At 67.6% G+C, this 57,671-nt stretch carries 45 protein-coding genes (2 of these 45 running past the window's edge); 22 read left to right on the top strand and 23 right to left on the bottom strand.

What is annotated here, in order from left to right; genetic code table 11:
- The 4 genes from AB0E63_RS03875 to AB0E63_RS03860 all read right to left on the bottom strand — a co-directional run.
- A protein-coding gene (locus AB0E63_RS03875; protein ID WP_360360904.1) for an alkaline phosphatase family protein crosses the window boundary here: on the bottom strand, positions 1–609 show its 5' portion. The gene continues 873 nt to the left of window position 1, outside the view; only the first 609 of its 1,482 coding nucleotides appear in the window; the start codon lies at positions 607–609; its stop codon lies beyond the left edge, outside the window.
- Between the two features lie 132 nt (positions 610–741).
- Entirely contained in the window at positions 742–2,337 is a 1,596-nt protein-coding gene (locus AB0E63_RS03870) for a DHA2 family efflux MFS transporter permease subunit (protein WP_360360901.1), read from the bottom strand.
- A 79-nt stretch (positions 2,338–2,416) separates the two neighbouring features.
- The gene (locus AB0E63_RS03865; protein WP_360360898.1) at positions 2,417–3,904 is read right to left on the bottom strand and encodes an aldehyde dehydrogenase; all 1,488 of its coding nucleotides are present in this window, start codon (positions 3,902–3,904) and stop codon (positions 2,417–2,419) included.
- Positions 3,905–3,964: 60 nt separating this feature from the next.
- The gene (locus AB0E63_RS03860) at positions 3,965–4,834 is read right to left on the bottom strand and encodes a hypothetical protein (protein ID WP_360360895.1); all 870 of its coding nucleotides are present in this window, start codon (positions 4,832–4,834) and stop codon (positions 3,965–3,967) included.
- A 137-nt stretch (positions 4,835–4,971) separates the two neighbouring features.
- Between AB0E63_RS03860 and lysX the strand changes: the two genes are divergently transcribed.
- The 3 genes from lysX to AB0E63_RS03845 are packed head-to-tail and all read left to right on the top strand — an operon-like array spanning position 4,972 to position 10,528.
- Positions 4,972–8,328 (top strand): bifunctional lysylphosphatidylglycerol synthetase/lysine--tRNA ligase LysX, encoded by a 3,357-nt coding sequence (gene lysX, locus AB0E63_RS03855; protein ID WP_360360892.1) that lies wholly within the window; start codon positions 4,972–4,974, stop codon positions 8,326–8,328.
- A gap of 13 nt (positions 8,329–8,341) precedes the next feature.
- Positions 8,342–9,784 (top strand): basic amino acid/polyamine antiporter, encoded by a 1,443-nt coding sequence (locus AB0E63_RS03850; protein ID WP_360360889.1) that lies wholly within the window; start codon positions 8,342–8,344, stop codon positions 9,782–9,784.
- Between the two features lie 12 nt (positions 9,785–9,796).
- Positions 9,797–10,528 (top strand): hypothetical protein, encoded by a 732-nt coding sequence (locus tag AB0E63_RS03845; protein ID WP_360360885.1) that lies wholly within the window; start codon positions 9,797–9,799, stop codon positions 10,526–10,528.
- Positions 10,529–10,636: 108 nt separating this feature from the next.
- Here AB0E63_RS03845 and AB0E63_RS03840 read toward each other — a convergent pair whose 3' ends face one another.
- The 11 genes from AB0E63_RS03840 to AB0E63_RS03790 all read right to left on the bottom strand — a co-directional run bounded on the left by AB0E63_RS03840 (position 10,637) and on the right by AB0E63_RS03790 (position 28,309).
- Positions 10,637–13,486, bottom strand: coding sequence for a family 20 glycosylhydrolase (locus AB0E63_RS03840; RefSeq protein WP_360360883.1), 2,850 nt, complete (start codon positions 13,484–13,486; stop codon positions 10,637–10,639).
- A gap of 179 nt (positions 13,487–13,665) precedes the next feature.
- Positions 13,666–14,310 (bottom strand): TetR/AcrR family transcriptional regulator, encoded by a 645-nt coding sequence (locus AB0E63_RS03835; protein ID WP_360360880.1) that lies wholly within the window; start codon positions 14,308–14,310, stop codon positions 13,666–13,668.
- 85 nt (positions 14,311–14,395) lie between these two features.
- Entirely contained in the window at positions 14,396–16,093 is a 1,698-nt protein-coding gene (locus AB0E63_RS03830) for an ABC transporter substrate-binding protein (protein WP_360360877.1), read from the bottom strand.
- Between the two features lie 71 nt (positions 16,094–16,164).
- Positions 16,165–17,205, bottom strand: coding sequence for a dipeptide ABC transporter ATP-binding protein (locus AB0E63_RS03825; protein ID WP_360360874.1), 1,041 nt, complete (start codon positions 17,203–17,205; stop codon positions 16,165–16,167).
- 17 nt (positions 17,206–17,222) lie between these two features.
- Positions 17,223–18,296, bottom strand: a complete 1,074-nt coding sequence (locus AB0E63_RS03820; RefSeq protein WP_360360871.1) for an ABC transporter ATP-binding protein — start codon at positions 18,294–18,296, stop codon at positions 17,223–17,225.
- A gap of 14 nt (positions 18,297–18,310) precedes the next feature.
- Complete coding sequence (locus AB0E63_RS03815; protein WP_360360869.1) at positions 18,311–19,315, bottom strand: ABC transporter permease; 1,005 nt, start codon at positions 19,313–19,315, stop codon at positions 18,311–18,313.
- A 3-nt stretch (positions 19,316–19,318) separates the two neighbouring features.
- Positions 19,319–20,365 (bottom strand): ABC transporter permease, encoded by a 1,047-nt coding sequence (locus tag AB0E63_RS03810; protein ID WP_360360866.1) that lies wholly within the window; start codon positions 20,363–20,365, stop codon positions 19,319–19,321.
- Positions 20,366–20,880: 515 nt separating this feature from the next.
- On the bottom strand, positions 20,881–21,870 hold the full coding sequence (locus AB0E63_RS03805) for a hypothetical protein (RefSeq protein WP_360360863.1): 990 nt from the start codon (positions 21,868–21,870) through the stop codon (positions 20,881–20,883).
- Between the two features lie 142 nt (positions 21,871–22,012).
- Positions 22,013–23,404 (bottom strand): FAD-binding oxidoreductase, encoded by a 1,392-nt coding sequence (locus AB0E63_RS03800; RefSeq protein ID WP_360360860.1) that lies wholly within the window; start codon positions 23,402–23,404, stop codon positions 22,013–22,015.
- A gap of 97 nt (positions 23,405–23,501) precedes the next feature.
- The gene (locus AB0E63_RS03795) at positions 23,502–24,872 is read right to left on the bottom strand and encodes an FAD-binding oxidoreductase (protein ID WP_360360857.1); all 1,371 of its coding nucleotides are present in this window, start codon (positions 24,870–24,872) and stop codon (positions 23,502–23,504) included.
- Positions 24,869–28,309, bottom strand: coding sequence for a BTAD domain-containing putative transcriptional regulator (locus AB0E63_RS03790; protein WP_360360854.1), 3,441 nt, complete (start codon positions 28,307–28,309; stop codon positions 24,869–24,871). The genes AB0E63_RS03795 and AB0E63_RS03790 overlap by 4 nt, the downstream gene beginning before the upstream one ends.
- 87 nt (positions 28,310–28,396) lie before the next feature.
- Here AB0E63_RS03790 and AB0E63_RS03785 point away from each other — a divergent pair, with 87 nt between their 5' ends.
- Positions 28,397–28,708 carry an antibiotic biosynthesis monooxygenase gene (locus tag AB0E63_RS03785; protein WP_360360852.1) on the top strand — a complete coding sequence of 104 codons (312 nt, stop codon included), beginning with the start codon at positions 28,397–28,399 and terminating at the stop codon, positions 28,706–28,708.
- Between the two features lie 35 nt (positions 28,709–28,743).
- On the opposite strand, the gene AB0E63_RS03780 is transcribed toward AB0E63_RS03785, so the two are convergent.
- On the bottom strand, positions 28,744–29,988 hold the full coding sequence (locus tag AB0E63_RS03780) for a hypothetical protein (RefSeq protein ID WP_360360849.1): 1,245 nt from the start codon (positions 29,986–29,988) through the stop codon (positions 28,744–28,746).
- Between the two features lie 102 nt (positions 29,989–30,090).
- Positions 30,091–30,486 carry a nuclear transport factor 2 family protein gene (locus AB0E63_RS03775; protein WP_360360846.1) on the bottom strand — a complete coding sequence of 132 codons (396 nt, stop codon included), beginning with the start codon at positions 30,484–30,486 and terminating at the stop codon, positions 30,091–30,093.
- Positions 30,487–30,900: 414 nt separating this feature from the next.
- Between AB0E63_RS03775 and AB0E63_RS03770 the strand changes: the two genes are divergently transcribed.
- The 5 genes from AB0E63_RS03770 (at position 30,901) to AB0E63_RS03750 (ending at position 35,196) form a co-directional block, all read left to right on the top strand.
- Positions 30,901–32,238 (top strand): wax ester/triacylglycerol synthase domain-containing protein, encoded by a 1,338-nt coding sequence (locus tag AB0E63_RS03770; RefSeq protein WP_360360843.1) that lies wholly within the window; start codon positions 30,901–30,903, stop codon positions 32,236–32,238.
- 421 nt (positions 32,239–32,659) lie between these two features.
- Positions 32,660–32,989 carry a cupin domain-containing protein gene (locus tag AB0E63_RS03765; protein ID WP_360360840.1) on the top strand — a complete coding sequence of 110 codons (330 nt, stop codon included), beginning with the start codon at positions 32,660–32,662 and terminating at the stop codon, positions 32,987–32,989.
- A 246-nt stretch (positions 32,990–33,235) separates the two neighbouring features.
- Positions 33,236–33,673: a ribonuclease H gene (locus AB0E63_RS03760; protein WP_360360837.1), complete on the top strand. Its 438-nt coding sequence runs from the start codon at positions 33,236–33,238 to the stop codon at positions 33,671–33,673.
- 434 nt (positions 33,674–34,107) lie between these two features.
- The gene (locus AB0E63_RS03755; protein WP_360360834.1) at positions 34,108–34,263 is read left to right on the top strand and encodes a hypothetical protein; all 156 of its coding nucleotides are present in this window, start codon (positions 34,108–34,110) and stop codon (positions 34,261–34,263) included.
- A 156-nt stretch (positions 34,264–34,419) separates the two neighbouring features.
- Positions 34,420–35,196, top strand: coding sequence for a phytanoyl-CoA dioxygenase family protein (locus AB0E63_RS03750; protein ID WP_360360831.1), 777 nt, complete (start codon positions 34,420–34,422; stop codon positions 35,194–35,196).
- A 1,788-nt stretch (positions 35,197–36,984) separates the two neighbouring features.
- On the opposite strand, the gene AB0E63_RS03745 is transcribed toward AB0E63_RS03750, so the two are convergent.
- Entirely contained in the window at positions 36,985–37,965 is a 981-nt protein-coding gene (locus tag AB0E63_RS03745; protein ID WP_360360828.1) for a serine hydrolase domain-containing protein, read from the bottom strand.
- Between the two features lie 347 nt (positions 37,966–38,312).
- On the opposite strand from AB0E63_RS03745, the gene AB0E63_RS03740 reads away from it, so the two are divergent.
- Positions 38,313–39,368 (top strand): molybdopterin-dependent oxidoreductase, encoded by a 1,056-nt coding sequence (locus AB0E63_RS03740; protein WP_360360825.1) that lies wholly within the window; start codon positions 38,313–38,315, stop codon positions 39,366–39,368.
- 161 nt (positions 39,369–39,529) lie between these two features.
- On the opposite strand, the gene AB0E63_RS03735 is transcribed toward AB0E63_RS03740, so the two are convergent.
- A complete protein-coding gene (locus AB0E63_RS03735) occupies positions 39,530–40,426 on the bottom strand; it encodes a LysR family transcriptional regulator (RefSeq protein WP_360360822.1) in 897 nt (298 codons plus the stop codon).
- A 78-nt stretch (positions 40,427–40,504) separates the two neighbouring features.
- On the opposite strand from AB0E63_RS03735, the gene AB0E63_RS03730 reads away from it, so the two are divergent.
- The 4 genes from AB0E63_RS03730 to AB0E63_RS03715 are packed head-to-tail and all read left to right on the top strand — an operon-like array spanning position 40,505 to position 44,577.
- Entirely contained in the window at positions 40,505–41,494 is a 990-nt protein-coding gene (locus AB0E63_RS03730) for an aldo/keto reductase (protein WP_360360819.1), read from the top strand.
- 55 nt (positions 41,495–41,549) lie between these two features.
- On the top strand, positions 41,550–42,323 hold the full coding sequence (locus AB0E63_RS03725) for a VOC family protein (RefSeq protein WP_360360816.1): 774 nt from the start codon (positions 41,550–41,552) through the stop codon (positions 42,321–42,323).
- On the top strand, positions 42,323–43,693 hold the full coding sequence (locus tag AB0E63_RS03720) for an MFS transporter (protein ID WP_360360814.1): 1,371 nt from the start codon (positions 42,323–42,325) through the stop codon (positions 43,691–43,693). Before AB0E63_RS03725 ends, AB0E63_RS03720 begins: the two co-directional genes overlap by 1 nt.
- Positions 43,690–44,577: a LysR family transcriptional regulator gene (locus tag AB0E63_RS03715; RefSeq protein ID WP_360360811.1), complete on the top strand. Its 888-nt coding sequence runs from the start codon at positions 43,690–43,692 to the stop codon at positions 44,575–44,577. The genes AB0E63_RS03720 and AB0E63_RS03715 overlap by 4 nt, the downstream gene beginning before the upstream one ends.
- 51 nt (positions 44,578–44,628) lie before the next feature.
- Here the strand turns inward: AB0E63_RS03715 and AB0E63_RS03710 are convergent, their stop codons facing one another.
- On the bottom strand, positions 44,629–45,312 hold the full coding sequence (locus AB0E63_RS03710) for a type 1 glutamine amidotransferase domain-containing protein (protein ID WP_360360808.1): 684 nt from the start codon (positions 45,310–45,312) through the stop codon (positions 44,629–44,631).
- A 445-nt stretch (positions 45,313–45,757) separates the two neighbouring features.
- Here AB0E63_RS03710 and AB0E63_RS03705 point away from each other — a divergent pair, with 445 nt between their 5' ends.
- The 7 genes from AB0E63_RS03705 (at position 45,758) to AB0E63_RS03675 (ending at position 52,190) form a co-directional block, all read left to right on the top strand.
- Positions 45,758–46,543 (top strand): cupin domain-containing protein, encoded by a 786-nt coding sequence (locus AB0E63_RS03705; RefSeq protein ID WP_360360805.1) that lies wholly within the window; start codon positions 45,758–45,760, stop codon positions 46,541–46,543.
- 27 nt (positions 46,544–46,570) lie between these two features.
- Positions 46,571–47,110: a type 1 glutamine amidotransferase domain-containing protein gene (locus AB0E63_RS03700; RefSeq protein ID WP_360360802.1), complete on the top strand. Its 540-nt coding sequence runs from the start codon at positions 46,571–46,573 to the stop codon at positions 47,108–47,110.
- A 7-nt stretch (positions 47,111–47,117) separates the two neighbouring features.
- Positions 47,118–48,686 carry a DJ-1/PfpI family protein gene (locus AB0E63_RS03695; protein ID WP_360360799.1) on the top strand — a complete coding sequence of 523 codons (1,569 nt, stop codon included), beginning with the start codon at positions 47,118–47,120 and terminating at the stop codon, positions 48,684–48,686.
- A gap of 93 nt (positions 48,687–48,779) precedes the next feature.
- Positions 48,780–49,955, top strand: coding sequence for a ferritin-like domain-containing protein (locus AB0E63_RS03690; RefSeq protein ID WP_360360796.1), 1,176 nt, complete (start codon positions 48,780–48,782; stop codon positions 49,953–49,955).
- 4 nt (positions 49,956–49,959) lie between these two features.
- A complete protein-coding gene (locus AB0E63_RS03685) occupies positions 49,960–50,649 on the top strand; it encodes a type 1 glutamine amidotransferase domain-containing protein (RefSeq protein ID WP_360360793.1) in 690 nt (229 codons plus the stop codon).
- A gap of 513 nt (positions 50,650–51,162) precedes the next feature.
- Positions 51,163–51,546: a hypothetical protein gene (locus AB0E63_RS03680; RefSeq protein WP_360360790.1), complete on the top strand. Its 384-nt coding sequence runs from the start codon at positions 51,163–51,165 to the stop codon at positions 51,544–51,546.
- A 323-nt stretch (positions 51,547–51,869) separates the two neighbouring features.
- Positions 51,870–52,190: a hypothetical protein gene (locus AB0E63_RS03675; protein ID WP_360360787.1), complete on the top strand. Its 321-nt coding sequence runs from the start codon at positions 51,870–51,872 to the stop codon at positions 52,188–52,190.
- 266 nt (positions 52,191–52,456) lie between these two features.
- Here the strand turns inward: AB0E63_RS03675 and AB0E63_RS03670 are convergent, their stop codons facing one another.
- The 3 genes from AB0E63_RS03670 to AB0E63_RS03660 all read right to left on the bottom strand — a co-directional run bounded on the left by AB0E63_RS03670 (position 52,457) and on the right by AB0E63_RS03660 (position 54,966).
- Positions 52,457–53,749 (bottom strand): S8/S53 family peptidase, encoded by a 1,293-nt coding sequence (locus tag AB0E63_RS03670; protein ID WP_360360785.1) that lies wholly within the window; start codon positions 53,747–53,749, stop codon positions 52,457–52,459.
- A 116-nt stretch (positions 53,750–53,865) separates the two neighbouring features.
- The gene (locus tag AB0E63_RS03665; RefSeq protein ID WP_360360782.1) at positions 53,866–54,120 is read right to left on the bottom strand and encodes a hypothetical protein; all 255 of its coding nucleotides are present in this window, start codon (positions 54,118–54,120) and stop codon (positions 53,866–53,868) included.
- Between the two features lie 30 nt (positions 54,121–54,150).
- Positions 54,151–54,966 carry an alpha/beta hydrolase gene (locus tag AB0E63_RS03660; RefSeq protein WP_360360779.1) on the bottom strand — a complete coding sequence of 272 codons (816 nt, stop codon included), beginning with the start codon at positions 54,964–54,966 and terminating at the stop codon, positions 54,151–54,153.
- 413 nt (positions 54,967–55,379) lie between these two features.
- Here AB0E63_RS03660 and hrpB point away from each other — a divergent pair, with 413 nt between their 5' ends.
- Positions 55,380–57,671, top strand: partial view of an ATP-dependent helicase HrpB gene (gene hrpB, locus AB0E63_RS03655; RefSeq protein WP_360360776.1) — the 5' portion only. Its footprint extends 261 nt past the window's final position; the window shows 2,292 of its 2,553 coding nt (coding positions 1–2,292); its start codon is at positions 55,380–55,382; its stop codon lies beyond the right edge, outside the window.

Genomic DNA, 57,671 nt, shown 5'->3' with positions numbered 1-57,671 from the left:
CGTGCCCGACATCCACATGTGCCGGTTCGGGGCGGTCGGCCCGAGGACGGAGCAGTGGTACCCGTCGAGGATGGTGAACGCCTCGGCGAGGGCGAACTGGAACGGGATGTCCTCGCGGGTGAAGTACCCCATGGTGTACTGGCCGTCGATGGCGCCGTCGGACGCCATGTGCGCGGGCACCCAGTTGTCGTTCTTGCCGCCGTTCAGCGCCTCGTGCTGCACGGTCCACTCGTGGCTCATCGACGGGATCGCCTGGGCGGCGGTGATCTTGGTGTTCAGCCGGTAGGGCAGCAGGTAGCCGTCCGGGTTGGATGGGTCCGGCTGGTAGAAGACGTTCCGGCCGTTGGGCAGCCGCCGGACGTGCGGGTCGCTGAAGCCGCGCACACCGGACAGCGTCCCGTAGTAGTGGTCGAAGCTGCGGTTCTCCTGCATGAGCATGACGACGTGCTTGATGTCCTGCAGTCCACCGTGCTTCGGCGGCGGGGCCGCGAGCGCCGTACGTACGTTCGGCGGCAACGCGAGCGAGGTCGCGGCCAGGCCGGCGGCCGCGCCGGTGCCGAGCAGCCGACGCCGGCTGATGCCGGTGGGCACGTCGGAGGAGTCGTTCATGGATCCTCATTTCCGCATGACGGGGGCGCCGATCATTCGGCGCTTCGCCACAGTCCGCCTGCTACGTAGCAAACGGCCGATACGCGGATGACATCCGGACGAACGTCCGACGACCAGCGGCCCGCGCCGAGGTCAGTCGACCACCGCGGGTGGCACGTCGTCGAGGAGGTGTGACTCCTCGCGTTTGCGGGGGAGCATGAGGGCCGGGATCAGAGTGAGTGCCACCAGCACCCAGGCGACCCAGAAGGTGTGTGCGAACGCCTCGGCGGCGTCGACCAGCCCGCGCACGATCGCGGCGGGGTCGATATGGAGCGGCGCGAGGCTGATCGGGTGGGTGTTGGCCAGGATCGCGGCCTGGGTCTCGCGCAGGCCCCCGTCCAGCCCGGGGACGTTCTCCGTCCCGGGGATGATCGGCGAGTCGTTGAGCTGGTTGGTGAGGATGACCGACATCGTCGCGACGCCGCAGGACGAGGCGATCTGCTGGGTGATGTTGAGCAGGGTGGACCCCCGCGCGACCTGCGGGCCGGCGAGCGTCTTCAGCGCCGAGGTGAACAACGGCATCATCGTGGCGCCCATCCCGAAGCCCATCACGACCAGCATGCAGATGATCAGGGGGTACGGCGTCGTGGCCGTGAGCTGGGTCAGGCCGAACATGCCGATGACGATCAGCACCAGCCCGACGGGCACGATCCGGCCCACCGGCACCTTGTCCACGAGTCTCCCGGCGATCGGCATGGTCACCATGGCGCCGAGTCCCTGCGGCGCCACCAGGAGACCTGCCTGCAGGGTGGACTCGCCGCGGATCTCCTGGAAGTAGGTCGGCACCAGGAGGAGCCCGCCGAAGAACGCCGCGGCGAACAGGAACATCGTGATGATCGAGACGGTGAGGTTGCGGTTGCGGAACAGCCGCAGGTCGAGCAAGGGGTGCTCCGGCCGGAAGGAGTGCCAGACGAACGCCCCCATCAACAGCACTCCGACCAGCATCGAGACCCACACCCGTGGCGCACCGAAGTCACCGCCCTCGGCGGGCAGGGAGGACACTCCGAAGAGGAACAGGGCGAGACCGGGGGACATCAGTACCACTCCGAGGACGTCCAGCGACTCCGACCGGTGCGGGGTGTCCTTGGCCAGCGCGTACCAGGCGTAGACCAGCGCGATCACGCCGAGCGGCACGTTGATGAGGAAGATCCAGTGCCAGCTCGCCACCTGGATGAGCCAGCCGCCCAGGATCGGGCCCAGGATCGGGCCGAGCAGCATCGGCACGCCGAGGATGGCCATCAGCCGCCCCATCCGGTGTGGCCCCGCGGCCCTGGTCATGATCGTCATGCCCAGCGGCATCAGCATGCCGCCACCCAGTCCCTGCAGGACCCGGAAGCCGATGAGCATGTTGATGCTCGTCGCGGTGGCACACAGGGCGGATCCGGCGGTGAAGAGGAAGATCGCCATCATGTAGAGCCGCTTGGTGCCGAACCGGTCGGCCGCCCAGCCGGTCAGTGGAATCACGGTCGCGAGCGCGAGCGTGTACGCCGTGACCGTCCAGGCGACATGCGCGTAGGTGACTGGGTTCTCCGGCGTGCCGAACTCGATCTGGAAGGTCGGCAGGGCGACGTTGACCACTGTGATGTCGAGGATCGACATGACAGCGCCCAACACGACGACGCCGGCGATCTTCAGTACGGCGGCATCGATGTGGTCGGGGTAGTCGGACTGGGTCGATGGCTGGCTCATCTTCTGCTCCCCCTGAGCACGAATCAGGTCCCTGCCGAGACTACGCGCGAATCCGGCGCGGGCACGAGCAGATTCTTGATCAGCCGAGTTTGAACGGGTCTCGGGTGGCGCCGGTGAGTTCGACCCAGACGGACTTCACCTCGGTGTACTCGTGGACCGCGTCGATCCCGTTCTCACGGCCCATTCCGCTCGCACCGAAGCCGCCGAACGGGACGTTGGGCGCGACAACTCGGTAGGCGTTGATCCAGACGTTTCCGGCCCGTAGCCGCGCAGCGACCCGATGTGCTCGGTGCACGTCCTTCGTCCACACGGCACCGGCCAGCCCGTACGGCGTGTCGTTGGCGAGGCCGAGCGCCTCGTCCTCGTCGCGGAACGTGTACACGGACAGCACCGGCCCGAAGATCTCCTCGCGTACGACGGTGTGCTCCTTCGTCACACCCGTGAGTACGGTCGGCCGGACGAAGAGCCCGCCGTGGTCCTCGTCGGGACCGCCACCACAGGCGACCACGGCCCCTTCCTTCCGCGCTGTCTCCAAGTAGCCGAGCACCTTCTCGTACTGCGGTGTGTTCGCTGCCGGTCCCATCTCGGTGTCCTCGTCGTTGGGGTCCCCGAGCCGGATCCGGTCGGCACGCTCGACGATGAGACCGACCAGTTCGTCGTGCACACTCTCGTGCACGATCAGGCGTGATCCGGCCATGCAGGTCTGGCCGGTCGCGGCGAAGACACCGGCGATGACGCCGTTGGCCACCGCCGGGAGGTCCGCGTCGGGGAACACCACCTGAGCTGACTTCCCGCCGAGCTCGAGCGTCACGCGGTTGAGATTCGCCCCGGCGGCCTGGGCCACGGCGGCTCCGGTCGCGGTCGACCCGGTGAAGGCGACCTTGTTGACGCCGGGGTGCCCGGCCAGCGAGGCGCCGACCGACCGGTCCAGCCCGCAGACGACGTTGAACACGCCGGGCGGGAATCCGGCTTCGTGAACGAGTTCGGCGAAGGCCAGGGTCGAGGCGGGGGAGTGTTCGGACGGCTTCACGACGAAGGTGCACCCGGCCGCGAGTGCGGTGGCGAGCTTGAAGGTCATCAGCAGCAATGGTGAGTTCCACGGCGTGATGGCTGCTACGACGCCGGCCGGCTCTCGTCGGGTGTAGACGAAGTAGTTGTCCCGGTCCGAGGGGATGGTGCGTCCCTCGATCTTGTCGGCGAGCCCGGAGAAGTAGTAGTACCACTCGGGCAGGTACTGCATCTGCCCGATCATCTCGCGGTAGAGCTTGCCGGAGTCGGCCACCTCGAGCCGGGCCAGTCGCTCCGCGTTGGCCGCGATGACGTCCCCGAGCCGTTGAAGCAGCCGCGCCCTCTTGAAACCGGTCATCCCGCCCCACGGACCCTCGAGCGCGTCCCTCGCGGCTTGAACGGCCCGGTTGACATCCTCGACCGTCCCATCCGGAACGATCGCCCAGTCCTTGCCGGTGTAGGGATTGTTCGAGGCGAAGGTCGCTCCCGACAGGGCGTCCACGAACTCTCCGCCGATATACATCTGGAACCGCTGCAGATCGATCGTCGCACTGGTCATCGCTGCTCCCGGTCGTCGTACGCCATCCCTCCGGACGTTAGATCACCACCGGCACAACGGCTACGTCGTGCGTTGGAGGTCGGGCTGGGTGAGGTCGCCGTGCCGGGACAGGCGCAGGGCGCCGACCACCGCGAGGACGAAACCCAGGGCCGCGACGTATCCCCAGCCGGGCCGGGGCCGGTCGCCCAGCATGAGTACGCCGACCAGCGCGGGTGCGACCGTCTCACCGATCACCAGCGGTGCCGTCGCCTGCGTCACGCTGCCGCGTTGCAGGGCGGTCGAGTAGGCGAGGAGCGCGACCCCGCCGGCGAGGATCAGCGCATAGATCGACGGATCGGTCAGCAACGTGCCGAGATCGCTCAAGAGTGTGTCGAGACGGACCGAGCCGGGCAGCACCCGGGCTGCCACCGCGACCGCGCCGTACGCAAGGCCGGCGAGTGCGCCGAGGGCGGCGGCGCCACGGGCGCCGTCGATCCGGCCCAGCGGCACTGCCAGCACTCCGAGCGCGACGGCTGCCACCAGCACGCCCCAGCGTTCCGCCTCGCTGACCGTGACCGAACGGTCCTCCGCCGCGGACAGACCGACCAGGACCAGTCCGGCGATGACGAGCAGCAGGGCGATCCAGTCGGACCGGCGCAGCGGCATGTGCAGAAAGATCGCGCCGAGAACCGCGGTGACCGCCAGGAAGCTCGCCACGATCGACTGCACAACGAACAGCGGCAGTGACCTCAACGCGGCAATGGACAGCAGGAATGCAAAGCCGTCGAACCCGATTCCCAGGAGGTATCGCCATGAGCCAAACAATCGAATGAGCAACCGTGGATCGAGACCCTCCACGGATTGCGTACGGCGGGCGGCGACAGCCTGCAGTATCGAGCCCACGCCGTAGCAGACGGCGGCCCCGAAAGCTCCCAGCAGACCGGCGATCATAGGCCGAGGCTACGCCGTACGGCGGTCACCGACCGTGTCCGTACGTACAGTAGGCGGTCGTTCCGGGCGTGTACCTCACCAACGGTCTCCTGTACTGTCGTGAGCTGGGGAGAGTTGGTTTTACAGGGTGGGTCCGGATGAACACAACGGTGGATACTGCTGCGTTTCCGGTGGAATCAGGTGCCCGGATTCGCTCGGTCGGCGTTCTGAAACCGCTCGACGATCGCTGGCCCGACCATTTCGCGGCGGCCATGTTCGCATTCGCCGCGCTGGTGACGGTTGTCGCGGTGGTGCCGCCGTGGCGGGATTACTTCGCGCGCGAGCAGGATATCGTTTCCATGCTCACGATCCCGGTCGTGCCGAGCCTTGTTTATGCCGCACTTCTGGTGGCCATGGGCGTGGCACTACGACGCCGGTTGCGCGCCGCGTGGTGGCTCCTGGTGCTGTGGTGGCTGTTCCTGCCGGAGTTGGCCAGGATCGCCTCCCTGCTCGACGGCGGGTCGTGGGTCCAGCTCATCGGCCTCGTGCTGATCGCCGGAGTTCTCGTCATCGCGTGGCGTGCCCGGCCCCAGTTCGCGGCCAGACGGGTGCCGGGCAGCCTGTGGCAAGCGATCGTCTCGTTCCTGGTCGGCGGCGCGGCGGTCCTGCTCGGCGGTGCCTGGCTGGTGCGCCGGTTCGGGGACGCCGGTGACTTCGCGACCGCCGCGCAGTACGTCTTGGACGAGATGCTCACCGACCTCGGCGAGCTGGCCCCCGACCAGGCGGTGACGGCACCGCTGTGGGTGCGCGGACTGATCGGACTCGCGGGGGCGTCCGTCGTACTGGTGTCGGCGCAACTGTTGTTCCGGGCGCCGAAGGAGACCCGGACCCTGGACGTCGCCGACGAAGCCAGGATCCGGACGCTGCTGCGGGATTTCGGCGACACCGACTCCCTCGGGTACTTCGCGACCCGCCGGGACAAGTCGATCGTCTGGGACTCCGGCGATCCGGCCGATGCCCGGTCGGGGGTGTCCTACCGCGCGATCGGATCGGTCAGCCTCGCCAGCGGAAACCCGGTCGGCGATCCGGTCCACTGGGCGGCGGCCATCGAGCGATGGCGCGAGCATGCCCGGTCGAACGGGCTGTCGCTGGCGGTGATGGGTGCGGGAGAGGAGGGTGCGGCCGCATTCGCGGAGGCCGGGCTGACGGCGTACGAGATCGGCGACGAGGCAATCGTCGATATGCGGACGTTCTCGCTGAACGGACCCGGCATGAAGGCCGTCCGGCAGTCGGTGTCCCGCCTGCAGCGTCGCGGCTACACCACGAACGTCGTTCGCCACGCGAGTCTGACTGCCGACGAGTTCGCGGCCCTCAGCGTGGCGGCCGGGTCGTGGCGGGGTGACGGTGGGGACGAACGGGGGTTCTCGATGGCGCTCGGCCGGCTGGAGGATCCGCTCGACGGCGACTGCGTCCTGGTGCGTGCGTACGACGCGGAGGGCACCCTGCGCGGATTCCTCAGCTTCGTTCCGTGGGGCCGAACCGGGCTCTCGCTCGACCTGATGCGTCGCGACCCGACCGCCGACAACGGCCTGGTGGAGCTGATGGTCTCAGCGCTCGCCGAAGAGGCGGCCGTCTTCGGCGTCGGCCGGGTCTCGCTCAACTTCGCGATGTTCCGCGAGGCGTTCGAGCGGGGCGCGGAGATCGGAGCCGGACCGGTCGCGCGGTTGTGGCGTCAGGCGCTCCTGATCGCGAGCCGCAACTGGCAGCTGGAGTCGCTGTACCGCTCGAACGCGAAGTACCTCCCGGTCTGGCAGCCCCGGTTCATGTGCTTCGAGTACACCTCGGATCTTCCGCGGGTAGGGACGGCCGCGGGCAGTGCGGAGGGGTTCCTTACTCGTCCCAGCCTCACGATGCTCCGGCGCAAGAACCCTGAGACCGCTCTCGACACCGCCGGTACCGCCCACGCTGCCGCGGTTACTGCTCTGATTCCCGAGCCGCCGGATCCGCTGGCCGAGGCGCTGTCGATCGAGGGCCTGCCCGAACAGGTCCGGGTACGCCGGGAGAAGCTGGACCGGATCCGGGCACAGGGCATCGATCCCTACCCGGTGACGTACCCGCGCACGCACACGATGGCTCAGGTCAGGGCCGACGCCGGCACCCTTCCGCCGGGAACGTCAACGGGTCGCCAAGTAGCGGTGGCCGGGCGGGTCATCCTCAAACGCGACCTCGGACGACTGGGCTTCGCGAAGCTGCGCGACGGCAGCGGTGACCTGCAACTCATGGTCGACCAGGCCGCCGTCGGCCAGGACCAGTACGACTTCTGGCGTCATGACATCGACCTGGGCGACCAGGTGGGCGTCACCGGCGAGGTGATCACCACCCGGCGGGGGGAGCTTTCGGTCCGCGCCGAGTCGCTGCAGCTGACGAGCAAGGCGCTCCGCCCGCTGCCGGACAAGGTCAAGGGACTGGTCGATCCGGAGGCGCGGATCCGGGCGCGGTACGTCGACCTGATCGTGCGGCCGGCCGCTCGGGACGTGGCGTACAAGCGGGCGACCGTCGTACGGAGTGTGCGCGACTCCCTGCAGGCGCGGGGATTCGTCGAGGTCGAGACGCCTGTGCTGCAACTGGTCCACGGCGGCGCGAACGCGCGTCCGTTCGAGACCCATATCAACGCCTACGACCTCGATCTGTATCTGCGGATCGCGACCGAGCTGCACCTGAAGCGACTGCTGGTCGGCGGCATGGAGAAGGTGTTCGAGGTCGGCAGACAGTTCCGGAACGAGGGCGTGGATTTCAAGCACAATCCGGAGTTCACGTCGCTGGAGGTCTACGAGACGTACGGCGACTACAACACGATGCGGCTGCTGACCCAGGACATCATCCAGGAGGCCGCGACCGCGGTGTACGGCTCGCCACTCGCACGCCGTACCGATGCCGACGGGAAGACGGTCGAGTACGACCTGTCCGGGACCTGGCCGGTCAAGAGCATCTGCGAGGCGGTCTCGGAGGCACTCGGCGAGGAAGTCACCGCGGACACACCGGTCGAGAAGCTGCTCGGACATGCGGCGAAAGTCGGGCTGGAGCCCGACGCCGACGCTTCCTGGGGCGTGCTGCTCGAGGAGATCTACGAAGTACTTTGCGAGCGCACCACGACGACGCCGGTCTTCTACACCGACTTCCCGAAGGACAACGCGCCACTGACCCGGCCGCACCGGAAGGACCCACGGCTCGCGGAGAAGTGGGACCTGGTGATCTTCGCGGCGGAGCAGGGTACGGCGTACTCCGAGCTGATCGACCCCGTGGACCAGCGCGCGCGGCTGGTCGCCCAGTCGCAACTGGCGGCCGCGGGTGATCCGGAAGCCATGCAGGTCGACGAGGACTTCCTCGAGGCCCTGGAGTACGGCATGCCGCCGACCGGCGGGATGGGGATGGGTATCGACCGGCTGGTCATGAACCTGACCGGCCTCTCGATCCGCGACACCATCCTGTTCCCGTTGGTCCGGCCCAGCTCCTAGGGAGTGAGGCGTTGTGATCACGCGCCGGGCAAGCACCGTCCAGAAGGTCTCGGTTCTCACCCTGACCGGCATGGTCGTCGGTTCGATGGTCGGTGGGGGAGTCTTCACGCTGCCCAAGGAGTTCGGCGAGGCCACCGGCGTCCTCGGCGCCGTCATCGCGTGGATCGTCGCCGGCACCGGCATGCTCATGCTGGGCCTCGTCTTCCAGTCACTGGCCATCCGACGGCCGGACCTGGACAGCGGTGTGTACGTCTATGCCAAGGCCGGGTTCGGGAACTACGCGGGGTTCAACTCGGCTTTCGGTTACTGGGCGAGCAATGTGGCGGGCAACGTCTTCTTCATGGTCTTCACGATGACCACCCTCGGCACCTTCTTCCCACACCTCGGTCAGGGCAACACGCTCCTGGCCGTCGTACTGGCGTCGGCGCTCGTGTGGTTGTTCCACATCCTGATCGCGCGCGGCGTGCGTCAGGCGGCCGTCGTCAACCGCATCGTCACCATCGCCAAGCTGGTACCGATCCTGACTTTCATCGTGATCGTGGCGGTGGCCTTCGAGGCGCGGACGTTCGCGGACAACTTCTGGGGCGGCGACGAGCGCTCGGTCGGCTCGGTGTTCGACCAGGTCACCGAGACGATGCTGGTCACCACCTTCGTGTTCCTCGGGATCGAAGGCGCGAGCGTGTACTCCCGCTTCGCCCGGCGGCGTCAGGACGTCGGGCGGGCGACGATCCTCGGATTCGTGAGCGTGCTGGCGGTGTTCGCATCGGTGACCTTGGTCTCGTACGGCGTACTGCCGCAAGCCGACCTGGCGAAGGCCGAGCAGCCGTCGATGGGCAGCGTGCTCGAGTCCGTCGTCGGATCGTGGGGGGCGACGTTCGTCAGCATCGGCGTGATCATCTCGGTCCAGGGCGCCTATCTGGCGTGGACGCTGATCAACGCGGAGATTCTCTACATGCCGGCGCGCGGCGACGTGATGCCGAGGTTCCTGACCCGTGACAACGCGCATGCGACCCCGATCGCCGCCCTGCTCAGCACCACCGCCGCTGTCCAGTTGGTCCTGATCCTGGTCCTGTTCGTCGACGACGCGCTGGACTTCATGCTCAAGCTCGACACTGCGCTGACGTTGATCCCCTATCTGCTGGCGGCGGCGTACGCGCTCAAGCTGACGATCACCAGGCAGACCTACGCGCCGGTCGACGAACGCGAGCGGCGCAGACAGCGGGTGATCGCGGCCGTCGCGGTCATCTTCTCGATCTACATGCTGTACGCCGCCGGCCCGAAGTACCTCCTGCTGTCCGCCATCGTGTACGCACCGGGGACCTTGTTGTATCTCGTGGCCCGTCGCGAACAGGGCCTGCGGGTCTTCAACCGGGCCGAGGTCGTGGCCTGCGCGACGCTGATGATCGCCGCGGTGCTGGGCGTCGTACTCATCTCAACCGATTCGCTCGATGTCTGACGGGTGATCTGCATGGGTTGGTATCGGGATCTCGTCGACACCGGTCGGGCGCAGGCAGCCTGGATGCTCCTGGCCTTCTTCGTCACTTTCACCGTCACACGGGCGGTCACCCGACGCATCCGTGCCAAGCAGGCTTCCGCCCAGGATCAAGGCGGTGTGTCCGACATGTACATCGGTGGCATCCACATCCACCATCAGGTCTGGGGCATTCTGATGGTGATGCTCGCCGGCCTCCTGTACTTCCGCTACACCCCGGGTACGCCGTGGGCAGAGGTGCTCGCGGTGATCTTCGGGGCCGGGGCGGCCCTGACGCTGGACGAGTTCGCGCTGTGGCTGCATCTGGACGACGTCTACTGGGGGCCGGAGGGACGCAAGTCCATCGACGCGATCGTGCTGGGCGGAGCGCTCGGTGTCGTGCTCCTGATGCAGACCAGCCCGATCGGAGCCGAGCCCGAACGCGCCGGAAGTGCCCTCTCGAGGTGGACCTACTTCGGCACGATCGCGTTCCACCTCCTGATGGCGGTCGTCTGCTTCCTCAAAGGCAAGCTCCCCACCGGCCTGATCGGCATCGTTGTGCCGGTCGTCGCCTTCGTCGGAGCCGTCAGACTGGCCAAGCCCACCTCCGTCTGGGCCCTCCACCGCTACACCGACCGAAAGCTCGAACGAGCCCAGAGACGCTTCGGCCCGATCTACAACAAGCGCTGGAACCAAATCCGCGACAAACTCGGCGGCGGCGTCTCCTGACCACCGAGCCCTTGCTCTACAGGGCCGCCCTTGCTCTACAGCGGCAAGCCGATGGCGGCCCTGCGCAGGTCGCGAGTGCGCAGGGCCGCCGTGTTCACTGACCGGCTGTCAGAGGCCGGTGCACTGGCCCGACTTCGGGCCGGACGCGGAGTTGGGTTCGCCGGCGTTGGTCGGCGCGGGGGAGTTGCCTGTGCAGGACAGCGGCCCGCTGATGTGGTTGCCGGAGACAATCGTCGAGCCGGTGTTGTTCTGCAGGACGAGCGGGCCCGCCACGGTCGCACCGTCGACGGTCACCTGACCTACCGAACCGCTGACCTTCACCGGACCTGTGACCGTCATTGGCGCGCACTCGCCGTTCCGGTTGCCGAGCCAGACCCGGGTTCCACCGGTCACGGTCACCGGCCCGGACACGGTCGTACCGCACAGCAGAACGTTCCCTGCCCCGGACGCCGTCACCGGGCCGCGGATTTCAGACCCGGATGCATAGAGTCCGGCACCCGCGGCCACGGTCACCGGTCCCGAGACAGTCGCGCCGTCGAAGCACGCGACGCCCGAGGACACAGTCAACGGGCCTTGGTGCGTCCCGGTGAGCATCGTCGTACAGGACGGGACGCCAGTCGCGACGAACGGCACGACCCAGGTCTGGCCCTGACGGCTGTAGGTGACGGTCCCGTGATACGCCCCGTCCGCCGGGTAGGTGTGGCTCCCGCTGACGGTCATCAGGCTTCTGCCCTGACGTTGGCTCGCCGCGTAATCGCGCGCTGCGATACCGGCGGCCTCGGCCGGGGATCCGTCGCCCCAATCGATCGTCGCGGTGAACTCACCCGGCGGAAGCGAGCCGGCGGCCAGACGTCCCAGAGGTGCGTTGTTCACGGTCCTGTCCACGCCGAAGCGGGTGACCGTGCCCATCGCCTCCGGGCTCCAGGTGACCTGCGCGATGGAGCCGAAGTTCACGTTGGCGAAGGCCCACCGAGGTCCGGCGACGCTGAGCCGTTGGCGATACGCGTCGTAGTCCTGCGTGAGCACCTTGGGAGACCAGGCCTTCTCCAGGATTCCGGCCAGCCGTGGGAAGACCATGTACTCGTTCGTGGCCAGCCCTCGCATCTGCTCGCCCCAGATCGGCGCCTCGATGCCGATGATGTCCTCCGCCTTCGGGCCGCCGTACGCCGGTTGCGCCCAGACGGACCGGTACTTCTCGTAGACCCATTCCGGGTCCCACGAGTAGGCCTTGTCGAGTTCGGTCCGCGGCGTGCGGCCGGGAGACCCGTCGTACCCGAAGTCGAGATAGGCATTCCATTCCGGGGTGGTGATGACGTCGCGGCCCTGGTTGAACCACTCGGGCTTGATGAGCGGGGGACCGCCGCCGGTGTAGTCGGACCAGTAGTGGTTGATGGAGGTCGAGCCCGGCGCGTAGCCCTCGAGTGCGGGGTTCCAGCCCATCATGCGCTTGCCGGTGCCGTCGACGATGGTCTCCATCTGCCCGATCCACCACTTGTAGTCCTCGTGGGGCATCCCGATGGCCTCGTCGCCGCCGATGTGGATGATCGGTCCGGGAGAGATCGCGGCGAGCTGCGCGATCGCGTCTCGCCAGAAGGCGAGCGCCCGCTCACTGGCCGGGTCGTTCGGGTTGGTGCAGAACCGGTCGGTCTGGGTCTGGCCCTGGCAACCCATGACCGCGACGCCGCCCAGGGACCTGACCGCCGCCGTGGCGTGGGCCGGGCCCTCCAGCTCCGGGACGATCTCGATGAACCGGTCGGCCGCGTACTTGACCAGGCCCTTGAAGTCCTCTTGCGTGTAGAAGCCCGCGATGCAGCCCGATCCATTGCAGCCGGTGCCATCCAGAGCCGGGTAGCCCTTGATCTCCAGGCGCCAGGACTGGGAGTCGCTCAGATGCAGGTGCAGGCGGTCGCCCTTCAACGCTGCCAACTGGTCGATAATGGACCGGATCTCGGCCACGGTCATGAAGTTGCGGGCGGGGTCGAGCTGAAGACCTCGATGCGCGTAGCGCGGGTAGTCCAGGACCGTGATGGGTTGTGCTGTCCACGGTCCCGCACCGGTGGTGGGGGAGTTGATTGCCGCTGGCAACAGCTTCCGCAGGCTCACGAAGCCGTTGAACAGGCCATGGACTTGCGGGGCGACGATCTTCGCGCCCGCACTCGAGATCGTGAGGGAGTAGCCCTCGGCGGCCTTGTCCGCTGGGATGCCGGGCACAGGTGCGATGCTTAGCGCGATGTCAGAGGCCGTCGCGGAACCTGTCACCACGGGAAGGACGAACCCGGTGGCCGGCCGAAGGTAACCGGCGAGCACCTCAGCCGTGGCGGCGAGGGCGCTGCTGGAGACGACGATCCGGGACTTGTCCGTGAGCTCCCACGGCTGACCCGTGCCGGGTGTCTGCTTCACCGGCACGGGAATGATCTGCCCGACGACCGGCGGCGGCTTGGGGCCGGACCAGATCTCGAACTCGTTGATCGTGTACCCGGTCGTGGACGTGGTCGACAGGGCCTGCATCCGGACGCACGAGACCGGGTTCTGTTGATCGATCACCTGGGAGTCCTTGTCGGCCGGATTCACCACATGGGTGACGGTCGACCAGGTCTGGCAGTCGGGTTCCGTGGACACCTGGACGTCGTACTCAGTCGGCTTCGACGGTGACGTCCACCGCGTGAACACCTCGTACACCGGGGCAGGCGTGGCCAGCTTGACCTGGAACCAGTCCTGGGTCGGGTCGTAGCCGTTGCCGACCGACGCGTAGTTCGAGGTCCATCCGTTGTGCACGAACACGTCGGTCGCGTTCGCGGGCGCGTACGTCGCCGCGGGCGCGGTCATGCGTTGGGACTTGGCGGAGGCGACCGCACCTGGCAGGAGAGCGAGGTTGACGCTCTCGGAGTCTTCGGTGGCGGTCGTTGGTGTGCCGGCGGCAGCCTGTCCCACTGTCAGTGGGACCAGAGCTGCGGCCACAAGCGCACCGATGGTCAGAGCGGGGACAGCACGGGGTCTAGACAAGAACGAGAATCTCACGTCACTCCTTGCCGGCGCTGGGCGGTGTCGCGCGGTCCAGAAAGTCGACCGTACCGGCGATCCTCCGCCCCACTCACCACACGTGCAAGAAACCACGGCGTGTCAGGACAAGCTGCGTGTCAGCTTGTCGTCGCGGATATTTCCAGCATCGTCGCGAGCCAGTTCTGGTATTGCTGGGCGGGCCATCCGCGGTCCCTGGTGAGACGAGCGAACAGATCCGGACCGGTCAACGCCCACCACGCATCGGCCACTGTCGTCGGGTTGGCATCCGCGGCCAGCAGTCCCTCGGTGGCGAAATGAGCCACGAAGGAACGCAGCCCGGTCAGACGTTCCGCATCGGTCTCGGCGACAACCTGCGCAGCGTCCGATCCGCCTGCCAGCAGGACCGCCGCCAAGGGTGCGAGCCGCTCGTTCACCGCGCACACGAAGCTCGCGTAGGCAGCCAGTTTCGCCTCAGCTCCCGGGGTGGCGAAGATGTCGCGCAGCACGGGACGGTCGGCGATCGCCAGCGGCTCGTCGTCGCCCGCCAGCGTGACGTCCCACACTGCCTTCGCGAGTGCGGCCTTGGGGCCGATCGACTTGTACAGCATTTCCGCTGACACGCCCGCTCGCTCTGCCACAGCATGCATGGTGGTTGCCGCGAAGCCGCGTTCCAGGAACAACGTCAGACACGCATCAAGTGCCGCGGCGCGCCTGATCCGGGCCTGGTCCCTGCGCCCGGACGAGTCGTAGCCGCGACGACCGGGTGCTGCACCAGCCAGCACAGCGCCTCCCTTCACGTCCGTTGCCCGACCTGCCGCTGACGGGAGAGCGACGGCACCGGCCGCCGCCCTCCCGGTTGTGCGGTCGTCAGCCGGCCTTCTTCACTCCGATCTGGGTCAGGTCGGGGAAGCCGCCGGTGTTCGGGTCGGTCACGACGTTGTCGAGGTTGGAGCCCACGACGTACACGTTGAGGTCCTGGACCGTCGGCACCAGCGGGGCCGACTTCATGATCTCGGTGTACAGGTCGGACAAGCCGGTCTCCAGTTTCTGCTTGTCGGTCTCCTTCGTCAGTTCGGCCATCTTGTCCCAACCGGCTTGGCTACGCCCGTAGTTGTTCTGCGCCGACTTGTTCGGAGCGGTGGAGTCCGGTCCGAACACGGACGGCACGATCGTCGTCAGGCTCGCCCAGTCGTAGCACCACCCGGCGGTGATCAGGTCGGCCGCGGCGGAGTCCTGCTGCTGCGTCGAGTAGTAGTTGTCACCCGGGATCTTCTGGATCTCGACGTTGACCCCGATCGCCTTCCAGGACGCCTGGGCGGCCTCGGCCGCCTTGACCGCCAGACCGGAGTCTGCCGTGGACAGGACGAGCTTCTCGCCCTTGTAGCCGGCCTCGGTGAGCAACTGCTTGGCCTTCGCCTGGTCGCCTTCGGCCGGAGCCTTGAAGTTCTCCTCCGGCTTGTAGCCCTCCATGTCCTGCGGAATGATCGAGTCGACCACGGCGGCGAGCCGCTCGCCACCACGGCCGTCGCGGTAGCTCGTCCGGTCCAGGCCGTAGTACAGCGCCTCGCGCAGCTTCTGGTTCTTCAGCAACGGCTTCTGCTGGTTGAACGCGATGTAGCGGCGGCAGATGTCGGTGCCCTGGACCACGCGATCCTTGACATTCGCCTGGTTGGTCTTGGCGATGTTCTCCGGCTGCACACCCGCGAAGCTGAGCGAGCTCTGGTCCGCGGTGCCGTTCGCGATCAGCCGCTGGTCGACAGTCGCCTCGGCGTCACCGAACTTGAAGATGAACTTGTCCGGCCGGGCGTCGCGCAACGGGTCCGTCGCCTGGACCCACTGGTCGTTGCGGACCAGCACCAGCTGCTTCTTCCGCGTGTAGGACTCGATCTTGTACGGACCAGAGGCCACCGGGTGGTTGTCGTACTTGGTCCTGGTGTCCTTGGCCTTCGGGACCGGCGAGAAGACCTTCATGCTCGCGGTACCGTCGAACGAGGCGACCGGCCGGTTGAGCTTGAAGACGATCGTCTTCTCGTCCGGCACCTCGATCGCGGTGCAACCCTTGCCGGCGTTGTTGTTCGACACGTACGGGCCTTTGTAGCCCGGGCAGTCGAGGTATTCATGCGCGTACGGCGCACCCTCGGCCATATCGGCGGCGAACGAACGCTCGGCGTTGTACTTGATGTCGGCGGCGACGATCGGCGTGCCGTCCTCGTACTTGATGCCGTCCTTCAGCTTGAAGGTCCAGGTTTTGAAGTCCGGGCTGGACTCGTAGCTGTCGGCGAGGTCCTTCTCCAGCACGAGCTTCTTCGCCTTGGCGTCGTACCGGTAGTCCGTGAGGGTCCGGGTGATCAGTTTGCCGATCATGCCGGAGTCGGTAACGAAGTTGCGCGCCGGGTCGAGATGCTCCACATCGCTGACGTGGTAGACGGTGACGGTGCCTCCCTTCGCACCGGCCGTGTTCTGCGCGCTCGGCGTACCTTCGTCGTCGCCCCCGCAGGCAACCGCCGACACGGCCAGACCGAACCCTGCGGCGATCGCCATCCCGGTTCGTTTGACGTGATCCATGGCCAGTGTTCCTTTCTGTGGTGACATGCGCCGCCGGGTCGCGGCGGCATGAAGCATGCTGTCTTCAGTTGTCAGATCACATCCCGTTCCTCCGGGAAGTGGCATGCCGCAAGGTGGTCAGGGGCGCCGATCTGCAGCAGTGGCGGCTCCTGATCGGCGCAGATGTCCTGCGCCTTCCAGCACCGGGTACGGAACCGGCAGCCAGATGGTGGGTTCAGCGGACTCGGCACATCCCCGGTCAGCCGGATCCGGTCCCGCTGCACGGTTGCGTCCGGGTCCGCCTCCGGGACCGCCGACAGCAACGCATGGGTGTACGGGTGCCGGGCGTGGTTGTAGAGCTCGTCTCGGCCGGCCGTCTCGACCACCTTGCCGAGGTACATCACCGCGACCCGGTCGGAGATGTGCCGGATCACCGACAGGTCGTGCGCGATGAACAGGTAAGCCAGGCCGAACTCCTCCTGCAGATCCTCGAGCAGATTGACGATCTGGGCCTGGATAGAGACGTCCAGCGCCGAGACCGGCTCGTCGCAGACGATCAGCCGCGGCCGCAGCGCAAGGGCTCGCGCCACGCCGATGCGCTGCCGCTGACCACCGGAGAACTCGTGCGGGTAGCGGTTGTAGTGCTCGGGGTTCAGCCCGACCCGCTCCATCAGCGTCTGTACGGCCTTCTTCGTGCCGCCTTCGGCTTTCACCCTCTGGATGTCGAACGGCGCCGCGATGATCGCCCCGACGGTCTGCCGCGGGTTCAGCGACGAGAACGGGTCCTGGAAGATCATCTGGATGTCCCGCCGGTGCGGGCGCATCCGGGCCCGGCTCAGATGCGTGATGTCCTCGCCCAGGAACGTGAGTGTGCCGCCCGTCGGTTCGTCCAGCCTGGTCACGAGCCGCCCCGTGGTGGTCTTCCCGCAACCGGACTCGCCGACCACTCCGAGCGTTTCCCCTGCGTGGATGGCCAGATCGATCCCGTCGACCGCCTTCACCGCCCCGGTCTGCTGCTGGAAGATGATGCCGCGGGTGACCGGGAAATAGCGTTGCAGCCCACTCGCCTCGAGTAGCAGTTCTCCTCGCGAGGAATTGGTGAGGCTCGTCTGCTCTGCGGATGTCGTACTCACAGGCGCTCCTCGGGCCCTCACAAGTTCGGCTTGACCTGGTCGGCGAACAGCCGCTTGCGCTGTCCGGACTCGATGTGGCAACGGACCATGTGCCCCGCTTCGCCGATCTGCAGCAGCTCCGGCAACTCGGCGGTACACGACAGTCCCTCGACGTGCTTCTGGTGGTCGCAGCGGGGCTGGAACGGGCATCCCTTGGGCAGGTTGATCAGCGACGGCGGAGTACCGCGGATCGACTTGAGCCGCGCCGAACCGGTGCGGTTGACGCGCGGGATCGAGCCGAGCAGGCCCCAGGTGTAGGGCATCTCGGGCCGGTAGAAGATGTCCCGGACGTTGCCCGCCTCAACGACCCGTCCGCCGTACATCACCAGCACGTTCTCGGTCATCTGGGCGACCACGCCCAGGTCGTGAGTGATCAGGATGATCGCGGAGTTGAACTCCTTCTGCAGATCCTTCATCAGGTCGAGGATCTGGGCCTGGACGGTGACGTCGAGGGCTGTGGTCGGCTCGTCGGCGATCAGCAGCGATGGATCGCACATCAACGCCATCGCGATCATCGCGCGCTGCCGCATTCCGCCGGAGAACTGGTGCGAGTAGTCGTAGAACCGTTTGTCAGGCGACGGAATGCCGACCCGGTCGAGCAGTTCCACCGCACGCTTGCGGGCCACCGACTTCGGGGCGTCGTTGTGCACCAGGTAGGCCTCGGTCAGCTGGTCGCCGATCCGGTAGAACGGGTGCATCGCCGACAGCGGGTCCTGGAAGATCATCGCGACCTTCCGGCCGCGCAGCCGCCGGATCTCGGCCACCGACATCGCGACCAGCTCGGCGCCGTCCAGCCAGATCTCGCCGGTCACCTGCGCCCGGCTGCCCTTGTGCAGGCCCATGATGGCCAGGCTGGACACACTCTTGCCGGAACCGGACTCGCCGACGATGCCGAGCGTCTGGCCTCGCTCGAGACTGAGGCTCAGGCCGTTGACCGCCTTGACCAGGCCGTCGTCGGTCGGGAAGTGCACCTGCAGGTCCTTGACCTCCAGGAACGACCGGCCGGCGCCTGGAGTCCTTTGTGCGGTTGCTGTCTCGGATTCGGTCACCATGTCACCTCACCTGATCAGGACAGCCGCACGCGCGGGTCGATGACGGCGTACAGGATGTCGACGATGATGTTCGTCACGACCACGAAGATGGCGGCGAACAGCACGACGCCCATGATCGCGGGCAGGTCGTTGCTGAGCACCGAGTCGATCGAGAACTTGCCCAGGCCGGTGATGCTGAAGATCTGCTCGGTGATCACCGCGCCGCCCAGCAGGCCGCCGACGTCCAGGCCGAAGATGGTGACGATCGGCGTCAGCGCGGACCGCAGCCCGTGCTTGAACACCACTGTCCGCTCGTCGAGTCCCTTGGCCCGAGCGGTGCGGATGTAGTCCTCGTTCATCGTGTCGATCATGTTCGCCCTGGTGAGCCGGGTGTACAGCGCCGCGAAGACCAGCGCCAGGGTGATCCACGGCAGGATGTAGAACTGCAGCCATTTCACCGGGCCGACGGTGAACAAGGCGGAGTTCGCCGTGTCGGGGAACGGGATCCAGTTCAGTTTGACGATGAAGAGGTACAACAGCACGTATCCGAACACGATCGTCGGGAAGGAGACGCCGAACAACGCGAGCCCGACGCTGAACTTGTCGATGAACTTGCCCTTGCGGAGCGCCGCGACCAGGCCGAGCAGTACGCCGGCGACCAGCCAGAGGATCGCGGCCCCGGTAGCCAGCCACAAGGTTGCCGGGAACGCGTCGGTGATCGAGTCCCAGACCGGGATGCCGTTCTGGTACGACTCCCCGAAGCATGGCCACGGGCAGTTGCGCTCGTTGCCCTCCGAACCGATCGTCCGGCCGGCCGGGCTGATCAGGCCCTGCATGTAGTGGCCGTACTGCACGATCAGGGGATCGTCGAATCCGTACGTCGCGTTGACCTGCTGGACGGTCTCGGTGTTGCAGTTCTTTCCGCAGATCAGCAACGCGGGGTTCGCCGGGGTGGCCCAGAACAGGAAGAACGTGATCGCGCTGATCACCACGAGGACGAGCACCGCCTGGAGTAGCCGGCGGATCAGGAAGCGGCCCATCGGTCAGCCCCTTCCGGCGCGCGGGTCGAGAGCGTCGCGGACCGAGTCGCCGAGCAGATTGAAGGCCAGCACAGTGATGAACAGCGCCATCCCCGGGAAGAACAGGTACAGCGGATTGCTCTCGATCCAGTTCGACGCGTCGGCGATCATCCGGCCCCACGACGAGGTGGGTTCCTTGATTCCGACGCCCAGGAACGACAGTGCGGCCTCCGCGGTGATGTAACTCGGGATCAGCAGCGTCGTGTAGACGAGCAGAGTCGGCAGCAGGTTGGGCAGGAGCTGCCGGAAGATCACGTAGACCGGCCCCGCGCCGAGCGATCGAGCCGCCTCGATGAACTCCCGCTCGCGCAGCGACAGAGTCTGGCCCCGGACGATCCGGGCCAGATAGGCCCAGCCGAAGAAGCCGAGCACGAACATCAGCACGCCCATCCGCAGCTTGTTGTCGTCCGGTATGCCGAACAGGTCCTGGCCTCGCGAGGCGATCACCGGCGTCAGAGCCATCACGAACAGCAGGGAGGGAAAGCTCAGCATGATGTCCATCAGCCGGCTGAGTAGCGTGTCGACCCAGCCGCCGACGTACCCGGACACCATCCCGATCACGGTGCCGAGCACCACCGCGATGATCGTGCCGCCGAGCGCGACCAGCAGCGAGACGCGGGTACCGTAAACCAGCCGGGAGAAGACGTCCCGGCCGTTCTGCGGCTCCACGCCGAGCCAGTGCTCGGAGCTGGTGCCGCTGCCCCACAACCCGCCGATCGGGATGCCGCCGTCCCGCGTGTTCAGCAGCGGGTTCCCGTTCGCGTCGAGCTTGTTGAACTGGTCCGGCGGGAATCCGTTCAGCTTGACGATCAGGGGCGCGAGGAGCGCCACCGCGATGATCAGCAGGATCACGATCGCGCTCGCGATCGCGACCTTGTCCTTGCGCAGCCGTGCCCAGGCGATCTGGCCGAGCGACCGGCCCTCGATCTGCTTGGCCTCGATTGTCTCGGCCAGATAGTCAGCCGGCAGGCCATCTTCCGGAGACTGCGCCTCGGATACCCCCAGCGTCATTGCCTGTCACCCGTCCTTGTGGTGATAGCAGCCCCAGCAGTCCACCCGGCCGTCCGGGTTCCCGGAACCTTATGTATCTCGCACTGTGGACGCCATGGGATGATGCCTCTGTCACCGAATCGTGACAGTTCGGATATGGAGCGTCGCTGTGCGATCCGTCCCGACGAGCACCTCAACGGGGGCTGACCGCGGCACCTGCTCGTACTCGGCTTCTCGGGAAACTGTTGCCATCGGCAACATATCGCCGACGCGTCGACCCGGAAGTCAGGCCGAGCGGAGACAGAAGGGGTGTCCGGCCGGGCTGGCGTACGCTCGGGAGCCCGGCTGATGCGGTGCGGATCGCCACGCTCCTGTACGACGGCCCGCGCTACGGCACAACGAACCGCGGCTAGATCAATGGCAACCGTCGGAGGCTGGTAGCAACGCCAACGCCGTACGGGGTTGTGCCGGGTTGCCGGCTGGGCTGGACCTGTCGTTCGATGGCCACGAGTGGCTTGGTCTGGAGGTCGGGCCGATCATGTGGGACGCCAGCGAGCGTTCGCGTCGGTGTCGAGGCGCTGCAGGGCTTCCGAGAGGCGGCCGGCGGTCTGGAGGTGGACGGCGCCGGTCGAGTAGTCGGTCACCTGCTGCCACTCGTTGCCCGTCACGTAGTAGACGTGTGGGCTGACGGGGCCTGGCGAGTCGGCGAAGAAGCAGGTCGTGAGTCTGACGAGCACGTCGACGGCATTGACCACGGTCTGATCTCGCAACACATGCACGAGCAGCATGTCTCGTGCCGGCATGGCTACAAGGCAACCGAATCGGGGATTCTCAACCCGGAGCGATTCGCGCAGCACGGTGTCGAGGACGAGTGCCCGGGAGGCGGTGAACATCCCGCCGGTGATCATGGCGATCTCGGCACCCTGAAGTACCACGTGCTCGACCTCGTCCTTGAGACGGCGTAGGTTCGCCAGGCCGATTCGGGCGGCTTCCTCCCAGGGCACCCCGAGGCTGTCGATGTCGAAATGCATCGCGACGGCGCGCCCGGCGTAGCTCGCGGGTGCGGTGAGCACACCTGGCACGAACTCAGGCACACGCTCGACCCAGCTGGGCTCGATTGTGGACGCACGCACCAGACGAAGGTAGAGCTCGCCCTCCAGGTCGTCCGGAATCGTCGGTGGTCCGCCCTCGGGGACCATCTGATCGAAGTGCGCCGCCACCGCGGAGCGCCACTGCTGTCGTGGCAACCCGGCGACGGTGCGGGCGAGATTCGCCAGACCCGCGAACATCCCGTCCTTCGCAGGATCACCGTCGGCTTCGATCGGCACCAGCGCCGCTTCTCCGTCGTACCGCATTGGTAACCCGCGTTCCGCGACCGCGTTCTCGGCCAGACGCACCAGCCGGTTCGCCTGGGTCACCGTCAGCGGCACCAGGGCCGGGTGCTGCCGATTCCCATCCTCGTCCTTGCGCCGTCGGCCGCCGTCACAGCCATTCCGGCCACGCTGTCGATCCTTGCCAGCACTCATCGAGCACCTCCTTGCCCAAGAACATATGGGCTTTCACACGCCGAAAACGGGCGACTTCGCAGCCTGTGGAAAACTGCCCGACCGGGCGTGCGCGCGCGGCGGAGGGTGGGCTCCGCCGCGCGGGCTTTGTGCTTTGCGAATGTCAGCCGGCGACAGCGCGGGCGTACTCGCCGATCTGCAGGACACCGTCCGGGTCGTACTTTTGGCTCACCTCGACGATGCGGCGAAGCGTCTGCTCGTCGTACGCGCGGTGTGCCGTCTGGGCGTCGTGGGGAGGTCCGAAGTTCGGCCAGACGCCGCCGGTGTCCCACTCGGACAGCTCCGCGGAGAGGTGGTCCCAGTGCGGTAGGACGCGGGGGTCCTCCGCGATGCCGACGGCGAGAACGCTGAAGCCCGCGGCGCGGTGGGAGAAGGCGTCCGGGTGTTCGGGCGACCGGGCGTAGGCGCCGCCCAGTTGGCGGATCTCGACCATCAGCTGTGGTGACCCCGACCCGTAACCGGCCACGTCGAGCAGCCGCTTCGCGGTCTCATCGGTGAACTCGGTGAGCAGCATGGCCGGGTCGACGACGGGCATCGGGTCGACCGGATCGGCGTGCACCGAGTCGACGGCCAGGTAGGGCTTCTCGTCAGCGTCGTCGAGGATCACCGGAGCGACGGCGCGGATCTGGTCCAGCAGCTCGCGGCCCTCGTCCGCGGCCCCAGTCCAGACGAACCGGACGCCAAGAGTCATCCGGCCCGCCAGGGCGGGCGGAATGCCGGGGGCGTCGGGGAGCTGGAAGAGCACGAACGACGTCGTCGCCTGCTCGGGAAGCGACGCCGACCACTGACGCCATCGGTCGATGACGCGCTCCGCGTCGGCACCGTCGAAGTACACCGCGCCGCCGTAGAAGGTCGGTAGGTGAACCAGGTCGAACTCCACCGCCGTCACGATCCCGGTCGCGCCCTTACCGCCCCGCAGCGCGAAGAACAGATCGGGGTGCTCGGTCGGGGTGACGCGACGGAACTCGCCGTCACCCGTGACGACCTCGAACGCGCGCACCTTGTCCGCGGCGAGACCGTAAGTGCGGGCCATCGGGCCGACGCCACCACCGGTGGTGTACCCGACCACGCCGACGTCGCTGGTGGACCCGTTGAGCGGGGCCAGCCCGTACCGCGCGGCCGCTCGGATCACCGGGAGCCACTTGACGCCGGCTCCGACCCGAGCCCAACCCTCGGGGTGAACCGTGACCTCGTCCAGGCCCTTGGTCACCACGAGAAGATGTCCGGCGTACGAGCTGTTGGCCCCGTGGCCGGTGGCCTGGACGCCAACGGTGTAGCCGTGCTCGCGGGCGAAGCGGACGGTGGCGACCACGTCCTCGGCCGTGCGTACGGCGACAACCGCGGTCGGCTGCATGGGTACGGCGAGGAGCCACGGCGTGGACAGCCCGGCGTACTGCTCGTCGTCGGGCGTGTGGACCTCGCCGGTCAGGCGACTGCGAAGCTCCTCGAGGGAGGCGTGCTGCCGCGTGGTGGCGCGGTCAAGAGCGATCGTCATCGAACTTTCTCCTGTTCGGTCTGTCGTTGCTGTGATGACAGATCGACGGTGTCCCGGAGCGCTTGACGATTGCTTGTGACCGACTTGAGAGACCGGCTCAAGTCTGATGCGGTGCCATGAACAGCCCGCCCGGATCCACCCTGCGACGGATCGCGGTCAGCCGGGTGTGGACGTCCGGCGGGAATGCTTTACGCGTATCGCTGCTGTCGTCGAGCATCGGGAGATAGCTGCCTCCGGTCGACCACGGCCCGACCGCCGCCAGGAACCGCGCTGCGTCGTCGCGCTGCCGCGGCCATTCCTCAGGTTCGAGCCCCAGCCCGACACCTAGTGCGAGGAAGGCGCCATCGAGGTGCGACAGGATGCCGCCGTCCGGGTCCGGCCGGGACAGCGCGCCGCCGAGCTGGCGCAACTCGACGATCGTGAGGCTCGTGCCGGAGCGCGGCCCGGCAGCCTCGATGACGGCGGCGATCGCCGCGTCGGGAAGCTCGGCCACCAGCGCGCTGCTCGCGTACGCGGGGGTCGGCTCTTCCGGCTCGAGGTGCAGCCTGACCAGGTCGGCGGCCGGGACCCGGCCGGTGGTGTCCATCTCCGGAGCGAGTGCGCGCAACGGCGCCAGTACGGCGTCAGCGAAAGCGTCGTCGCCCAGTACGGCGCCGTCGATGATGGCCATGCGGCGGCCACGGACCTCGGCCGGCATAGACCCACGATCGGGTACGTCGACCAAGCGGAACGACGACGTCACGTCCTCGGGTGCGTCCGCGCACCACTCGACCCACCCGGGCAGCACCTGGTCGACGGCCGTCCCGTCCCACGCGAGGAACCCGGCGACGGCAGTCTGGATCGGCTGGAGTTCGAACTCGAGCGCACAGACGACCCCGAGCGGCGTACCGCCACCACGGAGGGCCCAGAACAGCTCGGAGTCACTGCCGGCAGCAGCCCGTACGAAGGTGCCGTCGGCAAGGACGATCTCGACTGCGGTGACCGAGTTGCATTGCAGACCGAGTCGCCGGGCGTACCAACCGATCCCGCCACCGAGCGAATAGCCGACCACGCCGACGTCGGGGGAGGACGGATGGAGCGTTGCCAGCCCGTACCTCCCGGCCGCCTCCGCCACATCACCCCACAACACGCCGGCGCCGACGCGGGCGATCCGGGTCGCGGGGTCGATGCTCAACTCAGTCATCGCGGACGTGCGCAGCAGTACCGCGTCGGCCAGCCTGCCGCCTAGCGCCGGAGCGCCGTGGCCGGTGCCCTGCGGCGCAACCGAGAGGCCGGCGGCTTCGGCGGCGCGGACGACCTCGGCGACCTCCTCGGGGATCGCGGGATAGGCAACGGCCGCGGGATAGTCGGAGACCACCAGATTCCACGGTGCGCGCGCCATGTCGTACGCCGGGTCGCCGGGAAGCTGCACGGCGCCGCCGCAGAGCCCTCGGAGGCTCGCGGCCTGGAGACCCTGCTGCACCGTCACTGGAGCCTCCCGCTCTGGTCGTACGTCATCGTCCCTGCCCTGACTTGAGAAATTCCTGAGCCACTGAAGCCTGGGTCGATCCGGCGGCCGCGCCGTGCGAGCTCAGCGAGCGCGCGCTCGCGAACTTGACCGGCGCTTCGCTCTTCCGCCAACCGGCTTGCTGCTTCCAGCAGCGTGATCGCATCATCGTCCGCCACGTCCGGGTGGCTGCCGAGCGCGCACTGCGCGCGGGCGAGGTCGACCGCCGCGGGCGTCGACGAAAGCAGGTCCACCGCCTCCACGAGGTCGTCGAGGCCGGCGCGGCCCCGGAACTCGCCCAGCATGCACAGTGTCCTGCCGAGGAAGCTCGGCGCGCCCCAGACCCGGAGCAGAACCAACTCCTCCTCGGCTGTCTCGATGGCCTCCGACGTACGGCCGAGCCCGTACAACGCTGCGGCCTTGATCGACCGCCACGGGTTCCAGGCCGGATTGACGATGGCGATCCCGTTCTCGGTCGGCTGCGGACTGCCGAGCACGACAAGCGCCTCGTCGCAGCGACCCTCGGCGACGAGCAGCCGCGCCACGGCCTGCTGGTAGACGCGACCTCCCTCGCCGAACGCCGCACCATCGGCGAAGGCGTCGGCCGCCCGGCGGGCCGCGGCGAGGTCGCCCCGATCGAGCTCACAGCCGATCTGGAAGGCGCGGGCGAAAGGCTCGCCCACCCGCGTACCTCCCCAGAGGCGATCCTGGTCGAGGGCGGCCGCCAAGGACGCCAGGGCCGCTTCGAGCTCACCGCGCCGCCACTGCCAGAACCCCTCCCAGAGGCTGGTGGACAAGGTCGCGAACAGCGATCCCCGCGCGTGGCTGGCGGCGCGAGCCCGGCTCCAGAAGTCGCCGATGTCGTCGTCGGACAGGATCCGGACCGCGGCGGCATTGACCCAGAACAGCCCGTCGTCGACGGCGATCAGGTGGTCGCCGTCGAGCGCGAAACGGGCCATCGCGATGGCCCGCTCCCGGTCGCTGCCGGCCAGAACCGCTTCCAATGCGACCGTGGCGGCCAGCATCCGCGATCCTGGCCCCTGCCCTTCGGGCTCCTGGGCGGGTGCCTGCCAGCCGTCGCCGATGCTGTGCATGAACCCACTGATGCGCTGGATGGCGATGAGCGCCTGGCGCTGGTCGGCCAGTCCGTCAGGGAGCGCCGCGGCGGCTTCCCGGGCGAAGGCCGTCGCGACTCCTGGCGGACTCGCGAACACCTGGGTTGAGGCGGCCGCGATGGCAATCTCGCTGCGGACGCGCGGGTCGTCGTGCAGTCGGTAGGCCTGCACCAGATGCTCGACGGCGGCCGCTCCGTCCACCGGCGCTTCTCGCATCCCGAGCTCGAGCACGACGTCGCTTCGCCACGAGCCGGTCGGCGACTCGGTGAGTGCCCTGCGGAGGTAGGTCACCGCGCTCTCCGACGCTCCGCGCTCGGCCGCCCCGCGTGCCGCCGTACGGAGCAGGGTCACGACGTTCTCGTCACCTCTGGGCGGCGCCAGCAGTACGTGTGCCGCGATCAGTTCGTCACTCGTCCGTGCCTCCTTGAGGACCGACGCGGCCCGCTCGTGGCAGAGGCCCCGCTCGGCGGCCGGCAGCGCGTGGTACACCGCGTCTCGTACGAGCGGGTGCACGAACGCCACTGGTTGCTCGTCCCTCACGATCTCGGTACGCGCGAGTGCGGCCAGCGCCTCCGCGGTCCGGTCTTCCGGGATCCCGGCCAATGCCGCAACCGCCGGCAGGGTGGCACCATCGCCGAGTACGGAGGCGGCTCTGGCGACGACCACGACCTCGGGTGGCAGTCTGCGCAGCTGCAGCAGCACCCGGCTCGAGACTGCCCGCGATCCGACGGCCACGACCCGGTCCGCGTGCGAGGCATCCGGCCGGACGCCGTCGGCGGCAAGAGCCTGGAGCAGTTGGCAGAGCAGGAACGGGTTGCCGGCGGTCGTCCGCTCGCAGGCGGTCACGAACAAGGGTGCGGGTCGTACGCCGAGCCGTCGCTCCACCAGTTCGGCGGTCGCCTCCACGGACAGCGGTGCCGGACGTACGACGAGCGCCTCGGGTTCGAGCGCCAGCTCCGCAATCAGGTCCTCGTGTTCGTTTTGCTCGCCTGTGCGCAGGGTTGCCAGTACCAGCACGGGTACGGCGGCGAGCCGTCGTACCAGGTATGCCAGGAAGCGCAGCGAGGCGCCGTCACACCACTGCGCATCGTCGACGGCGAGCACCAGTGGTCCCTCGGCCGAGAGGTTGACCGCCAGCCAGTACAAGCCGTGCAGTACGGCGAAGCCTTCGGCCCGACCGCCGTCAGCGATGTCGAACACGGCCCCGGCTCCTGCCGCGGCACCACGCAACAGCTCGTCGCTCCGCCCGACCTCCGCCTCGAACAGTTGGCGTACGACGCCGAACGCGAAGGCGCTCTCCAGCGAGCTCCCGCGGGCCGACAGCACCCGCACAGATCGCTCGGCCGCGAGCCTGCGCGCCTCCGCCAGCAGCCGCGTCTTACCGATCCCGGCCGGCCCCTCGACCAACAGCAGGCCGGGCTGCCCGCCCGCGAGACCGTCCAGCATCGAACGGAGTGCCGCGAGCTCGCGGTCCCGGTCGACGAGACCGTTGTGGTTCGCGGCCGTTGTCGGCCCCTTCTCCTCCCGCGGTTGCTTCGCGGGAACCAGTTCGGGCGACTGCGCGAGTACCTGCGCCTCCAGTTCGCGCAGCGCCGGACCGGGGTCGACGCCGAGCTCGTCGGCCAGGGTCTCGCGGGCACGCCGCAGCGCGGCCAGCGCGTCGGCCTGCCGATGGGCGCGGTACAACCCGAGCGCGAGCAGCCGCCACCGCTCCTCCCGCAACGGCTCCTCGGCGACCATCCCCTCGAGTTCGGCAGCGACGAGTGCCGCCTCCCCGAGATCGAGACGAGCGGCGAGCAGCCGTTCCCGGCCCACGGCTCGCAGCTCGGTCAGCCGGGCGATCTCGGCCCCGGCCCAGGGCTCGTCGGCGTACTCGACCAGCGCCGGACCGCGCCACAGCGCGAGCGCCTCTCGCAGCACGGCCTCAGTTTCCGCCGGGCTGGTCGTGGTCTTCTGCAGCAGCGTCTCGAACCGCCAGGCATCGACCGCGTCAGGAGGCAGTCGTACGGCATATCCAGGACCCTCGCGGACGACGACCGCGGACCGCGCGCGAGCCGGTGCTCCGGGCTGCAAGCTGCGGCGCAAGTGCGAGACATAGGACTGCAGAGCGCCGGCGGTGTTGCCAGGCGCATGCTCTCCCCACACCGCGTCAGCGAGCCGCTCAGCCGGAACGACTTCGCCGCGTGCAAGCACCAGCACAGCGAGTACGGCGCGCTGCCGCCGCCCACCCAGTTCCAGCACGGCACCGCCGTACGACGCCGTGAACTCCCCGAGCAGACTGATCCGCAACTGGTCCGCCCCCACGCCACCACCCCCACCGCCACGGTAAACGAAGAAGACTCATTTCGACATCGCCTCCGCAGTCAGTGAGCGTCCGGCTACGGTGGCTGCATGATTGCGCGGATGTGGCGAGGATGGGTGCGGACCGAGAAGGCGGCCGAGTACGTCGAGATCGTGGAGCGCACGGGCATGGCGGGCTATCGCCGTACTCCGGGAAACGAGGGTGCCCAGCTGCTCACCCGCGACCTCGGCGACGGCCGGACCGAGATCATCACCCTGAGCTGGTGGACCGACCTCGACCACATCCGCGCCTTCGCCGGCGACGACATCAACCACGCCAAGTACTACCCAGAAGACGACGACTACCTCCTCGACCGTGAGACCACAGTCGCCCACTTCGAGGTAGCGCCCGCATCACCCTGACCCTCTGGTTGCCGGCAGCAACGAGAACGAGGTGGTCAGTGGCTGGTGACAACGAGCGTCGGTGGGTCGTGGACGAGGCCCGGAAGTGCAGTTGTCTCGTACGGCTGCCGTAGTCCGGGCCGCCAGGCGAGGAGGCGGGTGCGGGAGCCCGCGTCGAGTGCGATCACCAACCAGCCATCACGGCCGGCGAAGGCCAGCCCGGGTTGCGACTTGGTGGGCAGTTCGATCCCTGGCACGACGTCCAGCCGGCCGGTGTCGAGTCGCATGATCGCGATGTCCATGGGCGGGAGCGGATGGCCGTCGAACTGTTCGTCTGTCGATGCTCGTTCGATCAGGAAGACAACTTTGGTGCCGTCAGGGCTGACGACACCGCAGCACGCGGGGCCTGGAAGTGGGGATCTGAGGGTCTCTCGGCCAGCGATCTCCCGGCGGTGCAGCGTGCACGTTGACGCGTCGTCGTCACAGCCGCTGGTCCAGAAGACTTGGCCGGCGCCGGCGGCGAGCGGGGCCACTTGTTGGTCGAGCTTGGCCTGCAACTGACCGGTACGTGCATCGACGAGCGCGAGCCAGGTCGGTGAGATTCCCGGATCGGGCTGCAGCTGCCCGACGATCGTGTCGCCCACGATCGCGGATGCGGAGAAGCCGTGCGGCAGCCGCACCCGCTGCCCGCCGGTGACTGGAGTGATCGTCTCGTAGGGGGAGTCGATGTCGCTGGCGAAGGAAGCGATCCAGACGCGAATGCCGTCGGTCAGCGCCCACTCGGTGGGACCGAGTGGGCGGGTGACACTCACCCGGTGATCGACGCCGACGCGCAACATCGCCTCGGGAGCTGTCTCGTTGCAGGACCCGGTGGTCGCGTACGCCGTGATCGGATCACCGGCCAGCACAGCGGCGTACTCGCCCGGACGGACGACAGCCCCAGGCAAGGTCGTCGCATGGCCGCTGTCGAAGTCAACGAGTCGCACCCGGTCTCCGCCGACCAGGACCTGGATCCCGGTGTGCTCCGCGGGCGGCGCACTCGACACGACAGGCAACAGCGTGTCCACCCCACACGCGCCAGGCGCCGTGGGCCACGCCGTCGCCGTCGGCCCGTCCGGGACCGTGCTGATCAGCTCGGACGGAGTGGGACTCGGCACCGCCTGCTGCCGCGGACGATCAGTCGAGGCACGCAGAACAATCAGGCCCAGCAGCACCACCAGCACCAGAACCCACCCGGCCCGTCGACGCCCACGTCTCGAAGCGCTCCCCACTTCGAGGAGCTCTTCCTGATCGTGCTCCACGCAACCATGAAATCACCGACCCCGCCATCCGGAACATCAGGCTGAGTTCGGGCTTGTGGTCGCCGGTCGGAGCTCAGGCGCGAGGTGACATAGCAGGGCGGTTCAGGGGCGGCGGAGGTAGTACTCGGTGAACTCACGGCAGCGTCCTTCGCCGTCGAAGCGCATGATGAAGCAGTTCACGTAGGTGCGGACGATGGGTCCGTCAGGCACTTCGCGGTACCGCGAAGTGCCGGTGGCCACCACGGTGTCACCGTCGACAGCGACCGGAGCGTACTCGGCCTCGTAGGTGCCGGGCGCGTCGCGGGTGGAGGCGTCGCCCGACGCGCTCTGTCCGAGCCAGGATGCGACGACGGCGTCCCGACCGGAGATCGGCTCGTCATACGGGTGGTAGCGGTACGCGACGTTCTCGCTGAACAGCCTCGAAATGTCGGCCGGATCGTAGGACATCCACGCCTCGACGTACTGGTCGAGCCAGTCCTGAGCGGTCTGCTGGTCCATCGGCCCACATTAGTCCGCTCATCTCTCTGCGGAGAACGCAAATGCAGGCAGCCAGATCTTGGGGGGTCAGGTGGTCTCGAGGAGGCCGAGTTGGCTTCCCCCGGGGTCGGTGCAGGTGACGAGCCGTTGGCTGCTCGCGTTGCCTCGATCGTGGAAGACCTGAACGATGCCGGCATGCCGTGTCGAATTCCGCGACCGGTATCACTGCCAGCACTGCGTTGATCGCCATCGGTGTCGCCCTTCTCGCCCGACTGAAGTGACTGGTCGTGATCGCCGGTACCCAGAACTTGCGAACTGACCTCGCGGAGGTGGGTTCCGGCCTGACATCAGCGGCGCTGTCCGGGCCGTCCGGGGCGAGAATAGAGACCGCACCCCGCTGGAGGAACCACGAGCGCCAACTGGCTCAGTCGTCCTTTGACCCGCGCAGCCGTTGCCGCGGGGCGGGCCGGCGATCGCACCTCGCATCCTGGGCTGGTCGTGCCGTCATGCGACGCGTTCTTCCTTCACGTCGAGACCGTCGGCGCGGCGCAGCACCTGGGCGGTCTGGTGATGTTCGAGCCGACCAGCGACGAGGCGGCCCTGTCCGTCGAGCGTGTGCGCGATGTCGTCCGGCACGAGCTCGAGAGGCTGCCGCGCTTCCGCCAACGGCTGGAGCCGGCGACACGCTGGCACCGAGCCCGCTGGGTCGACGTTCCCGTTATCGACTGGACGTCGCACATCAGCGTGCGCCGCTGTCCCGACGGCCAGGACGGCCTGCGGCGGATCGTCGCCGAGCTTGCCGAGACCCCGATGCCTCGAGACCGGCCGCTGTGGCAGATCGTGATAGTGCGCGATGCCGGGTCGGAGCAGTCCTCGACTCACCCCTCACCCGGCCGCGTTGGCCGGACGGCGATGATTCTTCTCCTGCACCATGCCGTTGCTGATGGAAACGGTGCGGTGCTGCAGGCGCTGAACCTACTCCGTCCCCGGATCGAACTTCCGAGCCCGCCGGCTCCTGCGCGAGGACACGTTCGGTTGACCGCGGCAACGATCGTAGGACTCGCGCAATTGGCCGCCGACGGGGGAGCGGGCGGGCAGTTGGCCACGTCGACACGGCGCGACTTCGCCACCGCTGGCCTCGATCTTGCCGCCGTCTGCCGGGCTGCCTCCACCCGGCAGGTGCGGGTGACCGATGTCGTTCTCGCCCTCGTCGCCGAGGCAGTAGCGGATACCCATCCTGAACTCAGCATCCGGCTCGGAGGCCGGCTGCGGGTCGCGGTTCCGCAGACGGTGCGCGGCCCTGGCACCGCCGCCGAGACCAACGGCACCGCGGCGGTGATGGTCGACGTGCCGATCGATGGCCGCCCGATCGAGGGACTGATCGCCGAAGTCGGTCGCCGTACTGCTCGCGCGCGTACTCCGAGCCGGGTCGTGGCGTCGCGGTTCGTGACGGCGAAGGGTTTGCGCGCCCTGCCCGAGCCCGCGGCCGCGTGGTTCGCGAGAACTGTGTACGGCCGCCATTTCCTGCACGCGATCGTCTCGAACATGCGCGGCTCGCCAGTGCCCTTGTCGATGGCTGGGGTCCGCATCGCTCGGGTGTACCCGATCCTGCCCCTCGCACCGGGAGCCCCGCTCGCGTTGGGCGCGCTGAGCTGGGCCGGATCGCTCGGCATCGGTCTGGCCACCGACCCGGCGTCCCTCGACGCCCATGCTCTTGCCGCCCGGATGGAGTTTACGCTCAGCCGCCTGGCGACCGATCGGTCCATTCCTTGATGGTTTCGGCACCGGCACCGGCCGACGCGTCGAGTCGGTTGCCATGCGCAACGTTCGCCGCGCGCCAGGGGCCGCGCACCAGGGGCAGGACCGGCAGTCCCGGCGGGAGCGGTCGCTGTATCGGCGCCGGCCTCGTCCCACACCACAGGCTCGGCGCCCGTGCCTGCCTTCCGTTCCGCGTCTTCACATCGGCGGGCATAGGCCCAGCGCCCTGTGTTGCACATCGGGGTGGGACGTCTCGTCCCGATCCGTGGGCGAGCGCGGTGTTGGCCAGTTCGAGCGCGGTTTCCAGCTCTCCGTGGGCGCGATGGGCGAGGGTGAGGTTGTTCAGGGCCGCATCCGGCGAGCGTCTGTGACCCGCGCTCGCCGGCCGTGACCTTGAGCATCGCCGTCCAGGCTCTCGCCGTGCGATCATCGACGGATGGATGTCTCGTCGATCGACGATTTGGCTGTTGAGCGGCTTGCGAAGGCAGCTTCGGCCGAGAGTGGGCGCAGCTCGGTCACGGTCTACGGCCGGCCCGGTGCCCGTCTCCGGCAGACGCTCATGGCGCTTGCCGAAGGTCGGGTGATGGGAGAGCACAAGAGTCCCGGGGATGCCTCGCTGCTCTGCCTACGTGGCCGTGTCCGGGTGCGTGCGGGTGACGCGGAGGTCGAGCTCGGTCCAGGTGATCTGGTCGCGGTGCCGCCGCAGCGCCACGACGTCGAAGCCTTGGAATCGTCAGTCCTACTGCTCACGGTCGCATTGCACTGATCTGCCTCGCGCTGAGCCCGAGCGCGGATCGTGCGCTTGCTGATGGCAACTGATTCCCCGCGCGAGCGGCCCGCCGGCCGCAAACACAAGGCGGCACGACCCGGCCGCCCGCCGGACGCTGAACCATCTGTTTCAGCGTCCGGCGCGGTACGCCGCCTTCAGGGCTCTGCTTGTCGGGATGCGCCGGCGTAGTAGTGTTTCGCTCTGATGCCTCCAGCCCGCGCCCGCCGTCCTCGTCCGGCCGACATGACAGTCCCCGTCGGCGCGCGCACGGTGTTCACCGACGGTGCCTGCTCGCGCAACCCTGGACCTGGTGGCTGGGCCTGGGCCCTGTCGAGGACCGAGTATGCCGCTGGTCACGAGGCTGCCTCCACGAACCAGCGGATGGAGATCCGTGCCGCCCTCGAGGCCGTGCGGGCGAACGACGGTCCGCTGCTGGTCGTGTCGGATTCGACGTACGTCGTCAACTGCTTCCGCGACAGGTGGCATACAGGTTGGCTCGAGCGAGGCTGGCTCACCTCAGCAAAGAAGCCGGTGGCCAACAGGGACCTCTGGGAGCCCCTGGTGGAGTTGGTGATCAAGCGCGGGGATGTCGCCTTCCAGTGGGTGAAGGGCCACTCCGGCCACGAGATGAACGACTTCGTGGATGGCTTGGCCGTCGCCGCCTGCTTCCCACAGCACTGACCTGGATGGACACGCGCCATCCCATGTGCCCGTGAACGATCCGCATCTTGATCACAGTTCAAGCGTGGGATGACCGGCCGATCCGGCATGAGCTGGGCCTCCACGACGATCATCGCCGTGGAGGGCACAGCCCGGAGTGGCGTACGACGCTTGCGGCTGGGAACTGCGGGCTCCGCGACGCAGGACGGGATCGGGCCCGCCTTCGCGTGGTAGACGACGCGCTCGTTGAGTGTCCCGGTCCCAGGCTCCGGCCGGGATGCATTGACCCGGCCTACAGGAGATACACCGGCAGCAGTACAGACCGTTACGCGAGTCCCGTGGTCGGCTCGTGATGCTCCGCGGGACCTAGCAGGCGGGCTGGCGAGTTCTGAGTTGGGTGCCAATCTGGGTGAGTTGGATGTTTATCGGTATACGACTGGCGTCAGAATTGGATCGTGACCGCAACCATCGACGTACTGCGCGGCCTGGCGAGCCGCGAGCCGGCGGACTGCCACGAGCTCCGCTCGCACTTGCACGCGGTTCTTGCGGGACCTCAGGACACCATCGCGTTGCCCCGTTTCCGGCGATGGTCGCGTGCGCTGAGGATCTGAGGACCTCGGCGAGCACTGACAGCCACCATCCGCGGGTTGCCTGGAGATGGTGGCTGTTGCGCTGACCACCAGCCAATCTGGTGATCCGACCCCCTGGTCGCTGGAGATGCCAGATCGGAGAAGCCGTTCCAACACCATGAAGAAGAGGACACAGTGATGCTCGATCCCGTCGTCGACAAAGGTCAGCTGACCGAGACTGACCGCTTCATCTTCGAGTCGTGGGGCTACTTCATGATTCCCAACGTCTTGACCAAGGACGAGGCCGCCGAGGCTTACGATGTTTCGCGGCGTCTGCACCAGAACCGCGACCGCGAGTTCGGGCAGATCGGCCGGACCTACGAGAGCGAGCCGGTTCTCGAGCGGCTCATAGATCATCCTGACGTCCTTCCGAAGGTGCAGGGTCTGCTCGGCGACCGGTTCGTGCTGCAGGCCGGCTGGAACACGATGCAGCCGGCGCACGCGGGGAACGGCCGTTGGCACCAGGACGGATCGTCCGCCTTCGACTTCAAGGACCTGGGATACCCGGTTCCCTTGCTTCAGCTCCGCGTGTCGTATCTGCTCACCGATCAGACGGTGCCCGGCATGGGCAACATGGAGCTGATTCCCGGCAGCCACCGCTCGCGGGTCGGTCTACCCGATGCAATCCGTGAGCCCAACGACGACATCGCGATCGGCCATGTCGTGTGCGCCGAGGCCGGGGCTGCTCTGGTGTTCCACAACGGCGTCTGGCATCGAACCTTCCGCCACGATGGCGACTACGACCGCTATACAACGCACTACGTCTACAGCCCACCGTGGGTCCGCACGGCCGACCGTTTCAGCAACGACCCCGAGTTCCTCGAGCGCACCACGCCCCTGAGGCGCGCACTGCTGGGAGAGTTCGCAAGGCCGGACGCCCCCTTCGGCGCCAACTACGATCCCCTGCCGATCTGACACACGGCCTCACTTCCCCCGCGACACCGGCCTTCGGTTGATCTCGGAGGCCGGTGCCTCGTGGCCCTGCGAGCTACGTGTCGCTTCGGCTGTTATGACGCACTGCCACGCGGAGCAGTGTAGAGGCTGCGGTCGACCCCGTGGATGAGTTGTGTGTCCGAGGGGGGACACGCACACTAACCACACGTCTCAAGCTCGACGTCTGAGCCTGGGAGAGGGGCTCAGGTGAACCTCGTGACCGGAGAGCTGCCGAGGGGCAGCTGCGCCTGGGCGAGGAGGGCGATGTTTTGGTCGTCGAAGTCAGCTCCGAGACCTGCGGGGCATGTCCGCGGCCGGCGACCTGATGGACCACACCTGCCAGCAGATGATCAACGCTGCCGCATGGGCTGTGCGGCCGCCCTGGGCGCCGAGCGTTACTTGGCCACCCTCGAGACGCGGCTACTGCTTGGCCACTTGTCCCAACGGTGTGCGCGTGATTGGGTCCGGCTGGTGTGCTTTGCGGCTGCCCTTCCAGGCTCCCATCGTGGCAGGCGCAGCAGCGCATCTTCCTGGTCCCAGTCCTCGCTGCGACTGCTCACGTAGCGCCGCTCGCCGTCGTACTCGACGTGGACACGGGGACCACGGCCTCCGTCGGGTTGCCGGACGAACGCTCGCCCGTGGCCGCGGTCCAGCCAGGCTATGAAATCGGCGACAGACGACTCTTCTGTGCCTAGAAGCTCGCCATCCAACCGAAGGGCGGCGATGTTCTTGAGGTCATTTGGCCCGTCTACCCGGATTGCGGTCACGTACAGAGTCGTAAAGCTCGCCAAGCTGGCCATCGCAACCAGACCTCCGCTCCTCCTCTGCATCCTGACCTCTGCCCGGCGCGTGGGGAAGGCCCCAGAGCGTGGGTGCCGCCAGAAAATCGGACAGTCAGGACACCGTCACCTTCGGATGTCAGGGCCGGCGCCTAGGGAGCCCATCCGCCGCGCTGATTGGTCCGAAGGATCCGCGCTGCAGCCGAGTGAGCGGCGCGTTGCCAACGAGCCCCGGAGCAGCGCTGAAAGGGTGTCGAGGGTGAGCTGACCGTCCGGCGGCACCGCGCCGCGAATTGGTGTCGGCGAGTGGTCCAGGTGTGAACCTCGAAGGCAACGGCGCTGTCCGCGGCACCAACCGACGCAACCACCTTCGTCCGGGTCGTGCAGGTCGGTGCCTGACCGCGCCGTCAGGGGCGCGGAGTACCGGGGGTGACGAGGCCGGATTCGTAGGCGGCGATGACGGCTTGGGTGCGGTCGCGTAGCGGAGTTTGGCGAGCAGGTGGCTGATGTGGGTCTTGACGTTTTCGTCGCCTGACCGTCGAGCGAGTGGCGATCTCGGGGTTGGACAGTCCTTGGCGATGAGGGCGAGGACTTCGACTTCCCGGGGTGTGAGGTTGCCGAGGGCAATGGCCTTGGGGGGAGTGAGGACTGCTCTGCTCCGTCGGGCGGCGGGGGTACGGTTTGAGGGTCATGTTCGATTGCGTTCCGCGCGAGTGTGGTGAGCATCGCGGTGTCGGCAAGGGCGCCGTTCCACGGCGGTGAATCTCTCGATCTTGCCCCAGGCATCGAGTTCGAGGGCGGTGATGCCGCGGGGCACTGGCAAACGGGACGAAGGCGAGGTCGTTGGTCCAGATCGCTCGTGCCAGTACCTGCCCCATGCCAACGATCAGAGCCCACCAGGCGATTCAGCCGCTACGCGTTCGGCTCGGCAACTGACATTCGGGCATCGGTCATCCAGGACAGCACCGGCGCCAGTACGACATGTTGGTCCTCAAGGTGTGAAGGCGCGGGCGATGGGCCAGGCGCCGGGGGAGGTGTTGGAAAGCACGGTGGAGGTGGTGCCGGTGTGTGGGTCGTGCGTGGACTTGAACGACGCGCCGGCGTCGTACCCGACCAGGATGGCCGTGTCGGTGCTCTCGTGCAGCCAGAAGCCGAGGCCGTAGCGCCTGGATTCCTCGGGTACGTCGCAGCGTGGCCGTACGACTTCTTCGACGGAATCCACTATGTCGCCGGCGAAAAGCGCGCGCCAGAAGGTGGAGAGGTCGGCGGCGGTGGTGTGGATGCCGCCATCGCCGCCGGCCAGCACCGGCAGGTGGAAGATGTTGGAGCGGTCCACCCCGTTCAAGGGCAGGTAACCAACGGCCGCGTCAGCGGGTAGCTCGTCGGAGCGGAGGAAGTCGGTTCTGGTCATGCCGGCGGGGCGGAGCACCCGTTCCCGGACCAGGTCGTGGTATCCGACGCCGCTGGCCCGCTCCGCCAGCAGGGCGAGGACCACGAAACCACCGTTGCAGTAGCCGAACCGCTCACCGGCCCGGAACTTGGTGGGATGCCCGTCCAGCAGGGGCAGGAAAGCCTCGGTGGTAGTCAGCTCGTGCGCAGCGCCGATGAAGTAGTCGGTGATCTCGGTGTCGGCCTCTTCGTCCAGGTAGTCACCGATGCCAGAGGTGTGGGTGAGGAGATGTTCGACGGTCACGTCGTCCGCGATCAGGGGTAGATCCTTGCCGAGCAGGGATCGGGCGGTGGTGCTCAGCTCCAGCACACCGTCACGCACCAGCGAGACCACGGCCAAAGCGGTGAACCCCTTGCTGCCGCTGGCGATGCCGAATCTGGTGTCCAGGGAGTTGGGAACGTGGTAGGTGCGGTTCGCCAGCCCGTACGCCTTCGCGAACTCGATCTGGCCGGCCCGATCGATCCAGACCACACCGGAGAAGCCGGTTTCCTTAGCGATCTTGTCAATATCCCCCTGCGCCATTGCCGCAGATTAACCCAGGCCCGCGCCATGCCGAACCTACATTGTGAGGCGGGCGCTTCGCATACAACGCGATCACCGGCCGGTGTTACCTCTCCAGCCACCACACCACACCGCCAACCGGCGCGCTGAAGAGTTCAATCAACTAGCCTCACTGAACCCGCGACGGCCTTCGCCGGCCGACTGGTCTATCGACGGGTCACGGTGTCGTGTCGGCAACCGTTCGCGGAGTGCGGTCGTCGGGGACAGCGTTCCTGCCGCGGTGGTCGTCGAGCCAGGCGAGGATCACCTACCGTGGGCTGGCCCGTCCTGCGCGAGGCCCACCGGAGCCGACGCTGCACACTTGAGGTATGGGCCGGGAAGGTCGGGTCCGTCGACGTGCCGGGCGCCGTACCAACGTCGCCCTGCTGGTGCTGCTCGTGCTCGCGTTCGCCACCGGCTGGGCCGCGTTCGGCACGGGTACTGCGACGCCCGGGTGGATCGTCACGGTGCTGCACGGCGCGGCGAGCCTGGCACTGGTGCTGCTCGTCCCGTGGAAGTCGCTGATTGTGCGGCGGAGCAGGGCGTTCCGGTCGGCGTCCTGGCATGCGGCTGCCGGCCTGGTCCTTGGGGTTCTCGTCGCCGTATCGCTTCTCGCGGGCGTCGTGCACGTCCTCGGCGGCTTCCGGTCCTACGCAGGTCTCACCCCGATGCAGGTGCACGTGGGTGCCGCGATGCTTGCGGTGCCGTTCGCTGTACTGCACGTACTGCGGCACCCGCAGCTGCCGCGGCGTACTGACCTGTCCCGCCGCACCCTGCTCCGCGCGCTCTGGCTCGGCGGAGGTGCGGCCGCGGCGTACGTCGCGGTGGAAGGTGTCGCCCGTGGGCTCTCGCTACCGGGGCAGGACCGCCGGGTGACCGGCTCGTTCGAGGTCGGCTCGGATCGTCCGGAGGCGATGCCGGTCACGCAGTGGGCCTTGGATGCTGTGCCCAGGGTCGACGTTGCCACCTGGCGGCTGCGTGTCGGGGTGGCGGGGCGACAGGTGGCCGAGCTCGACCAGGACGCGTTGCTGGCCATGGCCACCGACGAAATGCGGGCGGTGCTCGACTGCACCGGCGGCTGGTACGCCGACCAGCGCTGGCGCGGGGTGCGGCTCGACCGGTTGCTGCCGGCATCGCTGCCGCCGGACGCACGCAGCGTCGTCGTGGTCTCGGTTACCGGGTACGCGCGTCGCCTGCCGTTGCGGGACGTACCGTTCCTGCTCGTCGCGACGCATGTCGGCGACCGGCCGCTGTCGGTCGGGCATGGTGCGCCGGCACGGCTCGTCGCGCCGGGTCGACGGGGCTTCTGGTGGGTCAAGTGGTTAGACCGCGTGGTCGTCGATACCCGGCCGTGGTGGTGGCAGCCGCCGTTCCCGTTGCAGTGACTCGGCCAATTGATCAGTCAGTCTCCTCCGCGAAGCCGACTGCGAGAGCACGACGCAGATGCGCCAACTCCGCCGCAATCTGAATCATCGCTCGGGTGCCTCGCACACGTCGGATTCCCGGTCCCGAGGTGCATGACGAATTGGTCGGCCTCGCGGCGTTTTCACTCGATCGGGTCGGCCGTACTGGACACCGACCGGCTCAAGAAGTCGCGAAACGCGCCTGCCGCCGGTGTGAGCGGCCGCTCGTCGAGGATGATCAGGCCGATGGCCGGGTGGCTCAAGTGGGGGAGCGGATAGATCTCGACCGGCGGTCCAGGGGCGCGCGCCGCCGACCCGGCGACCAGGGCGACGCCCAGACCGGCTGCGACGAGCTCACGGATGCTGGCCGGGCTGTAGGTCTCGAACTCGATCCGGGGCACGAAGCCCGCGGCGGCCGCGGCCTTGGTGAGGATCTCGTGCAGCCCACTCCCGGCCGGCAAGCAGACGAAGCTCTCGTCGCGCGCGGCCGCGAGGCTGCCCGAATGATCGCTCAACCGGTGCCCAGGAGGACTGACCAGGACCAGCCCTTCCTCAACAAGCGGCCGTGCGACGTACCGCGGCGACAGGTCGGCGTGGATCGGGCCGAGCACCACATCGAGCTCACCGCCGTCGAGAGCCTCGAGCAGGACCTCCATCAGCCCGGAACGCAACGTGAGCCCGAGACCGGGATAGCGCCGGCGAAAGTCGGCCAGCTGCACCGACAGGTGAAGTGTGCCCAGTACTTGGGTAGCGCCGATCCGCACCCGGCCGCGCAGTACCGACGCCAGCTGGTCGAGGTCCGCGCGCGCAGCGTCCAGTTCGTCGAGCGCCCGTCGGGCGCGCGCCCAGAACAGTTCACCCGCGTGCGTCAGTGAGACCCGGCGGGTGTTTCGCTGGAGCAGCACGGTCCCCAGCTCGGTTTCGAGCCGCCGGATCTGTGCGGAGATCGCGGGCTGGGCGATGTGCAGACTCTCGCCGGCGCGGGTGAAGCCACCATGACGGACAACGGCATCGAAGTAGATCAGCTGGCGTAGCTCCACCCATTCATCATCGATCGCGATAGATGCCAGCGCAAACTTGTCTTGGACTTATGGCTTGGCGGCCAGCACCGTTGACCCATGCGGCAACGACACTTGGGACGTACCGGATTCACGGCCTCGGCACTGGGATTGGGGTGCATGGGTTTCTCGCAGGGCTACGGGCCGGCCGACGACGGGGAGTCGATCAAAGCCTTGCACCGGGCTGTCGAGTCGGGGATGAACCTACTGGACACGGCGATGAGTTATGGCCAGGGGCACAACGAGCAGCTGGTCTCCCGCGCCCTGGCCGAGTTGGCCAACCGCGGTGAGGTTCAGGTGGCGACGAAGTTCGGTATCGTCCGGACCGAAGAGGGGGTCGCGCTGGACGGCCGCCCCGAGCATGTCAGCGGCTATTGCGACGCGTCGCTGAAGCGGCTCGGGGTCGACGTCATCGACCTGTATTACCTGCACCGGGTCGACCCCGCCGTGCCGATCGGTGAAACCGTCCAAGCGATGGCTCAACTGGTCGATGACGGCAAGGTGCGCCACCTCGGCGTCTCCGAGGTCACCGCCGGGCAGCTCCAAGCCGCCGATGCCGTCCACCCGATCGCGGCGGTCCAGTTCGAGTGGTCGATGCTGTGGCGCGAGCCCGAGCTCGACATCATCCCGGCGGCGCGCGAACTCGGCGTCGGACTGGTGCCCTACAGCCCCCTCGGGCGCGGCCTGCTCACCGCCACGCTGGATCGCGACACCATCGGCACGAGCGAGTTCCGCCGTACCGATCCACGCTTCCAGGACACCAACCTCGACCGCAATCTGAGCCAGATCGAGGCCCTGCGCACGGTGGCCGACAGTCTGTCGATCACCCCGGGGCAGCTCGCGCTGGCCTGGCTGCTGGCCCAGGGAGACGACGTCGTTCCCATTCCCGGGACCCGGCGACTCGACCGGATCGCGGAGAACGCCGCCGCTGCGGAGATCCAGCTCGGCCCGGCCGAGCTGGAGCGCCTTGATCTGGCCGTACGGCCCGAGGCGTGGGCCGGGGACCGGCGCTCGTTCGCCGTACCGGCCACGACTCGCACCACGACCTGACCTTCATCCCGGCGGCGCCCGCCCGCCGTTCATGACGACCAAGGGGAATGGATCAATGATCACCGTTACCGCCGAACAGCGCGTCCAGCCCGGCAAAGAGGCCAACCTCGATGCGCTGATGGCCGGCCTGATGGAGAACATCGCCCAGAACGAACCCGGTTGTACCCGCTTCGACTACGTGGTCGACGACACCGACCCGACCCGGCGCCTCTGCATCGAGACGTATCGCGACGAGGTCGCCTTCGCCCAGCACGGCGCCAGCAAGTATCTGGCCGACTTCATCCCCGAACTGCTCGACTGCCTGGTCGAACCGCCGACCGTGGTCCGGTTCGGCGACCGGTTCGCACCGACGGTCGAGGCCAGCTTCTTCCACACCGGCATCGTCGTTCCCGATCTGGACAAGGCGATCGCGTACTACGCGGACACCTTCGACCTCCGGTTCACCGAGCCCGGCGTGTTCAGCATCCCGCGGCTGGAAGACCCCGACCCGCACCCCTTCGAGCTCACCGCGGTGCTGTCCCGCACCGAGCCGCCGTACCTGGAGTTGATCCAGGCGAACGGCGACGGCATCGTCTCCGCCGACAAGTGCGGCCAGATCCTGTACCACGCGTACTGGGAGCCGGACATGGACGCGCGGTTGGACTGGCTGACCACCAGCGGTCCCGGGGTCGACGCCGTCTTCCGGATGGAGGAGGGCTCCACCCCGTTCTCGATGATCACCTCTCCGGATCCCTACGGGAACCGGATCGAGTATGTCGGCACCGACGCCGTCGACCCGCTGACCGAGTGGGCGCGGACCGGGGTTCTGCCGGGCGGGGTCGGGGCCTGATGACCTCGCCACTGCCACAGTCACCGGTCACGATCCCGGACCGGTCAGTCGGTCGACGCCGCCTGATCACGTTCCTCGGCATCTCGGCCGGGAACTTCCTGGTGCTGCTCGACACCTCGATCCTCAATATCGCCCTGCCCGACGTCCAGCGTGATCTCCAGGTCGGCGGGGCGTTGTTGCCCTGGGCATCGGTTGCCTACACGGTGGTCTTCGCGGGCGTCCTGCTGGCATCCGGAGCGGTCTCGGACCGCTTCGGCGCCAGCCGGCTCTACCGTTACTCGCTGATTGCCTTCGCCGTCATCTCCTTGCTCTGCGCAGCCGCGCCGAACATCGGCCTGCTGATCGGCGGCCGCGCCTTGCTCGGGATCGCGGCAGCCGGCATGGTTCCCTCATCGCTTGCGCTGCTGGTGGCCATGTACCCCGAGCCGGCCGTCCGGGCGAAGATGATCGGCACCTGGGCTGCCGTCACGAGTAGCGGCCTGCTCGCCGGTCCGCTACTCGGTGGAGTGCTCGTCACCCTTGGCGGCTGGCGACTGGTCTTCCTGGTCAACCCGCCCATCGCCGTTTTGTCGTTGGTCCTGGTGCTCGGCGTGGCGAACGTCGTACCGCCGACGATCCGGCCGTTGGACCGGCCCGGCGTGACGCTGTCCATCGTCCTGCTGGGCTGTCTGACCTTCGGGCTGATTGATGGCGGTACGAACGGGTGGGTCCGTGCGACGCCGCTCATCAGCCTCGCCCTCTCGGCCGCGGCCCTGGTCGCGCTGGTCCAGGTAGAACGCCGGGCCGAGCACCCGGTGCTGCCACCGGCGCTGCTGGCTCGCGCCCAGGTGCGGCTGGACATCATCGCTGCCACCGCGGCCACGCTGGTGTTCTACGGGATGCTCTTCATGCTGACCCTCTGGTACCAGCGGGAGCGTGGATTCAGCGCCCTCGACACCGGCTTGGCGTTCGTACCGATGACGTTGCCGATGTGCGTTCTGCCGATGGTCACCGGCAGGCTGATCGCCACCTTCGGCGCCCGCCGGCTGATCATCTTCGGGCTCACCTGTGACGTCTTCGCCGGGCTGCTGCTGACCGGGGTCGGCGTGCACTCCTCGCTGCTCTGGATCGTCGTAGCGGAGATCGCGCTCGTCCTTGCCAGTACTACGGCGATCCCGGCGGCGACGGCCGACATGTCGGTGGCCGCGCCCAAGGAGTACGCCGCGTCGGCGCAGGGTGCTTTGAACGCCTCCCGGCAGGCCGGTGCCGCCCTGGGAGTCGCGGTGCTCGGCCCACTCACCTCGCTGCGTACGGCGGGTGTGATCCTCGCGGCCCTGGCGCTGGTAGCCGTCACGCTCTCTCTTCCCGTACGACGCCAGCAACAGCCGTGAACCTGGATCTGTTGCGGACGTTTCTCACCGTTCATCGGGTCGGCTCGCTGACCAAGGCGGCCGCGCACCTCGGGCTGTCACAGCCGACCGTCACGGTCCAGGTCAGGACTCTGGAGGAGAAACTCGGGAAGCAGCTGTTCGTCAGGCGCGCCGGCGGCGTGACGCCGACCGGTGTGGCCGACGAGCTGGCAGGCCAACTGGGGCTGCATCTGGACGCCCTCGAAGAGGTGGTCGACCGGGTGCTGGCGACCGACCCCGGCAATCAGACGCTCCAGTTCGGTGGGCCGCCCGACCTGACCACCGCGAAGGTGATCCCGGCGCTGGCCTGCCTGATCGAGCGCGGGCTGCGGGTGCGGACCTCTTTCGGCCCGCCGGGTCAGCTGATCGAGGGGCTGGTCGCCGGCCGTCATGACCTGGTGGTCTCGACGGCACGGCCACGCCAGCCCGGGCTCACGGTCGAGGAACTCCTCGAGGAGGAGTTCGTCCTGGTTGCCGGCGCGGACTGGGCGGCTCAGTTGCCCGCCGATGTCACCGCCGACGGCGGAGTCGCGCTGGACCAGGTGCCGCTGGTGTCCATCGGGGAAGGACTGCCGATCATCGGGCGATACTGGACGACTGCCTTCAACCGTCAGCCACGGATGCGGCCGGCGATCGTCGTACCCGACCTGCACGCGGTGCTGGCCGCGGTGATCGCCGGCGCCGGCATGAGTGTCCTGCCGACCTATCTGGCGGCGGAAGCGATCCGGTCGGACCAGCTGGTGCGCCTCTGCGATCCGGTGATCTCGCCCAAGAACATGCTGTATCTGGTCAGCCGGACAGGCCTTTGCCAACCGCAGGTGAAGCTCGCCTGGCGTCATCTGATGGCAGAGGCCAAGTACTGGTAGCACAACGACTGGTAGCCATCGGGTTGCGGACAACCCGATGGCTACTTCGGTTCAGCCTTCGAGAATCCCGACCATGGCGTCGGCCACACCCTTGGCCGACGCCGGGTTCTGCCCGGTCACCAGCCGTTCGCTGACCACGACACACGGCTGGAAGTTCGGCTCCTTGATGTGCCGGCCGCCGCGCTCCTCGAGCTTGTCCTGCAGCAGGAACGGGACGACCTCGGTCATGCCGACCGCGTCCTCCTCGTCGTTGGTGAAACCGGCGAACTCCTTGCCGTCCACCAGGTACTCGCCGTTCGACAACGTGACGTTGACCAGCCCGGCCGGTCCGTGGCAGACCGCGGCGACGACCCCGCCGGTCTCGTAGATCTCGCGGGCGAGGTCACTGAGGCCCGTCTCGTCCGGGAAGTCCCACATGGTGCCGTGGCCGCCGACGTACAGGACGGCCGCGAAGTCACCGGCCTTGACGTCGGCCGCCGTCGGGGTCGACTGCAGTTTCTGCTGCATGGTGGCGTCGGCCAGGAAGTCGTTCTGCACCTCGTCGGCCTGGTCGTGACCGATCATCGGTGGCTTGCCACCGGCGACCGAGACGAAGTCCACCTCGTAGCCGGCGTCCGTGAACACCTTCCACGGGTGGGCGGCCTCCGGGAGGTAGTAGCCGGTCGGACCACCGTCGTCACCTAGGCGGTCCTGGCTGGTCAGCGCGAGCAGTACTCGCTGCGGAAGATTCGACATGTCACTCCTCATGGGAACGGATCGGCTGGACACAGCCGTCCGGTTGAATGCGGTCGGTACAGCTCCAAACGGGAGTGTAGAAAACATGTTCATTTATCACCAATATAATTTCTGATGGAAAGTCATCGGAAAACTGATCGCCTTTCCTGCGCATACATCCGGGACCGGCCGGGAATGTAGTCCATGGTCCACGTGACCACCTTCACAAGTAACCATTCGTTCAGTGAGACATCCGTTGACCTGTCCGGCGGTCTGTGGTTTCTTGAGTCGGTCCGAATCGTACCGCCCACGACATCGGGGGAAGGGTCGCCCTTGCGCTGAACCAAACAATTCCGGGAATTTTCAATGAACTCGAAGCGCGGCCGGGGCCGAACCTTCGCATTCCGGCACAGCGCAGCTGCATTCTCACCGCCGCGGCGGTGACTGCCGACAATGTGAGGTGTCTGTGACTGCATCATCGAGTACCGAAACCATCGCGACGACCGGCGACGTCGTACCGGAGCTGGTTCGTTTCGACGCCGGCAAGGAAGACATCAGGGAGCTGAAACGGCTCGTCCGGCGGGGTGGCCGGCCCCGGAACGAACAGTTCGACTCCGACCTGCACCTGAACGAGATCATCCCCAAGCCCTGGGGTTACGAGTACCGGGCCTACGTGGACGACTTCTTCGACTGCTGGGCGCTGCACATCGACGCGCCGCATGGGACGTCGGTGCATGTTCACCCGCGCAAGCTGACGTATCTGCTCTGCCTCGGTGGCCGGGGGATCACCGCCGGGCTGAGAGAAGAGGTCCCGGTCCGGGCCGGGACGATCATGCGCATCGCCGGTGGTGCCTTCCACGGCACCCGGAACACCGGTGACGAGCCGCTGGAACTCATCGAGATCGAGGTGCCGCGGAACAAGTTCGACCTGCTCCGGCTGCGCGACGACTACGACCGCACAGGCAAGTCGTACGAGTCCGAGGCGATCGAGCGGCCGGAGCACCCGATGCGGCGGGTGCCGCAGCAGGCGAACGCCCACCTGCGCGCCAGCACGCCGGACGGCCGCTTCGGTTTCGAGATCCGGACCGGGATGGATGTCTTCTACCGGCGCCGTACCACCGATCTGTTCTATGTACCGCTGTGCATCTCCGGGGTGGTTCGGCTCGACGTCGAGATCCTCACCAATACCACCCGTGAAGTGGTACGTCCGGATGTCGAACTGCCGTACCTGTGTATTTCCCGTCGTGGTTGATCGTTGTTCACAGAGAGGTTTACACAAATGTCACACAGCGCGGCGATTGTTACCGGTCCGGGTTTTCAGGACCATGATGTGGTCTACACCTATTACCGGCTGATCGAAGAGGGCTGGGACGTCGCGGTCGCCACGAAGGACGGTGATCCGGTGATCGGGAAATATGGCGTTCCGTTACCGATGGACAAGACCGCCAAACCGCTGATCGCGTTCGACGACCTGGTCGACGGCGAGTGGGACGCGGTGATTCTCACCGGCGGTCACGAGGCGCCGGACCGGATTCGGCAGGACAAACGAGTGCTTGAATTCGTCGCTGGGATGGACAATGCCGGGAAGGTGGTCGCCGGCCTTTGTCACGGTCCGTGGATCATGGTCAGCGCCGGTGTCCTCAGAGGCCGTACGGCGTGTGCCTACATCGGGCTGCGTGACGATGTGATCAACGCCGGCGCGACCGTCGTGGACAGCGACGTGATCGTCGACGGCAACATCATCACCTGCTCGTACTACGCCTACGTGGGCGTCTTCATGCGGGCCGTCTTCGAGACCGTCGAGAAGCTGGCAGCCTAGTTTGTCCATGCTGATCCTCGACTTCGACGGCGTCATCTGCGACGCGTTGGAGGAGTGCGCGCTGGTCACCTGGTTCGGTCTGCTCGACCGGGTCCCGCCAGAGCCCGGTCCAGCCCTGCTGGACCAGGTGCCCGCCGCGTTCGTCCAGCGATTCGCCCACGTCCGGAACTATTCGCGACTGCTCGACCACTTCGCCGTGGCGGGGCTGCCGGCCGCGGCGGAGGTCCGGACGCAGGCCGAGTTCGACAAGCTGTTCGCTTCCTTGGATCAGCGCGAGGTCGCCGAGTTCGTCGCGCGCGCGACGGCCGTCCGTAACCGGCTCCGGGAGACCGAGCGGGACTTCTGGCTCGGCCTGCACACCTTGTACGACGGTGTCCCGCAACTGCTGAGGCGCCATGCGGGAAAGGTGGCCGTGGTCACGGCGAAGGACGAGCCCTCTGTCTGGGAGATCCTGCGTCGGTACCGGCTGGACCGCACGGTGACGGCTGTCGTCGGGGAGTGTGCGCGCAAGCCGGAAGCGGTCCGGAGGCTCGCCCGGCAGGCCGGTGTGTCGACAAGCGACCTGATCTTCATCGACGACAACCTCACCAACACCGTCCGGGTCCGGGGCACCGGAGCGCAGGTGTTCTGGGCGCAGTGGGGATATCAGATCCCCGAGCACCGGGCCGAGGCGGCCAGGCAGGGGATCCGTTCGCTCGAGCTCTCCGAGCTCGGATCAGTGCAGTTGGCCGCATCCCGACCATCGAGACTTCCACAGATCGGAGCCACCACCATGACCGTCACCAAACCAGACCTCCTCCGCCGCAACGGCCGGACCCGGAGCATCACCCCGGAGCCCGAGCCCGAGACGCCGCTGATCCGCTCCATCGGTGTGCTCGCCTACGACAAGGTGAGCGAGCAGGACTGCCTGACACCGTTGGAGATCTTCAAGGGCGCGGCGATGGTGATCAGCGGCGCCATCTCCCCGTGGGAACGGGAGACCGCACCGGAGAGCCTCGAGGTGCAACTGGTCGCCGTCACCCCGGGCGTGGTCACTATGCAGATGGGCACGCAGGTCGTGCCCGATGCCGCCCTGGACGACACGCGGACCTACGACCTGCTCTACGTGCCGGGCGGGGTCGGCTCCGGCGAGATGGCGAAGGACGAGCGCGTCCTGGAGCTGGTCCGCCGCCATCATGATGAAGGAAAGGTGGTCGCCGCCAACTGCTCGGGAGTGGGAGTGCTGGCGCGGGCCGGCATCCTCGGCGGCAGCCCGATCACCTGTGTCGCCGCGGTCGCACGAGGGCTGCGAGGCGAGGGCTACAACGTGCCGACCAGCCGGCGGATGTGGATCGGCAGCCCGGAGGAGCGGATCTGGACGGCGACGGGTTCGTACGGCGTCAACGGCAGCGCCGTCGCGATCGTCGCGCACTACCTCGGCCGGGAGGTCGGCACGATCGTCTCGATGATGTTCGACACCCTGAGCGGCCTCGGTGAGGTCATCTTCGAACCGGTCGGACCGGAGTTCTACGAGCACCCCGAGCTGGAGAAGTCCTTCCAGGATCTCTTCGAAGACATGCTGCTGCCCGCCAGCTGAGCAAAGCCGTGCCGTGCGGCGTACGGCGGTCGCACGGCACGGCTCGATTCCATCCGCACAGGTTCCAGCCCGATCAACCAGCGAGGTAGCCCGATGACTCAGTCAGCCTTCTCTCCCGCGCAGCGTCAGCCGGCCACGGCGCGCGACCTGCACTGGATTCGCGGTGCGCTGCAGAGCGCCGTCTCCATCGAACACGCCACGATGCCGCTGTACTCGGCGGCGATGTACTCCCTGGAAGTGCAGAACTACCCCGCCTACAACACCCTGCGGTCGGTCTTGATGGAGGAGATGCTCCACATGGCCGCGGCCTGCAACGCCTTGGCGGCGATCGGTGGGGCGCCACGCATCAAGAGCCTCGACCCGACCGCCATCCACACCGGCCTGGCCGGAACCGTCGCGCCCGGTCTGACCGCGAGGTTCGCCCGGTTGTCCCGCAAGCAGCTCGACACCTTCATGCGGATCGAGTCGCCACTAGAGCTGCTGCCGGCCGATCAGCAGGGCCTGCGGTACCCGACGATCGGCAGCTTCTACACCGAGATCAAGGCCGCGATCGAGGCGAACGCGGATCTCGTCGCCGCTGCCATCCGCGGCCGGCGGGTCGCCAACCAGGTCGGCGGGAACCTCGGCTATGCCGTGATCGACCCCAAGGGCAGCGACCCGGTCGGCCAGATCCTCGCCAGCCTCGACCTGATCATGGACCAGGGTGAGGGATTCGGCGCCAGCACCCTGTCGTCCGGCGCCGGTTCACAGGACGAGCTGTCGCACTACGCCCGGTTCGCCGAGCTGAGATTCGGTCGTACCTATACCGGTCCCGACGAGCCGGCACTCGACACCATCACCGCCGAAGGCCAGCGCCGGTACTTCCGCGGCGCCAAGATCGCCTGGCCGACGGTCATCAACTCACTCGCGGTTCCCGCGGATGGCTACGCGGCCATCTTGCGGCTGGACCCCAGCGGTGTGGACGTACTGCGCGAGTTGCGCGCGTTCGACGCCGCCTATACAAGGATGCTGGCTGCGCTCGATGACGCGTGGAACGGTCCTGCGGACCAGTCCTGGCCAAGTCTCGGCCGGGCTGTCTTCGAGATGAACGAGCTGCGGGTGATCTCCTGCTTCAACATTCTCCGACAGCAGGTTCCGGCCGCGGCCGTGGCGAAGGTCGATGAGCTGTACCCGCTGGAAGCGCCGGAACTACGCGCTCTGTCTGACTTCTCCCAACCGCTGTATTACGGCCCGCGGTTCCTCAACACCAGCCTGAGTCGCGGCCGGTGAGGGAATGAGGCGATCACTTTCACGGCGGGCTCTCTTCGTACTGACCAGCCACGGCGAACTCGGTGACACCGGCAGACCCACCGGCTTCCATCTCGGCGAGACCTCGCTGCCTTGGCAGAAGCTGACCCGGGCCGGCTACCAGGTCGACCTCGCCTCGACCGACGGCGGCCGGCCACCGATGGTCGGTCATGATCCCTCGGCGCCGGCGGAGATTGCCTTCCTTGCTGATCCGGCTGTCGGGGCCGCGCTCGACAATACGATCCCAGCCGAGCAGGTCGACCCGGGTCGCTACGACCTCGTGTACTTCGTCGGAGGCCACGGCGGCATGTGGGACTTCCGCGGCAATCCGGCACTCCACGCGATAGCTCGGTCTGTGTATGAGGAAGGCGGGTTGATCGCGGCGATCTGCCACGGTCCCGCAGTATTGGTCGATCTGGAGCTGAGCGATGGCAACCGGTTGGTAGCCGGCAAACGGCTGACCGCGTTCCCCAGGGCGGATGAGGCCGCGAGGGAACTCGACGCCGTGGTGCCTTTCTGTCTGCAGAGTGCGCTGGAGAACAACGGCGCGATCTACAGTTGCGGGCCGGACAAGGCAGCGCATGTCGTCACCGACGGCCGGTTGCTGACCGGACAGAACCCGGCCTCCGCGGCCTGGCTGGCGGACTCCCTGGTCGAGGCCTGCTCTGTTGCGTAAAGGGTGAGTGGGTCTCGGACGAGCAAGCATGTCTGCCCGCGGCGGAGGCAGCTGTTCAGCCTCGTCGTTCCAGACTCGGTGCGGGTCGTCAGTCGGCGATAGGGGATCAGCCGCCGCAGGCGCTTGCTGGTCGTGGGCTTTGAGCTGGAAGAACGTGCCCGGCCGGCCGGCTCCCAGCTAGTCGGCGACGCATTGTGCGGACCGCCGAGGAAGACGGAGTGACTGACGTTGGTGTCACGGAGCTCCTTGTCGCAGATGATGGTTGGCCAACAGTTGGAGCCTCCGACGTCGTCGAAGCTCCTGACTGTGGCTGGGCATCCCCCTGGCCTGTTCCCCGCAATGAGGACCGCGCCGATCACCAGCGCGAGCCCAGCGGCTGCGCCAGCGCCGTCTTTCGAAGGCGAGGTCTGATCCCGTCCGTCGACTTGAATCGACCAGTTGACTGGGCAGAGGGCTACGGCCGCCGTTCGTAGAATGCCGGTCCGCACCCTCGCCGCAACAGCCTCGCCGCCGATGACTGAGGGCTTCGGGTTCAGGGCGATCGCAGAGACGCTCAACACCGAATGGATTGCATGTCCGTCGGCGCACTCGTCGAAGATCGTCCGGTCGCGAGAGCCGGCCCACCCCGCGATCGTCTCGATCAGGTGGATGTTCGCCCTGGAGACCGCTGCCATCGGGATGAAGTCGTGGGCGCGGGTCAGGAAGGCGCCGAAGGTCGCGGCGAACGGGATGTACCCGCGCACCTGCGCGGTCTGGCGAGCCCGCCACAGCGGGCTGGTCAGAGCTCGGGCGAACCGGGCACACGACTGCTCAGCAGCTCCTGACTTCGCCACACACAAAGCCGGAATCCCGTCGATCGTCAGACCCGGTGCGGCTCCTATGGCGTCTTCCCAGTGAACCGCCGCGACCTCGCTCTGGGAGGTGGGGGCGGTCGACGTATCCACTTCGCCGGCAAACGCCGTCGGCGGCGTGAATGCCTGTCGTGCGGTTGCCTGGAGCAACTTCACGGGCTTGCCGGAAAGACACACAGGCGGCGACGTGTGACACCTGTCTCCATGGAAACAGGCCTTCGGTGTCCTAGGAGGAATCCGCACCCTTGACCACACGGCTGTGGCTCAGCCCCTAGCCGGTCGGGAGTTTGCCTGACGTCCTTGTGCGTCACTCCTGGTCTCGTAGGTGCGGAGTGTCATGATCGGTGTCGGGATCACTGGGAGGCTGGGATGACGCCTGAGGAGCGGTTCGACGAGTTGGTTGGCGAGTTTCTGGATATGCCTGGAGTGACGGGGCCAGGTTCGGGGCGGGGCTTCGGTTCTTCGGCGTTGCGTGTCGGGAACAAGATCTTCGCGATGCTGGCGCACGAGCGGCTGGTGGTGAAGTTGCCGGGGGCCCGGGTCGATGTCTTGGTGGCCGCTGGGGAGGGAGTTCGGTTCGACGCGAACAAGGGTGTGCCGATGAAGGAATGGTTCAGTGTTGATCCTGATTCGGCTTTGTCGTGGCAGGAGCTTGCTCGTGAGAGTTGTGCTTTCGTCGCGGGGAAATAGACATCTGGGTCACTCGGCCTGACCCGCCGGGCCGGCTGGGAATGCCGGGTGCTCGGTGTCCTCGTCGATTGTGGCGGGACCCGACCAACGCGATGAGCCGCGCGTTCATGCCCGGGTGGAGAGTTGCAGCGGATTGTGGAGTGGATCGCGGTGGCGTGTGTACGCCTCCGGCAACACGGTCAACAGCTGACTTGTCGGTCGGCACCCGAGAGGCGTCCTGACGCAGTGCGGACCGAGCTGATCGGCCGCACTGCGTCAGCGTGCCCTTAGCCGTGGGTCGACGCCTGCGCGTCGCCCGGCAGGAGCACCGGCCCGACAGCCGGCAGAACGCGGCGGTGGCTGAAGGCGAGCAGGGCGTTGGCTGCCTGTTTGGGGCGTTCGCCGGTCAACGACATTCGGGCGGCGATCAGGCCCGCAACCATGGGAGTTGCGAATGAGGTGCCGCTCCATTGCGCCATGCCGGCGAAGTCGCGGAACCGGCCTGCGTTTGGTCGTTCGGTGCATTTGTAGCGCCCGGTCAGAAACGCGTTCACGAGATTCTCGCCCGGTGCATAGACGTCGACCCAACTGCCATAGTTGCTGAACGACGCACGGCTGGTTCCGTCGGCGGCCAGTGCTCCCACCGAAACGGCTTCGGGGTAGGCGGCCGGCCAGAACCGCTGGTCAGTGCCGTCATTGCCGGCCGCGGCGACGAGTACGGGGCCGTCCGCGCCGCCCTGCCGCGGCCGGGTGAAGGTGTCGAGACCCATCGACGGTATGTCGAAGCGCGTCGTGGAGCCGGCCGAGAGACTGATGATGTCCGGATCCTCGTCCATCACTTCGGCCAGTCGATCGGCCAGATCCGCCTCGAACACCGCTCCAGCCTTGTTGAAGTAGCTCTTTACCACCACTTCGGCCTGCGGCGCGATCGCGCGGACGACGCCCGCGATGAAGGTTCCGTGACCCGCGTACGGGCGGATCAGCTTGGTCACCGGGTCGAAGGCCACCTCGGGGTCGCCGCTAACGCCGTTCAGCCAGGGTGCACTCGGTGCCGGAGTCCAGCCGACGTCCAGGACGATCACCTTGACCCCGTGGCCGTCGGCCTTGCCCACCTTGGTCAGAAATGGATCTGGGAGCGCGCCTTCAAGGACTTCCTCAGGTTCCGTCGCGGGACATGGACTGACGCTGCAGACGTAGAACAGGTGTTCCGGCGTGACATGGCCGCGGCCGAACCGGCTGTCGGCATGCGCCAGGAAACGTTGGATCTCAGTGAAGCCGTCGCCGTCCGGTGCGTCGGCCGGTACGGCGTCCGGCAGGTCGAGCCGGGTGACGCCGAGGCTGCTGCGCCGAGCGTTTCCACCGCCGAAGAGATCGACCGCTCGGGGACCGTCGTGATCCCTGACCAGCACGCCCCTGGACCGGTAGATGGCGTTCACCCCGGCGGTGCGCCAGTTCGGCGGATCGATCTCGATCTCGTCACCGAATTCGGCCAGAATCAGCTCGACCTGGTCTTCAAATTTATCGTTTGAATCACCGTCCGGCAGGCTGTTGTTCTCGCCCGAGTTGTTGTCGTCCGACATTTTCTCTCCCCCTCGATGATCACAGACAGGTACATCCCGGCCAGTTAACATTTCACTGTGCCGACAAACCAGAGGGTGTGTCGAGGGCGCCGGAGGATCTGCTGACTTTGGCTTTGTCACTCCCGCATGAGGCGATTTCCGGCGCGCCACTGCTCCTCGGGGGCGGACCGCCGCAGTTCACCGCGTCGATCGCTCACCGGGCCGGCGGCATCGGCTTGCGCCAGCTGGGCGACGTCGACACCGCGATCCGGCAGATGCGGCCGGCCCTGCGGCTCGCCGAACAGTCGGGGTACCGGCGGCGCGAAGGCGATCAGGAGGAGTACGACGTTGAGCGCCGTCTTGGGGAGTTCGTGGCGACGGATGTGGGTCAAGGAGCCGCCGATGATGATTCAGGGCCGGCCTCATTGGGGTGGCTGATCGCGGTGTCGCTGGAGGAACTCGATGATGGCTTGGGCTGCGGGTTCGGGTTCTTGTTCGGCGGGGTAGTGGCCGGATCGTTCCAGGATGAGGCCGGTGACGTCTGTTGAGAGCGTGCGAAGGCCGTCCGCGACGGCAGAGCCCATCGCGTAGCGTCCTCCGATCGCGAGCACGGGCGTGTGGATCGGATTCTCTCGGAGTCGTTCAACGTCGGCGATGTCGTCGGCGCGGGATCGGTAGTAGCCGAGCCCGGCTTCCAGAGCATCGTCGGTCGTGTAGGCGTCGATGTAGGAGCGCACTGTATCCGGGTCCAGCCCCGCCGGCCCGGCGCTCTGGCGGAGGAAGGTCCCGTAGTAGGCGTCTTCCCGTCCCGGGACGAGCTGCTCGGCGAGGCCGGGTGCGCGGTTGAACGGGCCATGCCAGGACGGGTAGTGCTCAGCGCCTGGTGCGGGGATGTCGACGTCGATCCCGGGGAGGATCTCCTCTTCGATGACGATCGCGTTCACCGCCTGGGGCATTGCAGCGGCCAGGAGAAACGCGACCGTGCCACCCCAGTCATGGCCTACCAGCGAGAACCGTGTGAGCCCGCGCTTTCTGAGATCGTCGCCGAGGCTGTCGGCGAGGTCGCTCTTCCTGAAACTAGGTGCGCTTCCCGCCGGCTTGCCGAGCCCTGGCAGGGCGACCGGAATCGGCGCGAAACCGCTGCGACGCAGGAGTGGCAGCAGGCCTTGCCAGTGCGTCTCGGTGACCGGCCACCCGTGAAGGAGCACGACGGGCCAACCGTTCGACGAAGCACTCATCGTCCCATCATCCTCATCACATCGTCGGACTCAATGGCCTGCGCCTGCTCCGGGAGGCTGGCCTGGCGTCGGGCACATCCTGCGCAGTGAAGGAGCGGCACCCGCGAGGAACACCTCCGCGAGCTGCGAGCCGATCTCGAACGCCGTACGTGAGAAGGCTGACCGGATGTCCCCCGGCGACCGGGTTGTCGAGGTAGCGCACCCTGGAGGCCCCGGGCACTCTCCGACGCTCACCGCCAAGGAGCTAGACCGGCGGATGACCGCAGGTCCTGCCGAACCATCGATCCGCGCTCATGAGATTGGCCCGGTACGCCGACTTTCGAGGCGCCGTTCGACTCCGAGTCGGTGGCTTGGGTGAATCCGCTTGCGGTTGGCTGGGCGGTTCTGTGGTGGTGGTCGGCTAGCGTCGGGGCGTGCTGTTGCCTGAGTCGTCGGTGCCGGGGGCGGATCTGCCTGTCCGGGCGGTTCTGCCTGCCACGGTCGATGCGGTGCGTTCGCGCGGTACTGCGGTGTTGGTTGCGCCGCCTGGATCGGGGAAGACCTCGCTGTTGCCGCTTGCGCTGGGCGACGCGCTCGGGGGCACGATCATCGTCGCCGAGCCGCGAAGGATGGCAACCCGCGCGGCTGCGGTCCGGCTGGCGATGCTGGTCGGCGAACCGCTCGGGCAGCGGATCGGCTACGCGATGCGCGGTGAACGCAGCGGCGGCCAGGGACTCCGTGTCGAGGTGGTGACGACAGGGCTCCTCGTACGGCGTCTGCAGCAGGACCCGGAGTTGCCGGGTGTCGCCGCGCTTGTGATCGACGAGTGCCACGAGCGGCACCTCGATGCCGATCTACTGCTCGCGCTCTGCATCGACATCCGGGCGAATCTTCGGGAAGACCTGGCGATCGTTGCGACCTCGGCCACGCCGGACACGATCAGGCTCAGTCGCGCATTGGGCTCGGATGTTCCGGCGCCCGTGATCACCGCGTCTGCTGCGCTGTTCGACGTCGCGATCGAGTGGGCCCCGCCACCGGTCCCCGTGCCGCTGCTTCCGGGTGGGCGGGTCGACCCGCGCCTGCTGGATCACGTCGCGGCCGTCGTCCAGCGTGCACTGACCGAGAACGACGGCGACATCCTCGTGTTCGTCCCGGGGGAGGCCGAGATCAACGGTGTGACTCGCCGGTTGGCCGATCAGAATGTCCTGCCGTTGTTCGGTCGCCAGTCCAGGGCTGAACAGGACCGCGCGTTGGCGCCGGCCGGTACTCGCCGGATCGTGGTCACGACGTCGGTCGCGGAGAGTTCGCTGACGGTGCCCGGGGTCAGGGTTGTGGTCGACTCGGGTCTTGCCCGGGAGCCGCGGACCGATCAGTCCCGTGGCCTGGGGGCGTTGGTCACCTGCCGGGTTTCGAGATCGTCGGCCGACCAGCGAGCGGGTCGTGCCGGGCGGGAGGCGCCTGGCCGGGTCTATCGGTGCTGGTCTGCCACTGACCATTCGCATCTCGACGATCATGCGGCGCCGGAGATCGCGATCGCCGATCTGGCCGGCTTTGCTCTCGATCTCGCGGCGTGGGGTGCGCCTGCTGGTGACGGTCTGACCCTGCTCGAGGCGCCGCCGGTGGTGGCGATGACCGCGGCCACCGAATTGCTGCGCCGCCTCGATGCCGTTGACGACGGCGGCCGGATCACCGAGCGGGGACGGCGGATGGCGGCGATCGGCGCTCATCCCCGGTTGGCTCGTGCGTTGCTGGACGGGACGCCGCGGGTCGGCGCCGACCGGGTACGCGAGGTCGTCGCGATGCTCTCGGACGACTCCGGCCGCGACTTCGGCGATGACCTACCGGCCCGCTGGCGAGCCCTCCGCCGCGGCGAGGACCGCGGAGCCACGGCCCGCTGGCGAGAAGAAACAAGGCGCCTCGGCCGAGGCATGACGACCGGCGACCCGTCGGGTGGAGATGGAGTGCGGCCGGCGGTTGGTGGGCCGGCTGGTCGGGGGACGCGCGTAGTACCGGATGATCTTGCGGTGGGGGTTGTGGTGGGGCTGGCGTATCCGGATCGGATTGCGCGGGTCCGGGGGGTCGACTCGGCGACGTACCAAATGTCTGGTGGTACGGGTGCTGCTCTGGATCCGCAATCGCCGTTGCGGACCACGACCTGGCTGGCGATCGCGGTTGCTGACCGAGCACCCGGTCGCGCCGACGCCAGGATCCGTTCCGCGGCGCCGATCGACGAGCAGACCGCGCGAGACATCGCAGGCGACCTCGTCTCGACCACCGACCAGATCCGCTGGGACGACGGCCGGATCGTGACGCGGCGCGTCGAGTCTCTCGGCGCGATCGTGCTCAACGACGTCCCGCTGGCAAACCCCGACCGGCTGCTCGTCCAAGCGGCCGTCCGCGACGGTATCCGGCGCAGCGGTCTGTCCGTACTGCGCTGGTCGGAGGCCGCACTCGCGTTGCGGGAGCGGCTCGCGTTCTGCCACGCCCACCTCGGCGCCCCGTGGCCCGCGGTTGACGACGAAGCACTGCTGGCCGATCTTGACGAATGGCTGGGTACCGAGCTCGCCTCGGTGCGAGGCTCGGGCGATCTCGCCCACATCGACGTGGCTTCAGCGCTGCGGCGACTACTGCCATGGCCCGCTGCAACCCGGTTCGGCGAACTCGCACCGGAACGGCTCCGGGTCCCATCGGGCTCCGAGGTCCGACTCGCGTACGACGGTGTCGAG

The sequence above is a fragment of the Kribbella sp. NPDC026596 genome (assembly GCF_040638415.1).
In the GTDB taxonomy this organism is placed as follows: Bacteria; Actinomycetota; Actinomycetes; order Propionibacteriales; family Kribbellaceae; genus Kribbella.
This window is presented reverse-complemented; position numbering and strand designations above follow the sequence as displayed.

Coding starts and splice junctions, on each gene's coding strand:
- AB0E63_RS03860 (WP_360360895.1), bottom strand. CDS start 4,834: ATGATCGCCGGTCTGCTGGGAGCTTTCGGGGCCGCCGTCTGCTACGGC.
- AB0E63_RS03660 (WP_360360779.1), bottom strand. CDS start 54,966: ATGAGTGCTTCGTCGAACGGTTGGCCCGTCGTGCTCCTTCACGGGTGG.
- AB0E63_RS03750 (WP_360360831.1), top strand. CDS start 34,420: ATGCTCGATCCCGTCGTCGACAAAGGTCAGCTGACCGAGACTGACCGC.
- AB0E63_RS03815 (WP_360360869.1), bottom strand. CDS start 19,315: ATGGGCCGCTTCCTGATCCGCCGGCTACTCCAGGCGGTGCTCGTCCTC.
- AB0E63_RS03830 (WP_360360877.1), bottom strand. CDS start 16,093: ATGGATCACGTCAAACGAACCGGGATGGCGATCGCCGCAGGGTTCGGT.
- AB0E63_RS03685 (WP_360360793.1), top strand. CDS start 49,960: ATGAGGCGATCACTTTCACGGCGGGCTCTCTTCGTACTGACCAGCCAC.
- AB0E63_RS03760 (WP_360360837.1), top strand. CDS start 33,236: ATGACAGTCCCCGTCGGCGCGCGCACGGTGTTCACCGACGGTGCCTGC.
- AB0E63_RS03695 (WP_360360799.1), top strand. CDS start 47,118: ATGCTGATCCTCGACTTCGACGGCGTCATCTGCGACGCGTTGGAGGAG.
- AB0E63_RS03680 (WP_360360790.1), top strand. CDS start 51,163: ATGACTGAGGGCTTCGGGTTCAGGGCGATCGCAGAGACGCTCAACACC.
- AB0E63_RS03865 (WP_360360898.1), bottom strand. CDS start 3,904: ATGACCAGTGCGACGATCGATCTGCAGCGGTTCCAGATGTATATCGGC.
- AB0E63_RS03820 (WP_360360871.1), bottom strand. CDS start 18,296: ATGGTGACCGAATCCGAGACAGCAACCGCACAAAGGACTCCAGGCGCC.
- AB0E63_RS03810 (WP_360360866.1), bottom strand. CDS start 20,365: ATGACGCTGGGGGTATCCGAGGCGCAGTCTCCGGAAGATGGCCTGCCG.
- AB0E63_RS03710 (WP_360360808.1), bottom strand. CDS start 45,312: ATGTCGAATCTTCCGCAGCGAGTACTGCTCGCGCTGACCAGCCAGGAC.
- AB0E63_RS03740 (WP_360360825.1), top strand. CDS start 38,313: ATGGGCCGGGAAGGTCGGGTCCGTCGACGTGCCGGGCGCCGTACCAAC.
- AB0E63_RS03845 (WP_360360885.1), top strand. CDS start 9,797: ATGGGTTGGTATCGGGATCTCGTCGACACCGGTCGGGCGCAGGCAGCC.
- AB0E63_RS03745 (WP_360360828.1), bottom strand. CDS start 37,965: ATGGCGCAGGGGGATATTGACAAGATCGCTAAGGAAACCGGCTTCTCC.
- AB0E63_RS03800 (WP_360360860.1), bottom strand. CDS start 23,404: ATGACGATCGCTCTTGACCGCGCCACCACGCGGCAGCACGCCTCCCTC.
- AB0E63_RS03700 (WP_360360802.1), top strand. CDS start 46,571: ATGTCACACAGCGCGGCGATTGTTACCGGTCCGGGTTTTCAGGACCAT.
- AB0E63_RS03775 (WP_360360846.1), bottom strand. CDS start 30,486: ATGGACCAGCAGACCGCTCAGGACTGGCTCGACCAGTACGTCGAGGCG.
- AB0E63_RS03690 (WP_360360796.1), top strand. CDS start 48,780: ATGACTCAGTCAGCCTTCTCTCCCGCGCAGCGTCAGCCGGCCACGGCG.
- AB0E63_RS03870 (WP_360360901.1), bottom strand. CDS start 2,337: ATGAGCCAGCCATCGACCCAGTCCGACTACCCCGACCACATCGATGCC.
- AB0E63_RS03765 (WP_360360840.1), top strand. CDS start 32,660: ATGGATGTCTCGTCGATCGACGATTTGGCTGTTGAGCGGCTTGCGAAG.
- AB0E63_RS03785 (WP_360360852.1), top strand. CDS start 28,397: ATGATTGCGCGGATGTGGCGAGGATGGGTGCGGACCGAGAAGGCGGCC.
- AB0E63_RS03720 (WP_360360814.1), top strand. CDS start 42,323: ATGACCTCGCCACTGCCACAGTCACCGGTCACGATCCCGGACCGGTCA.
- AB0E63_RS03805 (WP_360360863.1), bottom strand. CDS start 21,870: ATGAGTGCTGGCAAGGATCGACAGCGTGGCCGGAATGGCTGTGACGGC.
- AB0E63_RS03725 (WP_360360816.1), top strand. CDS start 41,550: ATGATCACCGTTACCGCCGAACAGCGCGTCCAGCCCGGCAAAGAGGCC.
- AB0E63_RS03675 (WP_360360787.1), top strand. CDS start 51,870: ATGACGCCTGAGGAGCGGTTCGACGAGTTGGTTGGCGAGTTTCTGGAT.
- lysX (WP_360360892.1), top strand. CDS start 4,972: ATGAACACAACGGTGGATACTGCTGCGTTTCCGGTGGAATCAGGTGCC.
- AB0E63_RS03730 (WP_360360819.1), top strand. CDS start 40,505: ATGCGGCAACGACACTTGGGACGTACCGGATTCACGGCCTCGGCACTG.
- AB0E63_RS03670 (WP_360360785.1), bottom strand. CDS start 53,749: ATGTCGGACGACAACAACTCGGGCGAGAACAACAGCCTGCCGGACGGT.